We start from the raw sequence: 57,671 nt of genomic DNA, 5'->3' as shown, positions 1-57,671 counted from the left end.
GCAAAATGTGGGTGTACTTCAACGTGCCGGAAGCCGAGTACCTGGATTACATGGCGATAAAAGACCGCGATGAACACCGCAAGGTCAAACTGAAAATGGCCAACGGGCAAGTGTTTAACCAGGAAGGGGCCATCGAAACCATAGAAGGCGATTTCGACAATAAAACCGGCAATATCGAATTCCGTGCCGTGTTTAACAATCCTGACCGGGTGCTCAGGCATGGTGAAACCGGCAATATCCTGATGAATGTACCTTTCCCGAATGCGTTGCTGATTCCGCAAAAAGCGACATTTGAAGTGCTGGATAAAACCTATGTGTATGTGGTGACCAAAGCCAACAAACTGGAACAGCGCCTGATTACGATTGCTGCCGAGCAACCCCATCTGTTTATCGTGAAATCCGGCCTGAAGGAAGATGATCGCGTGTTGATCGAAGGCCTGCGCAGGGTACAGAACGGCGAAACCATCGCGGTGAATTTCCAGACACCGGAGCATGTGTATTCCCATTTAGACCTTTACGCCGAATAGTCAGCCAGAAAGCGAATCCCCCATGCTAAGTATCTTTATCAAAAGACCGGTCATGGCGATTATTCTGTCGCTATTGATCGTGTTTTTAGGTTTTCTTTCTATCAAGTCACTGCCGACTTCGCAGTTTCCTGACATTGCGCCGCCGCGCGTGATTGTTTCCCTGGCTTATCCGGGTGCGAGTGCCGACGTGCTGGTGCAATCATCGCTGATTACCATAGAGCGGGCCATTAACGGCGTGCCGGGCATGAAATACATCGTATCGGATGCAACCAGTGCCGGTGAAGCGACTATCCAGGTGATTTTTGCACTGGGCACCGACCCTAACCAGGCCATGATTAACGTCAAGACCAGGATTGACCAGGTGATGAGCCGCTTGCCGGAACTGGTGCAACTCGAAGGTGTAGTCGTCGAACGCGTGCAGCCAAGCATGCTGATGTACATCAACCTGTTCAGCAAGGATAAGAACGCTGACGAGAAGTTTTTGTATAACTACGCCAACGTCAACGTGATCCCGGAAATCCAGCGCGTGAACGGTATTGCCAGTGCCAAGATCCTGGGGAGCCGCCAGTATGCGATGCGTATCTGGCTGAACCCTGACCGCATGCGTGCTTACAAGGTGTCTATCGAAGACGTCATGAAAGCCATCAGCGAGCAGAGTATCATCGGCCGTCCAGGTCGCCTGGGGCAAAGCTCGGGTATTTCCGCGCAATCGAAAGAATATGTGCTGGTTTACAAAGGCCGTTACAACAAGCCGGAAGAATATGGCGACATCATTATCCGCGCCGATTCCGAAGGTGAGATCCTGAAACTGAAAGACCTGGCCAAAATTGAACTGGGCAGCGAGTTTTTCGATATTTATTCCAACAAGGATGGTTTCCCGTCTGCTGCCATCGTACTCAAGCAAAACTACGGCAGTAATGCCAGCGAGGTGATTGAGAACGTTAAAAAGAAAATGGAAGAGTTGAAACCTAACTTTCCGGCGGGGATGGCTTACGAGATCGATTATGACGTTTCCAAATTCCTGGATGCTTCTATCGAGAAAGTATTACATACGCTGGTAGAGGCCTTTTTCTTGGTCGCGCTGGTGGTGTATATCTTCCTGGGTGACTGGCGCTCAACGCTGATCCCTATCCTGGCGGTACCGGTGTCGCTGATTGGTACTTTCTTTTGTATGCAGCTGTTCGGCATCACCATCAACCTGATCACCCTGTTCGCGCTGGTGCTGGCGATCGGTATCGTGGTCGATAACGCCATTGTGGTGGTGGAAGCGGTACACGCCAAGTTTGAAGAAGACGAGCACATCTCGCCCTACCGCGCGACGCAAAAAGTGCTGGGCGAGATTGGTGGTGCGATTGTCGCGATCACACTGGTGATGACCGCGGTATTCGTACCGGTGGCTTTCATGACCGGTCCGGTCGGGGTGTTTTACCGCCAGTTCTCCATTACCATGGCATCGTCTATTGTGATTTCCGGTGTGGTGGCGTTGTCGTTAACGCCAGTGCTGTGCGCGATTTTGCTGAAAAACCATCATGGTCAACCCAAACGCAGGACACCGGTGAGCTGGCTGATCGATAAATTCAACCGCTGGTTTGACCGCTTGACCGGGCATTACACCAGGTTCCTGAGCAAAATCGTGACCCTACGCAGTGTTTCTATTTTGGCCCTAGTCGGATTCGCCTTTGGTACCTTTGTGATGAACCAGACCTTGCCTGCCGGCTTTATTCCGGGTGAGGATCAAGGACAGATTTACGCGATCATCCAGACGCCGCCGGGCTCAACACTGGAGGCAACGAACAAGGTCGCGCGTTTGCTGCAGAATGAGGCCAAAAAAGTAGACGGCATTGAATCAGTTTCTGCATTGGCGGGTTATGAAATACTGACTGAAGGCCGTGGTTCTAATGCGGGAACCTGCTTGATCAACCTGAAAGACTGGTCTAAACGCGATAAATCAGTGCAGCAGATTATTGAAGAACTGGAAGAAAAGACCAAAAACTTCGGTGCGGTGATCGAGTATTTCGAACCGCCTGCGGTGCCGGGTTATGGTGCGGCATCGGGATTGGCTTTGCGCCTGCTGGATAAAACCAACGGCACTGATTATCATGCGTTCGACAAAATCAACCAGGAGTTCATGGCGGCTTTAGGCAAACGCAAAGAGCTGACCGGCCTGTTCACATTTTATGCGGCCAACTATCCGCAATATGAACTGGAAATCGACAACAAGGCAGCCATGCAAAAAGGCGTATCTATCGGTAAAGCGATGGATAACCTGAACATCCTTATCGGTAGTACTTTCGAGCAAGGCTTTATCCGCTTTAACAATTATTTCAGGGTTTATACACAGGCGAGTCCGGAATTCAGGCGCTACCCTAGCGATATCCTGAATTACTACGTGAAAAACGACGACGGTGAGATGGTGCCTTACTCCGCTTTCATGAAGATGAAGAAAATGCAGGGCCCGAACGAGATCACCCGTTATAACCTGTATAACTCAGCCACTATCCGTGCTACACCCGCGCCTGGTTACACCAGTGATGATGCGATCAAGGCAGTGAAGGAAGTTGCCAAAGCCACCTTGCCACACGGCTATGATATTGGCTGGGAAGGCCTGTCATTCGACGAGGCGCAACGTGGTAATGAAGCGTTAGTGATTTTCGCCGTGGTGCTGATCTTCGTTTACATGGTGCTCGCCGCACAATACGAAAGTTTTGTGTTGCCACTGGCGGTGATCCTGTCGCTGCCGGCAGGTGTATTCGGTACTTTCTTTCTGCTGAAATCACTGGGGCTGGCCAACGATATTTATGCGCAGGTCGGGCTGGTGATGCTGGTGGGTCTGCTCGGTAAAAACGCGGTGCTGATCGTGGAGTTTGCGGTGCAGAAACGCAATCAGGGCATGTCATTACGTGATGCGGCGATTGAAGGCGCCAAAGCACGGTTCCGGCCTATCCTGATGACCTCGTTTGCGTTCCTTGCCGGCTTGATTCCTTTGGTAATGGCCACTGGCGCAGGTGCCGTAGGTAACCGCACCATCGGTACCTCAGCCTTTGGCGGCATGCTGTTCGGTACAGTATTCGGTGTCATCCTGATCCCCGGCCTTTACTACATGTTTGCCAAAATGACGGATGGAAAAACCCTGATCAAGCACGAGGAACAAGACCCTCTGACTGAAATTTATCACTATAGCAAGGGCCTGGAAGATGATGATGAAGCATAACCTTAATTCTCGCAAGACCGTGGCCTGGCTGATTGCGGGCAGCACAGCCATGCTGCTGCAATCTTGCTCCATTCCCGGCATCACGACCAAACAGGCGGATACCACTCTACCCACCCACTTTCAGCAGGGGGTGGAGCCTGCTGGCAATAGTGCCACCGTCAACTGGAAAGACTTTTTTGAAGATCAGAACCTGATATCCCTGATTGATATCGCGGTAGCCAACAACAAGGAAGTCAACATGATGGCGCAGCGCATCAGCGTCGCCCAGAATGAAATTCAGGCCCGGCGCGGTGAGTACCTGCCATTTGTCGGCATCGGTGCGAGTGCCGATAAAGAGAAAGTTGGCAAATACACCCGTAACGGCGCCGTGGAAGAAAACCTGGATATCAAGGAAGGCCGCTCCAACCCGCGCTTCCTGGGTAACTACCAGTTTGGCCTCACCGCCTCGTGGGAGCTGGACGTATGGAAGAAACTGCGTAAAGCCACCAAGGTTGCGGTGACCGAATACATGGCCAGTATCGAGGGCAAGCACTTCCTGGTGACCAACCTGGTGGCCGAAGTCGCCAATGCATACTATGAGCTGGTCGCGCTGGACAACGAGCTGGAAACGCTGGACCAGAATATCGCCATTCAGCAAAATGCCTTTGAAGTTGTGAAACAGCTGCAACAATATGCACGCGCCAACTCGCTGGCAGTGAAACGGTTTGAAGCAGAAGTGAAAAAGAACCAGAGCCGCCAGTTTGTATTGAAACAGCAAATTGTAGAAACCGAAAACCGCATCAACTTCTTGCTGGGCAGAACCCCACAACCGGTGGCGCGTTCATCGGCACACTTTATGGATATGCAACCGAAGATGGTACAGGCAGGCGTGCCATCCGAGTTGTTGGCTAACCGCCCGGATATCCGCCAGGCGGAGCTGGAACTCTCAGCGGCCAAGCTGAATATCGATGTCGCGAAAGCCAACTTTTACCCTTCCTTCTCTATCCGTGGCGGGCTGGGTTTCCAGGCATTTGATCCCAAATACCTGCTCAACATTCCAGCCTCGGTCATGGCCTCGTTTGGCGGTGAACTGGTCGCCCCGCTGATTAACCGGAATGCGATAGAAGCACAGTACAAGAGCGCAAGTGCCATGCAAGTGCAGGCCGCTTATGAATATGAGCAGAAAATCATCAATGCCTATATGGAAGTGGCCAACCAGGTATCCAATATGGACAACCTGGATAAAAACTACCAGTTGAAAAACAAACAGGTCGAGTCACTAACCCAATCAATTGATGTCGCTAACCAGCTATTCAAAGCCGCACGCGCTGACTATATGGAAGTGCTGCTCACACAACGTGATGCACTAGACGCCAAAATGGAGTTAATAGAAACCAAGCAACAACAGGTTTCAGCGGTGGTGAATCTGTATCGCTCGCTGGGTGGTGGCTGGAAGTAAGGCTAGGAAGAAGATATTCGCAAGACAGGGTTTAGCTATATTGCAACCTCACCTTGCGAGATCGTACGGGACTCTTTTATAGATATCCTCCACGTGATGGTTTTAAACGGGTCCCCTATCTGACGCGCCGAGTAGCGCAGGCAAAACAAGGAGCAAGGGAGCGTTTGTTTGAGTCCCGCAGCAGCTCACGTTGTATGTGAGCTGCCAGGTCGAGTTTCGTGACCGCTTGTTTTGACGAGCAACGCAGGAAACAAGCGGAAGCTAGGGTGCTTTTTCTTTTGGTTACTTATTCTTTGGGCAAGCAAAGAAAAGTAACTCGCCTAGGGGCGAAAAAGAAAGATGAAATCTATCAGGAAATACTTTTTTGCATAAGTCAGTCTATTCGCAGGCACAGTGAATGCTCTATGGAAACCCATGCTACACCCTTCACAGGAATGACCTTTAGTTATAGGCCGCGTTTACTTCAGTATAAATGTGCAGAGCGAGATGAAATAACAGGATTTTTACTCAAAATCCGGGTCAGCAGGCAAGTTTCCATTATGAACTAATGACTCCCTGTAACGCAGATAGGCGTCCCGAACAAACAGATATTGATCTATTGAAATATCGTCAAGAATTTCCGATGTCGTTAACTGATCACTTCTGGCATTGGTAATTTGTAATGCAGTCAGGGAGTAATAAAGTGAATTATCAGATACAAGTGCTTGCGGAGTAACTGCAAGATTACTTACCAGCGTCGTGGTATCTCTTAAAGAAGATGGCCCGAAGATTGGCCAAACGATATATGCCCCAGAGCCCATTCCCCAGTATCCAAGCGCTTGCCCTAAATCCTCGTTATGCTTTTCATATCCCAGCGGGGTCGCTACATCAAATAGCCCAAGCACGCCAATCGTACTGTTGGTAGCGAAACGCATTAAATCAGACGCACCATCGATTTGCCGACCTTGAAGAAAAGAACTGAGTGCAGACAGTAAGTCACGCGGATTGGCGTAAAAATTACGGACACTTTGCCTTACTGTACCTGGTACAACTTTCTGATAGCCTTTAGCGACGGGCTTTAATACTACGTCATCTAATTTTTGATTAAATGCGAAAGTCTTCCGATTCACTTGTTCCAATGGGTCAGGATTACCTGCTGTTGCACATCCCGATAACGCTGCCAGCGTCATCAAATGCATCATATTTGCTACTTTCATCTGTGCTACTCCTCGTTGAAGCTTAAATGCTTCCTGTGCACTCTATTACTAGACCGTTACTGGCCTGACTAGTTGCCAAATTAAAAAATATCGCATGAATTAATGACGCCCATCTTTTCTGCATCTATGCTTCAGCAGCCAGAAATCCAAAACAAGAGAAAATCCAGAGAATGGGCACGTCATAGGTCTGGTATACATAGGTGTTATAACGTGTGGTATCCGTAACATTGCTGTTTAGGCCAGGTTCCTTCAATCGGCACCCCTGGCCGAACACTTGCAAACAATCTAGTTCAGTCTAAAACAGGGGCATGACAAGATTATTTCTATGCATAGGCAGTGAATGTCTTAGGATAAGAAAGACTTAGAGAGCAGCTAGTCAATGATTTTTATAGTGCAGGATAAAAAGAAAGAGATGTCCATTCGATTGTGCTGTCACTCAGAAACCAACGGCATCAACCATCGCTCAATCACCACCACGATATATGCCTGTTCATCCAGACTAAGCACCCTCCCAGCCGGGATTCTATGCCACTTCGCCAAACAACCGCGACAACAAGTCGCTGTTGCATGCTGCGCCACAAACACCGGATGCCCGCGCATCGGCGTTTGCTGACCCTCATTGGCAATGACCGCCGGGGCAAGCCGGTCCGCAATAAAAGCCTCCGCGTGATCCAGCACCACCGCCAGGCCTTTTTGCCGCAGGTATTGCGTATCCCTGGCATTCAGCCGGAAACTGGTGCGGAATGTTGACCGTTGTAACGCCTGGAACAACTGATCAAGATCACGCATCGTTTAGCCTGGTTTAATGCAGTTCCGACACATGCAGATCGCGCAATTTTGGCGCTTTGACCGCGGTGACGCCAACCACCGCAATCGTCATCAGGCCGCCGAATACCACCGAGGGCACCAACCCCATTAACCTTGCCGTGAGGCCGGATTCGAATGCGCCCAGCTCATTGGAAGAACCTATGAAAATCCCGTTGATGGCAGACACCCGCCCGCGCATGCCATCAGGCGTTGCCAGTTGCAGGATGGTTTGCCGCAGAATCACCGAGACGGCATCCATCATGCCGGATATCGCCAATATGACGGCGGCCAGCCAGTAGGTAGTGGTTAAGCCAAAGGCAATCATGCACAGGCCAAATCCGGCCACTGCCAGCAATAACCAGCGTCCGCTGTGCTGATGAATCGGGTTTTTCGCCAGCCACAAGCCGGTAATAATCGCGCCTACTGCCGGTGCCGCGCGTAATACACCCAGCCCTTCTGGACCCATCTGGTAAACATCATGCACAAATGCGGGCAACATCGCCACCGCACCGCCAAACAGTACCGCAAACATATCCAGCAATTGCGCCGCCAGCACTACCTGCGTCCGCCGGACAAACTGCAAACCTTCCGCGATACTGGCAAACACTTTCATAGGCGTATGGCTGCGATGTTCTTTAACATGCAAGGTCATCGCTGAAATGGCCGCACCCAATGCGAGTAAGGCAGATATTTCATAAGCGACGTATTTATTGGCAAAACCGACTAACAGGCCACCCATCGCCGGGCCAACAATCAGGCCAATCTGAAACATGGAACTGCCGATACCCGATGCCTTGGCTATCGATGCACGCGGAACAATCAGTGCAAACAGCGTGTTGTAGCTAGGGGAAATCAGTGCTCTCGCGAAGCCGGTCAGTGCGACCGTGCCATAAATCCACATCACGGTATGCGCTGGCTGATGCAAAGTGATCAGCACCAGCATTACCGCGTTTACTGAAAGAAACAGCGCGGCGACAGTGGCAAACCCTTTGCGTGAAAAATAATGATCCACTGCGTGGCCGAGAAACAGGGCACTACTCATGTAGGGGATGACTTCTGCCAGCCCGATCAGGCCGAGTGACCAGGGATCGTGCGTGAGTTCGTAAATATGCCAGCCGATGGCAACCATCATCATCTGGTAAGACAACACCATCTGGATACGAAAGGCGAGTAACTTGGGGAAAGCGTAACCCTGATGGGCGAGAATCTGGCGTACGGACAAGGACATACTGTCATTATACGCTATCAATATCCGCGCCCAGCCGATCGCACAAGCACTTCAGAAGTCGCGTTGATTGCCCTACAATAGCGGCGCGGGTGCGGTGAATCAGGCAGTACGCGAAGTGATTCGCTGATGAGCCGTCGTTGACCCCGTGCGACTCTGCCGATATAGATGGGGCGCACCCGCCGTTTTATTTTCAAGAACGCTTATCATGTGTCCTGCCTCAGCGATATTGCAGTATTGAAGTAGCCAAGCTCACTCACCCAATTAACACTATCCGCCATGCACATATATCCATTTGTTATCTCATCACTGCTATTTCTGATCTCATCGCCAATCATTGCTGGCGACGCTATCAGCGCAAACCAGGCAATTGATTATCCGGTCACTATTCCTGGTTCTGTGATTAATTATTTAACCAAAGAAATTGATAGCGTGTACGCAGAGTGTGAAGAAGAGGGGTTAATTGTTAGCAAAGCCTTTGAAGCCAGACCTGTGGAATTGAACTCATCTGTGAAAGCCTTAGTCGTAAAACCACGCTCAAGATGTTTTTGCAGTAATGACGAATGCCCGATGTGGGTGTTTGATACCTTGCCCCAAAAAGCGAAAGTGATTTTTGAATCATCTATGGCGGGCTTGTTAACCCTCTCGGACAAGAAAACCAAAGGATTCCCGGATATCAGGGTTTCTGGCGGCTTACCCAGCCATGGTTATGAAGTGCGTTATGTGTGGGATGGCACCGAGTATCAGGAGATTTATAACCAGGTCTGGATCTGGAATCCGGACAGGAAATGTAATGAGGCTGAAATCGAGGAATTGAAAAACGGCAAATGGGTTAAGACATCAAACGTATGTCTTAAAGTTTAAAAATACATTCGTGCGGTGGTTTACTCACCACATGAAAAATCTTAAAAGGCATCATAATAATGTTTGTAACCATGAGATCACTAGCTGCAAACGCAGCACTATTTTTTCTATTGTTTAACGCGATGCTTGCCCAGGCGGATGAAACGTTCAGCACCAAAGAGCAGTTCAAAAACCCGGCTAAAATTCCTGCCTCTATCATTTCTCACCTGACCAAAGAAGTAGGTAAATCTGCACTAGCCAGTTGCTCGGAACACAAACCTGCAGAGTTGTTTGAAGCAGAGTTATTGAGCTTGAATAAAAGCGCAAAGGCTTACCTGGTGAAACCTGCGCGCACCTGTTTATGCAGCGAATCTACGTGCCCGGTATGGCTGTATCAGATGAAAGGCAGTGCAGCAAAACTGATCTGGCATATGCCAGCCACCAGCAAGGTAGAAGTACTGGACAAAAAATTAAACGGATACAGGAAAATCAGTGAAGCTTCGAGTGAGGCGACACATGGTAGCGAATCTACGTGGTCATGGGATAGAAATAGTTATACGGAAATCTACAAGAACGAATGGCATATGGATGCCGAGAAAAAATGTCGTTTAGGTGAAGAAACCATACAGCTAATGGATGGAAAAATGGTGAATCACACGATTAAATGTACCCAGGATTAGTGGAGTTGCGCTAATCTGAACAACTCAGGTAATGACTCTCCGGCGTTTATTGGGATCATATGTGATTGGGATGCATGTCTATGCGCAGTCTACTCGATACATGGTTGCTGTTCGTGGTATTACTCATTTCAGGAACAGCAATGGCGACAGACAGCATGCAGCTATGGGTGACTGTCGATTGGGAAGGTTTATCGCTGGAAGAAGATAACCTCCAGACCATGCGTTCTTTCCGGGAAAAATTTCCGTACATTCCCTTACTTCATCTCATCAATCCTGCCTACTTCATACAGCCAGGCGTCAATCGCGCACAGATAGGCAGCCATATCCGCAGCACGTTTTTACCGCATGACACGGTAGGTTTGCATGTGCATGCCATGCGTTCATTGGTAGAGCATTGCGGGATAACTTTTCAGGCCAGGCCTTCCATCACTGATACGCCGGAAGACTGCGCCCAGGCCAGTTGTGGTTATACAGTGAGCCTTGAGTATGCCTACAGCCAGCAAGAACTGACCAAACTGGTTGCGTGTAGCAGCGAGTTAATGGTGACGAATGGCTTTCAGCGGCCACGTCATTTCCGTGCCGGTGCCTGGCAATCTGGCCCCAAGCTGCAAGCCGCACTGGAGGCAAACCGCTTTAAGTGGGATAGCTCAAATATCGATGCCAATTTACTCGCCGGGCGATGGCACCAGGACAGCAGCATGATCAGGCTGTTAAAAGCACTGCACCCGCATAGTACGCCGCTGGAGCAACCTTATGCACTCAGCATCGAGCTGATGGAATACCCTGATAATGCCGCGCTGGCCGATTACACCAACACCAAAGAGCTATTGCAGTTGTTCGAGCAACTATTGAATGCCCATAAGCCAGTCATGGTGCTGGGTTTTCATCAGGAGTCTGCTGCTGATTACCTCTTTCATCTTGAGCGGGCTATTCCGCATATGGAGAAACTTGCCAGGCAGAAAAATGTCCGTATTGAGTGGATGCACTGAGCGCTGGCAGCGATCCCACCTTGCATTTTCTTCATACAAGATCATTATCGATGGATTTATTTTCTGAACAACAATCTTCGCAAGTAGAGCTTGCTGAAGGCGCTTTCTGGTTACCCGGCTTCGCCCTGCCATTCATTGGGATGATTTGGCCTTATTTGCAGCAGCATTTAGCGTTGCATCCTCCGCAAAAAATGACGACACCCAGCGGTTACCCTATGTCGGTTAAAACAACCAGCATAGGTGATTTTGGCTGGGTTAGCAGTCTGCGAGGCTATAGCTACAGCGCAACCAATCCTGCGAACAATCTACATTGGCCGACCTTACCACCTGTCATTTTGCAGTTGGCTGCTGAGGCGGCTCAAGCTGCCGGTTATATACAGTTTGTGCCAGATAGCTGCCTGATTAATATCTACGAACCAGGCAGCAAGATGGGTTTGCATCAGGATAAAGATGAAAAGGATTTCTCGCAGCCGATTGTCTCGGTATCGCTAGGCATTCCGGCTACGTTTTTATTTGGCGGGGCCAAACGCAGTGACAAATCTATCAAAGTGCCATTAAATCATGGCGATGTTGTGGTTTGGGGGGGGCCCAGCCGGCGTTTTTACCACGGAATTACCACTATAAAACCTGATTTGCATCCTGTCATTGGCGCCCAGCGCATTAATCTTACTTTAAGAAAAACGCAATAAATATAACTGTTCATTACCTTACAGTTTATGTAGTTATTTCAATATCTTACGCGCATGGGCATCCGCAAAACGCCTGATCAGCATCAAAAAACCAGTGCTATTCCGGGTTGCATCTGTTTTTCAAAAGAGTACACTGAACTTGTCCCGGCCGCCCAATTGATAAGGCAATTGAGAACAGGATGGGATCTTTTTCACTAAAGGAGTTTGTCATGAATTTACAACTTACAGGACATCATTTAGAAATCACTCCGGCATTGCGCGAATACGTTTTATCCAAATTTTCGCGCATCAGCAATCACTTCGACCATGTGATTGATGTCAAAGTCACCATGTCTGTAGAAAAGCTCGCCCAAAAGGTTGAAGCCACGCTACATGTTCCAGGCAATGATTTACACGCTGCCTGCGCAGATGAAAATATGTATAGTGCGATAGATATGCTTACTGACAAACTTGACCGACAGGTATTGAAACACAAGGAAAAAAACGGCGACCATCATAAATCCGGTGGTGCTGTGAAGCATCAGTTAAGTGCCTAACTTAATTACTTAGCCTTAGTTTCATCCTTCTCTACCCACCCGGGTAGAGAATTAAATCACCCTCCCTATACTTCAGTACTTTTACCTCGTTTGACTCCCCAGCAACAACTTTCGGTTGTAAAATAAGATTCGACTTTTTGTTGCAACTGGTTCAGGACATACATGGCACAAATCTCAGTGGCCGACTTGTACAAGCAAATTCGCGGAAAACTCAAATTGAAATGGGTGGCGGGCGAATCCGGCGGCAAAAAAATCCTTAATTCCGGCACTGTGACCAAGCCGTCACTGGCGTTGGTCGGGCATTTAAATTTTGTCCATCCAAACCGCGTACAAGTGTTGGGCTGTGCGGAAATGGATTACCTTGGTGGCCTCACTATCCTGGCGCTGCAACAGGCTGTCACCAATTTATTTTCTACCGATCTCGCCATGGTGGTGGTCGCCAATGGCGAAAAAGTGCCGCCGACCATGCTGGAAGCAGCGCAGCAAAACCAGGTACCCTTATTCACCACACCCATGATCAGCCCGCAGCTAATGGAATTGCTTGGCCATTACCTGGCCGTCGCTACTGCGGAAACCACCAGCCTGCATGGCGTATTTATGGAAGTGCAAGGGTTTGGCGTGCTGATTACCGGCAATGCCGCGATTGGTAAAAGCGAGCTGGCGCTGGAACTGATTTCACGCGGCCACCGCCTGGTAGCTGACGATATCGTCGATTTTTACCGTATTTCGCCGGAACGGGTCGAAGGCCGTTGCCCGGAATTGTTGCAGGACTTTCTCGAGGTACGCGGCCTTGGTATTTTGAATATCCGCGCACTGTATGGCGATAATGCGGTCAAACCAACCAAGCCGCTGGATATGATGATCCAGCTGGAACTGGCCGACGGCATGAACCCGCTGGAACTGGATAGATTAAGTGCCAACCGTCATACCGAGCGTCTGCTGGATGTAGAAGTCAGCAAAGTGATTATCCCGATTGCCGCCGGGCGCAACATTGCAGTACTTGTAGAAGCGGCAGTGCGTAACCATATGTTGTTATTACGTGGTGTAAACGCCACCAAGCAGCTGACGCAACGGCAAAAACAAATCATGCTGAGAGAAAGCAAATTAAGATGACAAACAGGTGGTCACACAAATGCAACTGGTGATTGTGACCGGCTTATCCGGCTCGGGTAAAACCATCGCGCTGCGCGTGTTTGAAGACAGCGGTTATTACTGCATTGATAATTTACCCGCCACCCTGCTGCCGCATATCCAGAATCATGTGGCCGACCAGAATGCGGCCAAAGTGGCGGTGAGTATCGATAGCCGCAGCATCGCAATCGAATCGCTACCCGATATCCTGCAAACACTGAAAACTCAGGGCATTCAGTTTCATTTGCTGTATCTTGACGCCAACCATGAAACACTGGTCAAACGCTTTTCTGAAACCCGCCGAAAACACCCGCTCAGCACGCCTAGCCAGGCACTGGCTGAAAGTATCACCCACGAACGCGACCTGTTGTCAGGACTGAGCAATATCGGCCATCATGTTGATACCAGCAATCTGTCATCCAACGCCTTGCGTAACCACACCCGCGACTGGATGCTGCAAATCGAACAGGGCTTCCAGGAAGTGCGTCCGCATAACCTGGTGTTATCGTTCATCTCGTTTGGCTTTAAACACGGTATCCCGCTAGATGCCGACTTTGTGTTTGACGTGCGCAGCCTGCCCAACCCGCACTACGACCTGATTTTGCGTCCTTACAATGGCAAGCAGGCGCCTATACAGCAATTTCTGCAAAATGAACCCATGGTGCTTGAAATGCAACATGATATTCAGCACTATATAGAAAAATGGCTACCAAGCTTTTATCACGACCATCGCAGCTATGTCACGGTTGGCATCGGCTGCACAGGGGGGCAACACCGTTCCGTCTATCTGGTGGAACAATTGGGGGCGTATTTCAAGCAACTGCACCAGGTGATGATCCGTCATCGCGAATTGCATGAGGTTGCAGCTGTTATATCCCCTTAAACAACGGACTCTGAAAGTAAAACTATGATTGGTGTTTTGATTATTGCGCATGGCAGTTTTGGCCAAAGCCTGATCGATTGCGCGACCCATGTCATGGGAAATCGCCCGGTACAATTGGATTATCTCGAAATATCCAATCACGATGACCCTTCGCAAATCCTGCCAAAAGCCCAGGCACTGGTGCAACAGTTAGATAGCGGCCAGGGCGTGCTGGTGTTATCCGATATGTATGGCGCGACGCCCTGCAATATCGTCACCCGCTTGCTGACCCCGGATGAAACCGAAGGCGTTGCTGGCGTAAACCTGCCCATGCTGGTCCGCGTGCTTAATTATCGTCACGAAGGCTTGCATGCCTGCATAGAAAAAGCCCTCAGCGGTGGCCGCGAAGGGGTGGTCCACTTTACCAAAACAACCTGTCATCACACCCAATAATTCCAATAATTTATGGCCAAAATTTCTTTAGAAATCATCAACAAGCTCGGCTTGCACGCGCGTGCTTCTACTAAACTTACCCAGACTGCCAGCCAATTTAAAAGCGAGGTCTGGATAGAAAAAAACGGTCGCCGCGTGAATGCCAAAAGCATTATGGGCGTGATGATGCTGGCCGCCGCCAAAGGCAGCATTGTGGAGATTGAAGCCACCGGCGCGGATGAAGAGCAGGCCATCACTGCCCTGCAAGCGCTGATCAACAATTATTTTGGCGAGGGTGAATAATTGACCAGCTTTAGCATGCACGGCGTGGGTGTTTCCAGTGGCATTGCCATTGGCCATGCCCACCTGATCTCCCATGCCTTGCTGGAAGTTGTGCACTTCAAAGTGCCTGCCGCAGCTGTCCCGGTCGAAATCGCACGCTTTGAAAGTGCGATTGATATCGTCAAAAAAAACCTGGAACAGATCAAACTTCAGTTACCTGTCAATGCGCCGGCCGAACTGAGTGCATTTATCAATACGCATCTGGCGATGCTAAGCGACAAGGCGCTGTCCGAAGCGCCTAAAGCCATTATCCACACGGAGCGATGTAATGCCGAGTGGGCACTCAAGCAGCAAATGGATGATATCGTCGCCCAGTTTGATGCGATAGAAGACCCTTATCTGCGCGAACGCAAACACGATGTGGTGCAAGTGGTAGAGCGTGTCATCAAGGTTTTACTGGGCCGCGACCAACTGGATGCCAGCGAAAAGAAACAGCAGGCTAAACAAGAGCGCGCCATGATCCTGGTGGCACATGATGTCTCGCCAGCCGACGCTATCCAGTTCAAGCATCACCAGTTTGCCGCGTTTATTACCGATGTCGGCGGTATCACCTCGCATACCGCGATCCTGGCGCGTAGCCTCAATATCCCGTCTATTGTGGCCCTGCAGCGTGCACGCGACCTGATCAATGACGGCGAGCTGATGATCGTCGATGGCACCCAGGGCGTGGTGATTGTGAATCCCGACCCGGAAGTGCTGTCCGAATACCAGCTCAAGCAAAACCAGTGGCAGCTGGCACAGCAAAAACTGCAACGCATCAAAACCACCAAGGCAGTCACGGTAGATGGTATTGCGATTGACCTTTTTGCCAACATTGAAGTGCCTGAAGATGTGGTCAGCGCCAAAGCCTCAGGGGCGGTAGGCGTAGGCTTGTACCGTACCGAATTCCTGTTTATGAACAGGCGCGAAATGCCGGGTGAGCAGGAGCAGTTTGAAGCGTACAAACATGTCGCCGAGGCCATGAAAGGCTATCCGGTGACCATACGTACGCTGGATATCGGTGCCGATAAACAATTACATCCTGATGAAGTCGTGACTGCCACTAACCCGGCACTCGGTTTGCGCGCAGTACGCTATTGCCTGTCCGAACCGCATATTTTCCATACGCAGTTTCGTGCTTTATTGCGCGCCTCACATTACGGAAAAGTCAAAATCCTGATTCCCATGCTGTCGACGCTGGCAGAATTGCGCCAGACCAAACTGTTGTTACAACGCGCCAAAGATTCACTGCGCCAGCAGAATATTCCTTTCGACGACCAGATTGCCCTGGGCGGCATGATTGAAATTCCTGCTGCGGCCATCAACGCCGAAGCGTTTGCGCAAGAACTGGATTTTCTGTCGATTGGCACCAATGACTTGATACAGTACACACTGGCGATCGACCGTGCCGATGATACAGTGGCGCACTTGTATAACCCGCTGCATCCGGCAGTTTTAAAGCTGATCCAGATGACTATACAAGCCGCAGAAAAATATGGCAAACCGGTTTCCGTGTGTGGCGAAATGGCGGGGGATATTCGGCTGACACGCTTATTGGTGGGCCTCGGCATGCGCCAATTGTCCATGCATCCTTCCCAGATTCTCAGCGTGAAATCCCAGATTTTGCAATGTGAAGAAGCGATACTGTCTCGGCAGGCGAAGAAGATCTTATCGTTTAGCGATCTCGAAAAAATCGAGCCGCTGGTCAGGAAGTTTAATGGTGAGTTTGCCTGACAGATGCCTGTGCATGCTCAGGCAATGGCCTTGATTAAACAAAACTCATCACCATCATCAAAATATACAATCACGCAATTGTGAACATTTGGCCAATAATTGCCATCTGATCATTAAAGCACTGCTTGAACTCAAACGCATTCATCAAAGGACATTGTTGTGAGCACGAATCCATTACTCGTTTTTAACGGCCTGCCAAGATTTAACGAAATTCAGCCTGCGCATGTGTCACCGGCGATTGACCAGCTGATTAGCGAAGGCCGTGCACTGGTTGAGCAGTTGGCGACCTCGCCCGAACAAGCCACCTGGGAAAACTTTGTGCAGCCGGTAGAAGACTTCTCGGAAAAACTCTCGCGTAGCTGGGGGCCGGTGGGGCATATGAATGCCGTGGTGAATACCCCAGAACTGCGTGAAGCATATAACGATAACCTGGCCAAGCTGACCGATTTCTACAGCGATTTATCACAGGATGAGCGTTTGTATAACAAATACAAAGCGATTCAGGCCAGCACTGAATATGCACAATTGAGCCGGGCACAAAAGAAAATCATCGAAAATGAAGTCCGTGGTTTCAAACTCGGTGGCGCTGAACTGCCTCCGGCAGAAAAAGTGCGCTTTAAGGAAATCGCGGAGCAGCTTTCCAAGCTGGGCAGTAAATTTGAAGAAAACATCCTGGATAATACCAATGACTTCAAGCACCTGGTGTCAGACGCTTCGGAATTGAGCGGCTTACCGGAAGATGCATTACAGGCAGCGGCTGAAGCGGCCAAGGCTGATGGCAAAACCGGTTATTTATTTACCCTGCACTTTCCGTCCTATATGCCGGTGATGCAATACTGCGATAACCGTGCACTACGCGAAACCTTGTACCGCGCCTACGCCACACGTGCTTCTGAATTCAGCAAGCCCGAATGGGATAACACATCACTGATTGCCGGGCTGCTGAAACTCAAACGGGAAGAAGCACAGTTATTGGGTTTTAAAAACTATGCCGAATTATCATTAGCCACAAAAATGGCCGATGCACCGCAGCAGGTGACCGATTTCCTGGATACCTTGGCCAAGCGTGCCAAGCCTTATGCCGAGAAAGATGTGGCCGAGTTAAAAGCCTATGCAAGCAAACTTGGGTTTGACGAAATGCAAGCCTGGGACACCGGCTATATCAGCGAGAAATTGCGTCAGGAAAAATATGCGTTCTCTGACCAGGAAGTAAAGCAGTACTTCCCCGAAGACAAGGTAAAAGCCGGCCTGTTCAAAGTGGTGGAAACCATCTTTGGCGTACAGGTTCGCCAGGTGGATGCGCCGCTATGGCACAAAGACGCCAGCTTTTACGAAATCAGCGACCAGAACCGCCAGCCTATCGCCTATTTCTACCTGGATTTATATGCGCGTAACGGCAAACGTGGCGGCGCATGGATGGATGAATGCATCACCCGCCGCAAAACTGCCAATGGCATTGAACTGCCTGTCGCTTACCTGACCTGCAACTTCTCGGCGCCAGTGGCTGGCAAGCCTGCCCTGTTCACGCATGACGAAGTGATTACCTTGTTCCATGAATTTGGGCACGGCCTGCACCACATGCTGACGCAGGTGGATGAATACAGTGTCTCGGGCATCAAAGGTGTGGAATGGGATGCAGTGGAATTGCCCAGCCAGTTCATGGAAAACTTCTGCTGGGAATGGGATGTATTGCGTCACATGACTGCGCATGTGGATACCGGTGAACAACTGCCACGCGCGCTTTTCGACAAAATGGTCGCTGCCAAAAACTTCCAGGCTGGCATGCAAACTGTTCGCCAGATTGAGTTTTCATTATTCGACATGCGCCTGCACAGCAGCTTTGATCCTGACAGCAACCAAACCGCGCTGGATATTCTGGAGCAGGTACGGGATGAAGTAGCAGTACTTCGCCCGCCTAAATGGAACCGCTTCCCGAACAGCTTCAGCCATATTTTTGCCGGTGGCTACTCAGCAGGTTATTACAGTTATAAATGGGCAGAAGTATTATCTGCCGATGCTTATAGCCTGTTTGAAGAGCTAGGTGTATTGTCTGCAGAAGCTGGCAGCCGCTTCAAGAATGAAGTACTGGCCCAGGGTGGCTCGCGTCCGGCGATGGAATCGTTTGTTGCCTTCCGTGGCCGAGAACCTAGCCTGGATGCTTTACTCAGGCATAATGGCATGGCCAGTTAATTGCTTGAAAAAAGCCAAGTGAACAAGACTTGGCTTTTTTCTGTTTAACTCCAAGCTTTATTTATAAGGATAACAATATGTCTCGCTTATCTACGCTTATTTTTACTAAGCTTATTTTTCTTGGCCTGCTAATCCCTGCGCTGGCATTCGCCGCCAAAGATGAAGCAGATGACATACACGCCAAAACGGCCGATGGTGATGAAGTGGTGTTACACGCCAATGGTTACTGGGAGTTTAAAGACGCCAAGAAAGCCGAAGTCGCCAAGGAAAAAGTAGAGCAATTTGAACGTAGCAATGGATGCCCTCTGGGCATGCGCCCGAGCTTTTTAGGTGTCGGGCGCTGTATTGCGTTTGATGACCCGATTTTACGTCGTGGTTCGTTGAAACCTCGCTGATTTCTTTTTGCTTGCGCTATCTTCTGGCGCAATCCGGCACTAAAACAGGGCGCGCTATTGCGCCCTGTTTGTTTCTTGCGGCCTGGTTCTGGTTCAAATCGGCGATTTTATACAGTTCAGCAGCATTTTTGCACTGTGTTATGCATATGCAGCAATAGGTACAAGCCTTGCTTAATAGGGATCAAGACATAACCTGATAGCGCCCATGAATACTTTATCCCGTTTTAATTCATTCCAGTTCGCCCGCCATGGCGACAAACAAAACTCGGCTTTTTTTGAGGAGTATCTGCAAAAACTGCTGGAAGAGCGTGACCGGGTCGGATTGACTGACCTGATCCAGGAAATCGACGCGCTGATGATCACAGTCGACCCTGATCATTCGATTCAATATATTGCAGAATTATCGCTGATGACGTCTTACCACTACCTGGTGACGCTGGAGAGCGAACAGCACTGGACACATGTGCTGCGCATAGACCTGGATTCACCGGATTTGCTGATCCGTGAGGTCAAAGATCCTAACTTCCGTGGCATTTTCCGTTCTTTAAATGAAATTTACCCGGTGGGCGCACGCAAGCCGAATAGTCGTTATATGGGCGAAATTATCCGCGTCACCAATATGCATGAGGTGGTCAAATTGCAGGAAGACCGCGAGTTCCGCTTCTTCACCCGTGATGAGGTGCGCAAAATGGAGCTGCCGGATAATGTCGCCGTCAGTAAACCTTCGCCATATACGCATAATATTGTCGGCTACATGCAGCGGCAGCCTGGTGAGTTACGCGTGTATGCACTGGGTACCAGCACCATACGCCCTGATGTACAGGCAGCTTACGATGCAGCCAAAAACCAGCAGGCCAGACTGCGTATAGATGATTTGATTTTGCCGGTGGACCACCTGGCGACCCGTGTCTACAGTCAGAACCGGGAAGTGGCTATCCTCGAATACTTATCCTGGTCCAGCTACTATTTCTGGGGTGCTTACAACATCTGGGATCAGAACTCCTCTACCAATGTGACCAAGAGCGTGCATGGTCTGGCCGAAACCAAGAGCCCGGCCAAAGTGTTTACTGCTAACAACACGCCCTACTTCGTCAATCATTTGGGCAAACTGGCCTCTCCTACCGAAACCTTTGTGCGCAACTATGGGCCAAGGCTGCACCATGTGGCGTTATCAGTCAAAGACGGCATGCGCGATGGCATGGAAAACATTGAGTTTGTGGTCGATGCCATCGCCGCACAGGGTAAAGGCTTTTTGCTGGATGTGATTGGCTCCAAGGAAGAAGGGCTGAAACAGATTTTTTCCAATGCTTCTGAGCATTCGTCACTGATTATTGAATATGTACAACGTTATGATGGCTTCGATGGCTTTTTTACCCGCGATAATGTCGCCAAGCTCACTGCGGCTGCAGGGGTAGAAGAAGGCGTACTGGAGGCGCAGGCTAAACTGAGTCAGGGTTCCGGCGTGTAGTCATCGTCAACGATCACTGAGATGTTAGGCAGCATGCTGATTTATACTATCGGCAATCATACCCTTCTGTCGCGAATACTTTATGCAACACGATTTCTGGCACCAACGCTGGCAAAACCAGCAAATTGGCTTTCACCTGAGTGCAGTCAATCCGTTATTAGCGGCGCATTTTCAGGCGCTTGAGTTGCAAGCCGGCCAGCGCGTTTTCATTCCTTTATGCGGCAAAACGCTGGATATTCACTGGCTGCTTTCTAAAGGTATACGCGTGGCCGGTGCCGAACTCAGCCAGTTAGCGGTGGATACTTTATTCACAGAATTGGGGGTTACGCCGACCATTACCCAATGCGGTTCGCTGCGACACTACAGCGCTGGGCATATTGATATTTTCCAGGGTGATTTCTTTGCGCTGGATAAGGCGCTACTAGGTAACATACATGCCATTTATGACCGCGCGGCCCTGATTGCGCTACCACCGGAGATGCGGATTCGTTATAGCCAGCATCTGATCAAGCTCACCAACGGCGCACCTCAATTATTGATCAGCTTTCACTACGATCAATCGCTGGCAGAAGGGCCGCCATTCAATGTCAGTGCTGAAGAAGTGGCAGCGCACTATGCACAAACTTACAACATTCACTTACTTGCAGATGAAGTCCTGCCGACGGGTTTAAAAGGGAAGTTTCCGGCGCAGGAAAAACTGTGGCTCTTAAGCCCGCTTAAATAACGCAACCCGCCAGCGACTGGTGGTTGTCCAGCCAGTGCTGCAAATTTTCCACCACCTGGTGGGCATTGCTGCGCACCAGCGCACTCGGCTGTCTTAAATCCGGCACCACAACTACGCGCAGCCCGGCAGCAATCGCGGCCTGCGCGCCTAATTCGCTGTCTTCAAATGCAATGCATTCCTCTGCTTGTAAACCCAGTTTCTGCAACGCCAACAGATAAATATCCGGGTTGGGTTTGCCACGGGTGACTTCCTGGCCACTGGTGACATGGCTGAAGTAATCCAGCACACCGGTATGTGTTAAACGATGCGTAATATGCGGCGTTGGCGATGATGACGCCACACTGCAGATAATGCCTTGCGACTGGTAATACTTTAACAATGCGAGCGCGCCGGGCTTGAGCGGGAACACATGGTTGCAGGCATCCAGGTAGGTATTCAGACCCCGCATCACATGCTGGAAATTCTCTTCACTGCCCAGTTGCTGCGTCATCAGCCGGGTGGAATCCGTCCATATGCGGCCCACCAGTTCTACATACTCGGCCTGAGTGTAGGTAATCCCTATGCTTGCTGCGGCCTGGATACAGCCTTGCATAATGATGCGTTCGGAATCGATCAGCAGACCGTCCATATCAAAAATTGCTGCTTTAATCACCGAAATCTCAGCCAAATCTTTAAAAAGGGAAAGCGCTATTTTAGCCGATTCCCTGCCCGCACCTTGTCCATCGCAACAAAAAACATACTTAATAACAACAACTTGCTTTCTGTATGCGCTAAAAAATGGGTTCGAGGTATCAGTGTTAAGAAATGTTGGCTAATATAAATCCAGCATGATGCTGGTGCCCAGTGACTCATGCCATGAAAGCTCTTATGGCTGCCATTGAAATGAAAAGCTGGCGGCACATAAACCATAAATATAAACGCTCAAGGAGACTCAGATGGATAAAGCCAAGCTCTACACTTTACGCTGGTCAGCCATGCAAATTGCCAGATTAGCTTCTGACCCTAAAGTCGATGCCCTGGCGCTGCATCAGATTGAAATTTTGTCGCAATTGCTTGAAGAACCGATTCCACAAGAATTTGCCCCACCTGAACCTCCACGCCCCAGCCATCATCCCCAACCCATGCCAGCGGAGGCGGCAACCCCGGAAAAAAAGCGTTATCCGCCAGGCGAAAAAAAACTGTGGTACCCGGAAGCGCTGGTGCGCACTGATATACGCCGCGTTGCAAAAGGGGAATACCCCAAAGGCTACCCTTATGGCGCGATTGTGCACTTCACCGCCGGTCAATACAGTAAGGGGCTGGAGAATGCAATCAGTGCGATTTCGGATAGCCCTTATTTCTTTTGCAGCATAGGCACCGATGGTCGATTTGTGCAGGCCAACCCGCTAAACCAGTGGGGTTACCATGCCGGGGAAAGTGCGTGGACGATTGCGGGTGAAAAGCGCAGTGGCGTTTCCAATTTCCTGGTCGGTATCGAAATCACCAATCCAGGACGACTGGAGATACATAACGGCAAGTATTACACCTACTGGGATACCGCATTCAAACAACCTTTGGATAGCCAGAAAGTGCGCGTGATCGAGAAGAACCACGACAATATCCTGGCAGGCGCTTACTTGCCTTACACCAGGGAGCAGGAGGAAACGCTGATTGAGTTTTTGTTATGGGCGAAAGCAAATAACCCCGGTGTATTTGATTTTGATTATGTGCTGGGACACGACGAAGTGGCTGGCCCAAAAGGGATCGGGCGCTGGCGCAAAAATGATCCCGGTGGTGCTTTATCAATGACGATGACTGAGTTCAGGCAACTATTGAAGGACGAGTATAAAAAGCGTTACGGATAAATGGTCTGGATAATCATTAGCGAATGGGTTAGGTCAATGCGTACTCAAGTGGTGTGACCGTCACACTGACATTCAGCTGCTGCTGTCCACCCCCCAATACGACGCCGCGCATAGGCGACACATCACTGAAATCACGCCCCCATGCCACCGTGATATGTTCGTGCTGCACCAGGCAATTATTGGTCGGGTCGAAATCGACCCAGCCATACACCGGGCAATACACTGAGACCCAGGCATGTGAAGCATCAGCGCCTATCAGGCGTGGCTGGCCTTTGGGCGGGTGCGTCAGTATGTAACCGCTCACATAGCGACATGCCAAGCCCAGTGAACGCATGGCGCCAATCATCACATGGGCAAAGTCCTGGCACACGCCGCGCTTGCCATTCAACACCTCATCTAAGGGTGTAGCGACATCGGTCGCTTGCGGATCAAACTCAAACTCCCGGTAAATCTGTTGTGTCAGTGCCATGGCGGCTTCAAGTAACGGTCTCTGGGGCGTAAAGCAGGTGCGCGCAAAACTTGCCAGCGCCTCGCTGCTCTTTACTTTTACGGTGGAATACATATAGCGGGTGGCCTCGATATGTTGTGCACCTTGCGACTGCAACATGGCTTGCAACTGCTCCCAGGCAGGGCTTTGAATAAAGGCATCCATGGTGGGGCGCGGCGAAACTTCTACCTGGAAGCGCGAGGTCACTTGCAGTGACTGGTGCGGTATCAGGATGGTAACGTAGTCATTATGGTTGCCAAAAAAATCCAGGTGACGTGATTGTTCTGCAAGTTGCGGATTGCAGACCAGCGTGCACGAAACACTCTGCTGAAACGGCGTTTCGCGCGGCATCATGTGCAGTAATTGCTGCGACTGGATCACAGGGGTGTCATACCTGTAAAGCGTGCGATGTTCGACCTGGTAGCGCATTATCATGCACCCGGCGTCGCATGGGGGCTGGTGTAACTGAAAAAACGCAAACTCAGCCGGTCAGATAAAGATTGCGTTACCCCATAGGCGTCATTGAGCCAGTTAGACAAGCTGATATTACCAGCATGAAAACACTGGTCTGCATCCAGTTGCATCAGTGCCTGCCCGCAATGCCTGAGTTCAACCGCAATACCTCCTGCATTGTCTTGCGCATCCATTTCTTCCAGGTATTTCAGTAAACCCTTGATCTGGAACACGATAGAATTCGGGTTATTTTCATCCATCAATAACAAATCCAGCACCGGTAACCATTCCGGCTGTGCCGCGTAACGCGCGCGGTAAGTCACCAGGTTATTGGTCACTTGCAACAACCATTCCAGGTTACTTTGCTCAGGCATCGCCAGTGCGCGGCTCAGCAATACACACATAAATTGCAGGCGCTCAATGCGCCGGCCCAGCGACATGAAACGCCAGCCGAGGTCACGCGTCATCCAGTCCATGGCAAAGCCGGTCAGGGTAACAAAATGATTAATCGCCTGTTCTATGGATGCCATCGCATCTTGCAGGGTCGGTTGTTGATGGCGGGTAATAAACTGCCGTGACAGCAGGTTAACCGTGCGCCAATGGTCATTGGATATACGTTCTCGCAGGTTAAACGCCTGCTGGAAAAGTTGCTGCACGCTGGTAGCCAGGCTGCTGGAATATTGTGAAAACACAGCCTGTATGAGTAATGGCGCGATGTCATCATCAGACCAGAGCTGCGCGGGCTGCCAAGATGACGTAGCGGTTTTATTAGCTGGCAGTAGTTCAAACCACTGACACAAGCCCTGTATGGTGGGCCACTCACCTACCCGGGTTCCTGGTGTGTACTCCACCAAGGCGCGGATAGTCACACGTAACATAATGGCTTTTTGCAGATTGCGCACACAGTAACGGCCATACCAGAACAGGTTTTCAGCCATGCGGCTGGAAAGGTAAGTATTCTCGCGCACCAGGTCATGGCTGGAATTAGTCTTGCGCAACATATTGCCGGGTGGCTGGTGATATTGCGAAAGCACCCAGGTATCCTTGCTGGTACCACCGCGTTGCATGGTCACATCGCGCGCATCTTTACCACTGGCAACACGGGCCAGGCCGCCCGGCATAATCGCATAGCCATTGGGAGTAGCGAAAGCGTACACCCTTAAACTCACAGCTAGCGAACTGATTTGCGGTTGCTGGTGATTAACCAGCACCGGTGCGTGCGAAATATCCAGCCGTTCCTGCGCGATGTAATGATCAGGTTGTGCCAGCAATCTGGCAATCAGTGACTCTCGCTGAGCCTGGTTTAAATCTTCGCAAAACACCGGCGATGATTCCACATGCGGATAGGCTGGATGAATCACCAGGTAATCCAGGTTATTGATGACGTATTCAAGCGCGGCGGGTTCGCCACACCACCAGGTGGCAACGGATGGCATGCGTAACTCTTCACCTAATAGCGACCTGCACAGTTTAGGCAAAAAGCCTAATAAAGCACCGGATTGCAACAGGTTAGAGCCCAACGCATTGGCAATCACCACATTACCCAGTCTCGCCACTTGTGCCAGCCCAGCCACGCCGAGCAGCGATTCGGCATTCAACTCCAGCGGGTCACAGTAGTCATCATCAATGCGCCGCAAAATCGCATGGATAGGTTTGAGTCCGGCCACGGTTTTTAACCAGACCACACCATTACGCACCGTCAGGTCACTGCCGTGTACCAGTGGATAGCCGAGGTAACCGGCCAGGAAGGATTGCTCATGGTAAGTTTCGTTATAAGGGCCAGGGGTCAGGATCACCACCAATGGTGGCTCACCGGCACCCAATGGCGCCATGTCAGGTACTGTTAGCGCCTGGTTTTCGGCGACGCGGTGGCCCCAATGCGCCAGGCTGTCGCGCATGCTGGCAAAAAAACCACTCAGGCGCTCGATATTCAGGTCACGGAATAATTCGGGAAAAGCACTGGAAATAATGGTGCGGTTTTCAAGCGCATAACCGGCGCCAGTTGGCGCTTGCGTGCGGTCAGTCATGACCCACCATTGGCCGTTGGGTGCGCGGGCAATATCCACCGCATAACTATGCAGGGCAATATTGTCGTAATGTGGCGCACCGACGCACGAAGGTAAAAAGCCACTGTGCCCATACACCAGTGCCGGTGGCAGCTGGCCGCTATGCAGCAGGCGTTGCTCTCCATAGACATCCAGCAATACTTTATTCAGCAAGGTAGCGCGTTGCGCAACTGAAGCGGCAATGTGCTGCCATTCATCCTGCGCAATAATCAGGGGCAGTACATCCAGGTCCCATGGCCTCTGCAGGCCATGCGTATCGGCATAGACGTTATAGGTGACACCATTGTCGCGTATCTGGCGCTGCACCGCTTCCAGCCGCTGACGCATCACCGTCGGTGCTTCAGACTCCAGCTGTGCCGACAGCGCCTGCCAATGCGGACGCAACTGGCCATTGCTATCCAACAGTTCGTTGTAGCGATCAGAAAAATACAGTTGGTTTAGCACTGTTTGCATGCTGGCTATCTAAATACAGAAGCTTTCGAATAAAGTAAGCACATTAACCATAGAGAACATGATCCTGATAGTAGGTTCATCAAAAAGCGCAATCTGGCTACGGCTACCTAAACCGCCTGCCAGCGCAAATCCAGTGTAAACGGAAAACGCGGATTCGGTGGCTCTTTTACCACTTCCACTTTGCCAGGCGTATGGCCATGCGCCCAGAAGCGGGCAAACCGGCGTGCCTCAGCTTCATTAGCATTTACCGGGAAAGTATCGTAATTACGCCCACCTGGATGCGCGACATGATAAGTGCAACCGCCGAGTGACTGACTGCTCCAGGTATCTACCAGGTCAAACACCAGCGGTGCCTGTACATCAATGGTCGGGTGCAATGCAGACCATGGATGCCAGGCACGGAACCGTACACCGGCAACATACTCGCCTGCCACGCCGGTGGATTGCAAAGGCAGTGGCCGCCCATTGCAAGTCACTGTATAGCGCCCTTCAGTGAGACCGCGAACACTTAATTGCATACGTTCAACCGATGAATCCACATAGCGCGCGGTGGCGCCTGAGGAGACCTCTTCGCCCAGTACGTTCCATGGCTCAATCGCCTGCCGCAATTCCATTTCAATGCCGTGATAAGCGACCGTACCATAACGTGGAAAGCGGAACTCGATAAATGGATCAAACCATCGTTGCTCAAACGCATAACCTTCTTGACGCAGCTCATTGACGATATCGGCCATATCCTGGGCGATAAATTGCGGTAACATCCAGCGGTCATGCAACTCGGTGCCCCAATGCACCAGTTTCCCGGTGTAGGGCGTTTTCCAGAAACGTGCCACCAGCGCACGAATGAGCAGGCTTTGCAGCAAACTCATTCTTGCGTGCGGCGGCATCTCAAACGCGCGAAACTCCACCAGCCCCAGCCGTCCGGTTGGGCCATCTGGTGAGTATAGTTTATCTATAGAGAATTCCGCCCGGTGTGTATTGCCGGTCAGGTCGACCAGCAAGTGACGTAGTAATCTATCTACCAGCCATGGCTGCTTGCTCTCTTTACCGGCCGGCACCACTTTCTCCATTTGCTGAAAAGCGATCGCCAGCTCATACAGGTTATCATCGCGCGCCTCATCCACGCGTGGCGCCTGGCTGGTAGGGCCAATAAACGTGCCTGAAAACAGGTAAGACAGTGCCGGATGATGTTGCCAGTAAGTAATCAGGCTGCGCAGCACGTCCGGACGACGTAACAAGGGGCTGTCCGCTGCAGTTTCTCCCCCTAATGTGACATGATTACCGCCACCGGTGCCGGTATGACGCCCATCCAGCATAAATTTTTCAGTCCCCAGGCGGCAGAGGCGTGCTTCTTCATAGAGCATAGTCACATTGGCTACGAGTTCCCGCCAGTTTTTGGCCGGATGAATATTGACTTCAATCACGCCCGGATCTGGCGTCACACTCAATAATTTAAGGCGGCTGTCTCGTGGTGGCGGATAACCCTCTAACCACAATTTGAGTTTTAAATCGCTGGCAGTCTGCTCAATCGCGCTGAGCAAATCGAGGTAATCTTCAAGCCGGGTGACCGGCGGCATAAACACATACAGCCTGCCCTTGCGCACTTGCACACACAAGGCCGTGTGTATCACCTCGCGCGCCGTGGGCTGAACTGTTTTATGTTTTGCGCGCACGATGGGTGCACGCGATTCCCCCAAGGCAGAGGTTTCCGCAAAGGGATCGAGCGGAAAGTCAGGCTCGATGTCAGCAGGCAATTGCCAGGGTAATGAGGCTAAGGGCAGGCGCAAACCCATGGGGGAATCGCCACCAAGCAGATACAAATGCTCACGCCGTAATGGCCATTTACTGGTCAGCCATTCTCCGGCCTTATGCTGCTCGACTGGCTTGAGTGGCATGATAAAGCCGACCACAGAGCCGAGACCCTGGTTGAGTAACCGGGCCAGGCGTTGACGTTCGGCACTATCTTTCAGATCCGCTTTAAGCGGGTCCACGTTGTCAGGTAATTGCTGCTCTTGCAGGGTGAGTGCGACGGCATCTTCATACGCCGGGATCACACAGGCCTGCGGGAAACCGAGCATATCAGCCAGGTGATTGGTAAATGCCTGTGCCTGTAAATGTGTGTAGCCGTCATCCGCGCCTTCGGCGAAAAACAGGCTGGCATCGTGCCAGGCAGGTTTGCCATCGGGACGCCAGTAAATATTAATCGCCCAACGTGGTAGAGCCTCACCCGGATACCATTTGCCCTGGCCATAATGCAGGAACCCTTTGGGCGCCACATGCGATTTCAGGCGCAACGCCAGCTCACCCGCCAAAGTGCGTTTATGGTCACCGAGCGCCAATGTATTCCATTGTGCGCCATCCATATCATCAATAGAAACAAAGGTCGGCTCGCCACCATGTGTGAGGCGTACATCCATGGCCATCAGTTGCTCATCAACCTGGTCGCCCAGCCCGACGATGGCCTGCCAGTCTTTTTCAGTGTAAGGCTTGGTCACGCGCGGGTCTTCGTGGATGCGTGTCACCGTCATTTCATGTTTGAAAGTGACTTCCGCCATATCGGTGAACCCCACCACCGGCGCGGCGGATGAAGGTAAAGCGGTACACGCTAGTGGAATATGCCCTTCTCCCGCCATCAGGCCGGAGGTGGGGTCCAGCCCGACCCAGCCGGCGCCGGGAATAAATACCTCGGTCCACGCATGGAGGTCAGTAAAGTCCTGGTCGGTGCCACTTGGGCCATCCAGCGCCTCAACATCGGCTTTAAGCTGGATCAGGTAGCCGGACACAAATCGGGCGGCCAGGCCCAGATGCCGCATAATCTGCACCAGCAACCAGGCAGTATCCCGGCAAGATCCTGTCAACTTTTGCAGAGTTTCTTCCGGCGTTTGGATACCGGGTTCCAGACGTACCGTATAACCGATATCGCCTTGCAGGCACTGGTTCACACTCATCAGGAAATCGACGATGCCCATACCCGGCTTGATGACCTGGCTGCGTATTTTTTCTATCCAGCTTTGCAGTAGAGAACCAACGTTATCGGGCTGCAAATACGCTGTCAGTTCAAACGCCTGCTGTTCGGTGTAATTAAATGGATATTGCTCGGCATATTTTTCAACAAAAAAATCAAACGGGTTGATGACCGTCATATCCGCCACCAAATCGACCGTAAAGTCGAGTTCGCGCACCATTTCAGGGAATACGCAGCGTGCAATATAGTTACCGTATGGGTCTTGCTGCCAGTTGATAAAATGCTTCTCGGGCGTGACTGTCAGCGAATAAGCCAGCACCGGGGTACGCGCATGCGCGGCTGGCTTCAGGCGGACTTCGTGAGGAGAAAGATTGACCAGGCGGTCAAAGGTATAGCTGGTGCGGTGATGTAACGCCACGCGAATTGCCACTGCGACCCCTCTTGGGAATGATTGTTTTAAGCAGTGAGATGCATGAAATATGCCAGCTGCTCAGGTTTAACGCATGTGTAGCTGTATCACAAGATAATAAACTCAGGAAAACGTTTTTACAGTGACTGATTGGCCATCTCAAATCATGGACAATCAGTCACATGCCAGGCTTACTTTCCGCCTATCAGATTTTTAACGGCACCGACCACATCACCCGGTATTAGCACCAGCTTGCTATTATGCGATTCAGCGAGTTTTTGCAGCGATTGAATATACCGGTCGCCCAGCAAGAAAGTCGCTGATGTGTCATTTTCTTTCACGGCCTGCGCAATGAGTTTAATCGCCTCGGCAGAGGCATTAGCTGCTACTAGTTGCGCCTCGGCATCTTTACGTGCACCTTCCAGACGCGCTTCAGCATTTAAAATCAGTGATTGCTTGGCACCTTCCGCTTCAGTCACAACCGCTACACGCTCACGCTCTGCCGCAGCCTGGCGCTCCATGGCATCCTGCATGTTTGCTGATGGCTTGATATCCTGAATTTCCACACTTTTTACTGTTAAGCCCCAATCAAGTGCTTCGTCAGCAATGGCTTGTTTCAATTCGGCTTTAATGCGGTCACGCGAAGTCAGCGCGTGATTCAAATCCATGCCACCGATAATTGATCGCAGATTTGTCTGCACCATATTACGCATGGCTTCCCTGAAGTTTTCAATACCATAGACAGCGCGTTCGATATTGGACACCTTCATAAATGCCACTGCATTGGCAAGGATGACCGCATTATCCCGGGTAATCACTTCCTGCTGAGGAATATCCAGAATGATGTCTTTGGTCGTGACTTTATAACTGACCCTGCTTAAAATCGGGTTGATCACATGCAATCCCGGGCTGATGATGCCGGCAAACTTACCCAGGCGCTCAACCACCCACTCTTCGCCCTGCGGGACGATGCGCACGCCCTTAACAATGGCGATGATTGCCAGTATCAATAAGATAATGCTGATTTCCATGTGAACTCCTCTGTTTAATATAATGATGGGCTGCTGAATTGCGCATCCCGATGAATGATCGATTAATTAGCGTAGAAGTTTTAAGCCAGCGGTGCAACACGTAAGCTGTTGCCTTCCACCGCGATGACGCTGGCAGGTTGATCGATGGCAATCTCCATATCAGCAACCGCTGTCCACTCCTTGCTACCCATCACGCCCTGGCTAAAACGAATTTTGCCTGGCTGCGCCGGACTCACTGTCGCAATAATCACACCCTGGCGACCAATTTCCTCTCCTTGCGCTTGCCCTACACGCGGCGTTGGATTGCTTTTTTCACGTTTGCGCCAGATAAGCACTGCTAATACGGAAAAAATGGCATACACCACTATTTGCCATGCCGTACTGAAAGCTGGCAATGACCAGGAAACCAATCCCATCACCAACGCCGCCATCCCGGGCCAAAGCAGATACAAAGTGCCGGATAGCATTTCCAGACACAGTAAAATCAGGCCCAGACCAAACCAAACCCACATGATATCCATGCCAAATACTCCCACCGAATCCACCCATGTTGAAGATTAATTTTACATAGTAGCATTCTCTGCTGATTGCAGATATGACGCCCGCTGAATGATTGATGAAGATTCGCCTGCAGAATCTGCTACAAAGGCGAGCTCAGGCATCAAAGCGAAGAGCGGCCTATGGTAAAATCAGGCGCATGAATACCCCTACACAAAATTCCAATCCCGCACGCGAACTCGCCAAATCCTTTGACCCGAAAACCATTGAAAGTCAATGGTATGCCTTCTGGGAAAGCAAAGGCTTTTATGCCGCTGGCATGAACCCCGAAGTCAAAGATAATTTCTGCATCCTGTTACCGCCGCCTAACGTCACCGGCACCCTGCATATGGGCCATGGTTTCAACCAGACCATTATGGATGCGCTGACCCGTTATCACCGTATGCGCGGCGACAATACCTTGTGGCAACCGGGGACAGATCATGCAGGTATTGCCACACAGATAGTAGTAGAGCGCCAGCTGGACGCGCAAGGTGTGAGCCGCCATGACTTAGGTCGCGAAAAATTCCTGGAAAAAGTCTGGGAGTGGAAAGAGTATTCCGGCGGGACCATCACACAGCAAATGCGCCGCCTGGGTACTTCGCCTGACTGGAGCCGTGAGCGCTTCACAATGGATGCCGGCCTCAACAAGGTAGTGACTGAAACCTTTGTCCGCCTGTTCAATGAAGGCCTGATATACCGTGGCAAACGACTGGTGAACTGGGATGTGAAGCTGGGAACCGCCGTGTCTGACCTGGAAGTGGTGCAGGAAGAAGAAGATGGTTCCATGTGGCATATCAACTACCCGCTTGCCGATGGTTCTGGCCAGCTGACTGTCGCAACCACCCGTCCGGAAACGATGCTGGGTGATGTGGCAGTGATGGTGCACCCGGAAGACGAGCGTTACGCCCACCTGATTGGCAAACATGTAGCATTGCCGCTGTGTAACCGCAACATCCCGGTGATTGCCGATGACTATGTAGACAAAGAATTCGGCACCGGTGTTGTGAAAGTGACGCCGGCACATGACTTCAACGACAATATGGTCGGCCAGCGCCAGGGATTGGACAAGGTGGTAATCCTGAACCTGCTAGGCTTTGTTCCAGAAACCGCAGAAGTCTATGCCGCTGACGGCAGCAGCAAATCACCGATTGCCTTACCTGCCAACCTGGTCGGCCTGGAGCGATTTGTTGCGCGGAAACAGGTGGTGGCCGATCTTGAAGCCGGCGGCTTCCTGGTGAAGGTTGAAAAACACAAATTGAAAGTGCCGCGTGGTGACCGTACCAATGTGGTCATTGAGCCTATGCTGACTGACCAGTGGTTTGTCGCGATGAGCAAACCGGGTGAGGATGGCAAGAGCATCACGGAAAAAGCCCTGGAAGTAGTCGCCAATGGCGAGATCAAGTTCTACCCGGAAAACTGGGTGAATACTTATAACCAATGGCTGAACAATATCCAGGACTGGTGTATTTCACGCCAGCTGTGGTGGGGCCACCAGATCCCGGCCTGGTACAGCGATGATGGCAAAGTGTATGTTGCGCATGATGAACCGGAAGCCAGATCCTTGGCGGCCAAAGATGGGTATAACGGTGCTTTGACACGTGACAATGACGTACTGGATACATGGTATTCGTCTGCGTTGTGGCCATTCTCCACATTGGACTGGACCGGCGACGAAGCGGTTGACGCGCAGAATCAGGCTTTACAGCAGTTCCTGCCATCCTCAGTACTGGTCACCGGTTTTGATATTATTTTCTTCTGGGTGGCGCGCATGGTGATGATGACCAAGCATATCACCGGCAAGATTCCGTTCAAGCATGTATACGTGCACGGCCTGATCCGCGATGCGGAAGGCCAGAAGATGTCAAAATCCAAGGGCAACGTGCTGGACCCGATAGACCTGATCGATGGTATTGACCTGGATTCACTGTTGAAAAAGCGTACGACAGGCTTGATGAACCCGAAAGATGCGGAGAAAATCGAGAAGCGTACACGTAAGGAATTTCCGGAAGGCATTGCAGCCTATGGCACCGATGCACTTCGCTTCACCTTTGCCAGCCTGGCTTCACCAGGACGCGACATCAAGTTTGACCTGCAACGCTGCGAAGGTTACCGTAACTTCTGCAACAAACTGTGGAATGCCACCCGCTTTGTGCTGATGAACACCGAGGGCCAGGATAACGGCTTTGGCGTGGAAAGTTGTGACGACGGCGGCCGTAAATTCAGCCAGGCTGACCGCTGGATAGTAAGCCTGTTACAACGCACCGAAGCAGAAGTGGAACGTGCGTTTAACGATTATCGTTTTGACCTCGCAGCGAAGGCGATTTACGAGTTTGTCTGGGACCAGTATTGCGACTGGTACCTGGAAATTGCCAAGGTACAGATCCAGGGCGGCAGCGAAGCCGAGCAGCGTGCCACCCGCCGCACCTTGTTACGCGTGCTGGAAACCATCTTGCGCCTTGCCCACCCGATTATACCGTTTGTGACCGAGGAAATCTGGCAGACCGTGGCACCGATGACGGAACTCAAAGACAAGTCTCGCGGCACTGAAAGCATTATGCTGCAGGCTTACCCCAAGGCTGACCTGGAAAAGATTGATGAAGAAGCCGAAGCCTGGGTGGCAACCCTGAAAACGGCGGTAGAAGCCTGCCGCAGCCTGCGTGGTGAAATGAGTATATCGCCGGCGGCGAAAGTGCCCTTGATTGCAGCGGGTCATGCCGGACAACTGGAAGCGTTTGCGCCCTACCTGAAGTCACTGGCCAAGCTGGAAAATGTAGCTATCGTGGCTGAATTACCTGAGGCGGATGCGCCAGTGATGCTAGCCGCAGATTTCAGGTTGATGCTGAAGGTGGAGATTGATGTTGCCGCCGAGAAAGAGCGTTTGGGCAAGGAAATCGCCCGCCTGCAAGGTGAAATCACCAAGGCCAACAGCAAACTGGGCAACGAGAGTTTTGTCGCTCGCGCCCCGGCTGCCGTGGTTGAGCAGGAAAAAGCCCGCCTGTCCGAGTTTAGCGCCAACCTGAATAAACTAGAGGCTCAGCTCGCCAAACTGAAATAGAACATACGGTACCGTAGCCTGCTTAGGCGACGGTACCGCACTTGTGGCAAAACTTGGCAAACGCATTTTTGCGTGAGTGGCAGGCAATGCAATAGTTATGCAGGCAAATGCCACAATGCGTACAAAAATCGTTGCTTTCGTTTTTTAAATCCACGTTGCGCTCGCAACCAGGGCATACGCTCTTGGCTAGTCTGGCCAAGGCCGTGTCGTATCCAAGCTCTTCACGCCGCTTAAATTCTGGCTGTGACTCGGCCAGTTTTTGTTGTTCAAGATAATTCTGTAACGCGGTAATGGCATATTTGCCCCCCACGACAGTAATCACGATACCAACAATGTAACGTACATAACCACCATAATCCGGCAGGTAAGGTACCAGCTCGACAAAAAACGCCATCAGGGCAAAGATAATAAATCCCCATACAAATGGCCAGTATGGGGATTTGCGTTTGTTGACGAATAACCAGGCAGCCAACCCCAGCAAGGGCAAGGTCAGCAACAAGCGGTATAAAAATACGCGCATTCCCTGATCTTCATATGCATCGTCAAATTGCTCCCGCGCCAGCTCTTCCAGATTATTGACCTGGGCCAGCAACTGATTTTCCCGCTGTGAAATATCAGTCTGTTTCTGCTGGATGTCTTCAATCGCCCGCTCAGCGTCGCGCTCCAGTTTTTTTAATGTATCCAGCGTCTTTGTGCGGCCAACCAGGTCGTCTACCTCATCGGTAACATCCCTGGCAGAGACCCAGTTATCAAACGTGGTGCGGGCGGCCTGGTAATCTTTCTGCCGGATAATCAGCTGTAAATTGACTTGTTCAAGCTGATCGGCAAGCGTTTGATGCTGACGGGCAAGCACCTTGAGCTCTGTGCGTAACGGATCTATTTTGCTGTGATTGACGAAATGCTCGGTGGTATAGCTGGTTTCTACACGCGGAAGATCACCAATAATATTGGTGCCCAGGCCGGTGAGAAACATGGCAAAAATAATTGCCACCATCCACAAGGCTCGGTTAAACCATTTTTCTGACAAGCGGACGCCTTTGCTCATGACATACCCCAAAGTGATATTGCCAACGATGCTAACGGGCTTTTACGTTTGCGGCAAGCGCTAGTCATGTGCCTGCGCTGGTATGCGGGGAACACAGGCGGTAAAATGCGGTTTTAATTCCCTGGCTGGCAATGGCTGAACTTAAACAAGACTCGCCCGATGAAGTGATGTGCAGTTGTAGTGGCACCACGCGCGGCATGATCCAGGACCTGGTTAAGCAGGGCAAGGACCTGGATGGTATTTCACGCTATTCTGGCGCGCTAAGCGGGTGCGGCGGCTGCGAGTGGGATATTGGCGAACTGGTGAAAGAATTAATGGCAGATTTGCCGGCCGCGCCAGATCAAGAAAAACCTGATCAAGAAAAACCTGATTAACCGCAGACTTTGCAGCCAGGGTCTTTGGATAACTTGATCGTACGCCATTCGGCAGATAAGGCATCCAGTAACAACAACCGGCCCTGCATGGTTTGGCCTATTTTCAATAGCACCTTAATCGCCTCAGCCGCCTGCGCAGAACCTATCATGCCAACCAAAGGAGCAAACACCCCATTATCGGCACACCTTAACTCCTGGTCATCGCCTACATCTGGATACAGGCAGTGATAACAAGGCGACTCAGCATGCCGGAAATCGAACACACTTAATTGCCCTTCAAAGCGTATGGCAGCGCCCGACACCAGTGGCGTCTTAGTGTTAAAGCATAATTGATTGAGCAGATAGCGGGTGGCGAAATTGTCTGAGCAGTCGATCACTACATCGGCAGCAGAAATACGTTCAGAAGCTTCTTGTTCAGTCATTCTCGTCAATACGGTATGGACGGTAATTTCCGGATTTAACTGTGCAATCGTCGCCTGAGCGGATAGCGCTTTATTCTGCCCCACGGCGGCTGTAGTATGAATAATCTGCCGCTGCAAATTTGTCATATCCACTTGATCAAAATCGCAAATGGTGAGCGTACCTACGCCCGCGGCTGCCAGATACATCGCCACGGGCGCACCCAGCCCACCTGCACCGATAATTAGGGCGTGACTCTGGGTCAGCGTTTCCTGACCGGCATATTCAATTTGCGGCAGCATGATGTGCCTGCTGTAGCGTAGCAATAAATTGTCTTGCATACCTTATATATCAATCCATTTTCAGGGTAGCCGTTGCGCCTGTACCATTTGCTGGATCAGCACTTTGGGTGAAAGCATGATGAGCTTGTCGTCGAACACCGCACTAGTGGTTTGTTGCTGGGCTTTATCGACAAAAGTCAGATCGCCATCCGCATTTTCCTGCTCATCAGAATGAACCGCTGCGGCCATGGCATGGCTTTGCCCGCCAGACACGGATTGTATGCCACCCAGCCCGTTTTCGCCATGCGAAAGCACGATGGCTGCCGGGCGACTGGGGATGCTAGTTGCCGCCCCGGTATCTCCCAGCACTTGTACATTGCTCGCACTTTCGGCCGCAGCGACTGAAAACCACTGCGCATGATGAGTGAAAGTACTGTCAGCGCGATAGCGAAAGTAGCGTCCCCAGGCATCGGTGGCGACCAGGCCGAGCTGCATCCATGGCAATATGCCCTCGTCGCCAACACAGCTTTGGTTAGATAATACATTTTCCCAGCCATCGGGCGGACTGTCAGTATCCGGGCATGGCAGGTAATGATGAATCACTGCATGCCCCAGCAATGCTTGCTGCGCTATCTGTAATCTCTGCTCAGTCTGCTGATATTTTTGCAGGCTATGTTGCACCCGCAACGGCGTCATTAACCAGCCCATCATCAGGCTGAGTATCACCAGCGCAATCGCCAGTTCCAGCAGACTAAAGCCGGCTTCCCCAGGCGTGGAAACAGGATTATTCTGCTTGATAACATATCGATTGGTCATAGAACCAGACTCATCGCTGGAAGCTGTCATTACTGGCTATGTCCATTGCGTTTGAATTAAGTATTTGCAATTTTTGCAACGTACTTGCCTCCAGGTAAGCGGCAATATTACTTTTGTCTAAGGTGGTGTTCCGCGATTGTGACGTTAATTTTTCACCTGCCATCACCACTGTGGCCTGAGGTGATCCCGGCTGATAAAACACCTGTTCACGCCAGCCATTTTGCTGAAACCAATGATGCCTTGCATCACCATCCAGTATATGCTGCAATGCCAAAGGCCAATGGGCAGCAGCATCCAATGGCAGTCTGCCCAATCCTGATGATGCTGGCAAACACTGCCCGGCAACCAAAGATTGCACCCCCAAACAACTGGTATCTGAAATGGCTGCAGCCGTCGGCAGCGCAGCGCAAGGGCTGGCGTTACAGCGCAAAGCGCGCTTGACCTCCGAAAGTACCTGTTGCTGCATATGCCTGTGCATGATTGTTGCAGTTACTGGCCATGTAACATCATTAAAGTTGATGGAAATTGGCGCCTGTACAAACCCCCTGAGCGAATTTTCTATTGCGTTTGCATTGTCTCCAGCGTCGGCCGTATCCAGATAATTCTTGATATCGTCAGCACTCGCGTCATTGCGTTGTTGTGCCCAGCCATCCTTGCGTACCAGTGGTTGCATAGGTGCAATAATGACGGCGGCCACTCCATTGCCCTGTGTCGCATCCCAGTTAATTTCATTTATAGAAATGACACTCCAGCTGCCTGCGGTATCAGTATTTAGCGGCAATATGCGCGGATTATTTTTATACCTCTCTGAGACTGCATACCACAGGCGCTCACCACTGCCATCCCGGATATCGCCCACACCCAGTGTCTTCCATGGCAGCCGCCCGATGCGGGAAGTGTTGCTACAACTGGTTTCTGCGAGGCCATCGTTGTTGCGGTCGGGGCAAGGTAAGTCACCGGGCCGCTGGCAATTCATTTCACACTGGGTTAGGCCAAGCGGCTGATTGGCATAAGCGAGTAATGCCTGCTGAGCCAGAGCAAGTGAAGTCATGGTTTTTTGCATCACCAGCTGCTTGGGTGGATATTTCAATGAAACCTGTATTGCAAATCCGGCTAGCCCTGACAATATCAAAAGGATGACCCATGCCGTGACGCCACGTTGAAGCTGAATTGTCTGCTTCATGACGCACTTAACAACTGCGGAAATACATCGGGAAAATTAAACCAGCGTAATTCGCATTCTGCAGCAATCAAGTCTGTAGACTCCGCAACGGACCAGGTACAGCTATGCACCAGCAACATATCAGCATATTGATGCTGTAACTGTTGTAACCAATCCAGTACTTCTGCCTCATGATTGACTGACCAGTGCATATTGACCGGTGTCACAGTCATTGATAATCCAGCAATGGTATTGCCTGGAAAAAACTGATTGCAGGCTGCATTTCCACAGGTTTTTGGAGGCTGAATGTCGAACTGCATGTGAGACAGATGTGCTTGCTGTTGCAGTGTCATCCACGCACTAACCCACAAAGCAGGGTTGGCTGCTTTACTTAATCCCTGTCGTTGCCAGCGCGCCTGGTTTGAGAAATAGAAGCTAGCTTCCCTCTGATAGGCTGCCTGCCAGTTAATTTGCTGAGCTAATGCATGTAATTGCTGCTGAAGCTCTAAAGATGTCTCGTGTACTTCGGCTTGCTTGGAAAAGATAATACCGATAGATATTGCTCCCAGAATACTCACCAGCACCCAGCCGAGCAAAAACCAGCGCAGTCCCAACCAATACGGGTTGTGTATCATGCCGCTGTCTTTTCCTGCGGACGTAACCATATATCAATAGATGGCTGATCATCGGGCCGCGATAATTGGCGAGTATCCCCCCGCTGTTCAGGTAGGCCAGAGGTGGGCGAAGAATGTATTTCTTTTAGCTCGAATACTTCAGGATGCTGGCGTAGACTCTCAATCAATAACTGCCATTCCTGGTGCGCATTTAAAGCCATGGCATTTTCCTTTTTGAAAAACAGGACCGACACTGTTTCATACCATTGGTTATCCGGCTGCACAGATTGATCAAGCATTGGCCCATAGCGCCACTCAACTTTTTTTACCTGCCAAAACTTCTGGTGGGTCATGACTCCTTGCAGCATCGCCAACGCCCTGTCCGGCAGACGTGTAGCAGTTTTAATCCGCTGTACGCCCGATGATAATGTTTGCAGACGTGGCAAATCCGCTTCAGCGAATCCCCATGCCGGCTTGGCTGCCTGCCACTGACTTATTTTTGTTCTAGTTTGCTGGATGCTGGCTTGGGTATTTTTGATGGCTTGTTGACTGAACACGCCTACGATCAGGCATACGCTGACCATCATCCCGCCCGCCACTATGATGTTGCGCTTGCCACGCTGAATACGATCACCCAACAAATTAACCTCTGGTGCAAAATTTGGCAGATGCCGTTTACGCAACACGACTTGCACAGCGGCCCATTCCACTTCATTGAATGCGTTGGGTACACGCCGGCTTGAGAGACCAATTACATCTGGAAAAGCTTTAAATGTTTGTTTAATAGCTGCAGGTAATTGCTCAGATGGTAATCCGCTGGCATTCGCACATTCACCCAACCAAACCATATGCAATGGTTCTTTTTCTTGCAGCCAATGCTGACTGATCAGATATAAGCGGGTTTGAGTGACCTCGTCATTCAACCGAGAGCGCAGCGACTCATCAATAGACAGTGTCAGCAGGCGGCTAAACAGAAGCTTTGCCTTATAGTGATAATGAATGCGCAGTTGCTGCTTTTGAAGATAAATATACAAACAATGCGTATCGGCTGATTGTGAATTTGAAATCGCACATGGAAAACATAATGCCTGGGTATATACACCTCGCACGCGCATATTTTTCTGTTGCAGCGCTTGCAGCCAATCACGTAATGGCGGGTAATGGATAGCTGAGAACAGGTAACGGTCTTCTTTCCGCACATTTTGTACAGTGTCTAATATATGTACAGCATGCAATCCCTGTGTAAACGGCCAGGCGGCTAACTTGCGTGCAAGTAATTGTTTACTCGCAGCGCCGCTGACATGTGGCAATACCTCAACATGGTAATGCTCATCAGCAATATCGGTAAGGAAATACACCGTTGCTTCTGCATGTTTTTTAAGCAAATCCAGTAGCAGTGGCTGATTTTCCGCATGCGCAGAAAACTCCGTTAGGGAGTGATATCGCCCGCCTCTGAAATGCGCCACTCGCCATTGATCATGTGTTATCAAGACAACAAGTTGCAGTTGCGCCATATCCATTACCGTAATGTCGAAAAGCTGTCATACACGGGGAGCATGACCGCGGCCATCAGAAACAGCAGCATCAACCCGAGTAACATGGTCAGAACTGGTTCCAACAGTTGCAACAGGGACTGCATGTTTGCCTGCACCTCTCTATCGTAAAAAGTCGCCTGCTGGGACAACATGCGATCCAAGGAGCCGGTAGTTTCACCAACACGGATCATGCGCACCAGCAAAGGTGGAAACCAGCCGGCCGCCGCAAAACTGGCGGCTAGCCCTTCACCACTTTGAACGCGCTGATGCACCTGACCCAAAGCCTGCGCCATCACTCGGTTGTGCAATAGTGGCTGACACCACTCAAGCGCCTGTAATAGTGGGATCCCGGTTTGGTACATCAACCCTAGAAAACGACATAACCTGGTCAGCACTAACTGATGCAGTAACCGACCTAACACAGGCATTTTTAATATTTTTTGATCGCAATAGAGTGCGAATACAGTTGAGCGTTTAACAGCGAATCGCAGGCCCAGCGCCAGCAATATCAACAAAATAAAACCGATTGCACCATAAGCGATTACCCAATCAGACAAGCCCAGCAACAAGCGGGTAGACCATGGTAATTCCTGACCTAAGCTTTGCAGGAAACCCACCATCTGCGGAACCAGGAATGTCAGCATAACGACGGCGGCCACACAGACCATCACGCATAACAACGCCGGGTAGGTAAGGCCGCGTCGCGTTTGCGACAGCAAATCGGCCTGCCACTGCAAGGTCTGTGCGAGATGTCCAAAAATTTCCGGTAGTTGCCCTGTATGCTCACCCGCAGCGACCAGGTTGCTGATGAATGCGGGGAATACATTTGGCTGCGCTTGCAACGCTTGTGACAGTAGCTTTCCGGCTTGCAATTCATGCCGTAATGCACTGAATGCCGCAGACATTAATCGGTGCTCGCATTGCCCAGCCAACTCTTCCAGCGCTTGTAATAAAGGAACACCGGCTTGCAGCAACTGCTCCATCTGAATGCAGAACTGGATCAAATGATGCGCCTTGATACGTGGTTGAAGCCAGTTGACCGGTTGCCCTATTTTGATTGTGAGTAATTCAAGTCCCTGCACTTTCAGGCTAGCTTCAAGCGCCTGCTCACTGCTGGCTTGCAGGTTTCCACGTTGCAGTCGGCCCTCTTTATCGATTGCGGTGTAGCGATAAGAAGTCATGCCTCTGCCTCTTCAAAACAGGCACTGATATCTACGACCCGCCGCAATTCCTGCAAGCTGGTTTCCCCTGACAGTACAAGTTGCAACCCTTCTTCAGCCAGTGTGGTATAGCCATACCGTCTTGCCTGTTGATGTAAATGTGGAATAGAAGCATGCCCTGCCAGCAACGCATCCAATGTGGGATGCATGGTGAGTATTTCCATGATGGCCAGCCGGCCACGGTAACCGCTCATGCGACATTGCTCGCAGCCTGCCGCCTGAAAAAGAGTCATGCTTTCTGCGGCATGCGATGGAAACAAAATTTGCAACAATGCTGCTGTCTTCGCATCAGGCAAAGTTTGCACTTTGCAATGGCGGCATAAACGCCTCAACAGGCGTTGTGCAATGACTCCAACCACGCTACCCGCCATCATGGGCGGGCTGATACCAAAGTCTGTTAACCGGGCAAAGGCTGCAATTGCATTATTCGTATGCAAGGTTGTCATGACCAGGTGGCCGGTCATTGCGGCACGGATTGCCATCGCAGCCGTTGGCTCATCACGCACTTCACCGACAAGTATGACGTCGGGATCCTGCCTCAAAATGGCCCTGATCCCACTCACAAAATCTACTTTGTTCGCTTCGTTAATCGATGTCTGTCGCATCAGCATATGCGGGTATTCCACCGGGTCTTCCAGCGTCATGATGTTTACATGCGGATGGTTGAGGTGCCCGAGCATTGAATAGAGCGTGGTGGTTTTTCCGCTACCGGTAGGGCCGGTCAGGATCAATAATCCTTCAGGTTTTTCCAGCATATTCTTGAGCAATTGCAATTGCGGCAGGCGCAAGCCCATGGTATCCAGGGGAATAATAGATTTATCCCTATCCAGAACACGCAGTACGATATTTTCACCATGTAGCGTGGGATGGCTTGACACCCTGAAATCAATCTGCCTGCCACATAAAAACAGGTTAACGCGACCATCTTGCGGGCTACGTTGTTCTGCAATATCCATCCCGGCCAGTATTTTCAGCCTCACGCACATCGCAGGCCAATAACGGTCGTGCACACTGCGAATTTGCCACAACACACCATCAATCCTATAGCGAATCCTGAGAAACGCCTGCTCGGGCTCAAAATGGATATCCGATGCACCTTGCTTAACTGCATCCACCAGCACCGCATTCACTAATCGGATGACTGGCCGTGTATCCTGCTGGGAAAGATGTTGAGCGTGTGTGGTTTCCTGTTCTATTTCATGCAAAATGGCATCCAGCGATAAACTGTGGCCATAAAATTTATCCAAGGCCTGCTCAATGTGAGCTTCAGTCGCTAACACAGATTTCAGCTGGATTTCACCGCCTACTAAATAACGTAATTGATCCAGCACCATGACGCGATTCATTTCCGCCATGGCTACGCGCAAAACCTTTTTGTCTGCAGAAATATCCAGTGGCAGCACCCGGTTCTGTTTGGCAAATGCCTCGGGTACCATAGCCAGCACTTCGTGATCTGGAATCACTTGCTGTAAATCGATACTTTCCTGCGCATGGTGCTGGGCTAGCACATCCCGGATGACGGCATCTGTCACAAAATGCAGCCGCACCAGTTGTTGTCCTAGCAACAAGCGACTTTCCTGCTGCTCTATCAAAGCGATTTCCAGCTGATCGGCAGTGATCATGCCTTTAGTCAGCATCCATTCACCCAAGCGCGCTTTGTCAGCAGTGATTAACATGGCTAATCTATTCCGCTGATGAGAGGTTCATTGAGATCAAAGTCATAGTCTGGAATTTCCAGGCGGAGCATTTCCAGATACTTTTGCTCACTTTCGGCATCGTCAAGTTGCCTGAAAGCCAGACGCAAACCTTCCATGGCTTCTACACTATGCGGGTCTGCTGTTAATAATGCTTGAAAAACTCGCTGGGCTAAACTCACATCTCCAGCTTGCAGTTGCCTCGCAGCATTGGCAATTTCATTGTTAGCCAGTGTTTCCGAAAGCGCAGGACGTTGAATGTGCAATTGCCACTGTCGTATATAACGCGGAGCGATCTTTGGTCTACCATCTTGTTCGATTGGGCTTTCCAAAGACGTAATAACAGGTAAATCCTGTTTGGCTTGTTGAAACAAGCTTTCACCATTATTTTCTTTTAATACTATCTCTGGCTTTGCCAACTCAGGAGCAATATTGTTTGCTATGCGGGGTGGCAGTCGTAAATTGGTTTTCAACTCCACATCAAAAAACAGTGTTTTCATATGCAGGCATGTCATCAAAACAATCAACCCAACACCTACCCACGACAAGGCTAATAACATTTGTTCGTCTTTGCATTTCGATGTAATCAATGCACCTCGATATGGATGACTGAAAGTCTTATCAATTGCCAGACGACCGACAAATTGAGCAAATGTCGATGCCACATTCAAGATGGCTCTCCTATGCCGAAGTCAATGTCATCCATAGGTAATGATTCTGGCAACAGCGGCTCAAACGCTTTCAGATCACCAGCCTTCACATCCGCCAGGCCGATAACGGTAGGCCTCAAAAACACCACCAGTTCTGTTTTTTTAGCTGCCTGATTTTTGCCTTTAAATGCATAGCCGACAATAGGTATATTGGCTAACCCTGGCACACGGTCGGTAAAGTCTCTTTGATCTTCCTGCATTAACCCGCCCAGGATCGCAACGTTACCGCTGGGGATATTGAGCACAGATTCCATCTCGCGCACTTGTATTTCCGGGATGCTACTGACAATACGGGTGCTGCCATTACCTAACTGAGGATTAGGGTCTTCGATATAGCGCAAGACTTTTGAGACGGTAGGTCGCACATTCAGATTGACCCGCTTTTGACTATTAATTTGAGCGGTGACCGCCATGACCAATCCTACGGGTACTGTATTGGCTGTAGTAGTCACCGCCTGCAAATTTGCACCGTTATTGCTGCTACTTTGTGAAATCTGGGATTGAATGGTGAAATAAACCAGGTTATCCACTACCTTCAGAATAGCGGTCTGGTTGTTTAGTACCATTAATTTGGGGCTGGAAAGTACTCGCGTTTTTCCGAACTGTTCTAGCAAGGTGACACTGGCGCTTAAATTCCCAAACCGGCTAAACGGGTTGAAATAGCCAAACATAAAGGCCACGCTGCCATTATTCTGGCCGAGTGCGTTTTTACTATTATTGCTTTCGAAACTTCGGCTAATGGTATTGAATTGTGCCGCCTCGCTTCCCAATGATTGCGAAAACACAACTCCGCGCTGCTGGGCGGATGAAGACAACCGGCTCCAGTCTATGCCCATCTGAAAACTCTTACTTAATTCAACTTCGACGATTGTCGCTTCGATTAACACCTGCCTGGCCGCCACTTGCATGACGGATTCCAGATAGGATTTGACTTGTGCCTGCTGGCTATGCGAAGCACGTATAGTTAAGATCCCTGTTTCAGGATTGGCGATCAATCGAGAAGCGCGCCAACGAACATGGGCTTGCTGCGTTTTTTCCGATGTTGGTAAAACCTGAGGTAGCTGTGTATTTTGGCTTTCAATACTTTGGCGGGGTCCATCGCTGCCGTCTGAAATCTCAGGAGAAATGCTATTGAAAAAAGGTGCTGTACTTTCTAATACCTCATCCCTGGCAATAGTAGCTTTGTCTGTCTCTTCCAGTAAAATCTGTAAATTCTGTACGACACTTTCCCACAGATGATAACGGGATTGTGTTGCTACCGCCGTTCGCGAACTATTGCTATTCCCTGCCCCTGATACCTGTGATTGAGTTGATGCGTTACTATTATTTTGCGCAGAACCGCTTGCCGGCCTGCCTGCGCTATTGATTTCACTGGCAACCCCGATAAAGCCAGTCGTGTCACGCGTCATGTTTACGTAATTCAGGCGATAGCTACGTAAAACCGGCATATCCGGTGCGATCAGCCAGACGCCATTTCCCCACTCGTAATACATATCGACCTGCCTGGCGATACGCGACAAAATCGCAGGGATGGATTGTTGTATTGCATGTAACGACACCTTGCCCCTTAAACCTGGATGGATATCCATATTCAAGTGGCTTTCTCTGGCAAGCGCTTGCAATACCTCTTGCACCGGCGCTTCTTGTACGACCAGATTAACCAGCAGAGTGGGTGAAGCAGATTTTAAAGGTGGCTTGGCAATGACTTGCGCTTCAACATCCGTTGTTTCAACTTCAGGATAAACGTGAAGCCGAGTTGAATCAGGCAAGTCGGGATTGAGTTCAGGCAGGTGCAGCTCAGAATGGTGTTTAGCTTCTTGCATCCCGCGCGAGACACAGGATATCAAGCAAAAACACATCAGTAGCATGGCAGCAAGGCGCATGCTCTCCCCTTTTAAAGTTGATTATTATTAACATATATTAAATATAGTTAATAACAGATGTCAACTTTCAGGGAAGTTTATTAGTGTTTGGGATCTATATGTAAGAAAGCAAAGAAGACTAAATATTTAGAACAACTCTATATCACCCTCAATAGTGCTGTCCTGGATGTTGCCGCTTTCTACCAGTTTCTCGTAAAAGCAAATCTGGTCACGGCCATGTTCTTTAGCGTAATACAACGCTTCGTCCGCGCGTTCCAGCACAGTATTAGGAAGGATATTGAGCGCCATTTTTGAACACCCAATACTCATGGTAACCTGGCCCACCTGCGGAAATACATGTGCATTCAACGTTTCCCTGAAGCGCTCCATTAAACCAACGATATCATCCTCTTCCGCACACGAAAACACACCGACAAACTCTTCACCGCCAAAACGGAATAGTAAATCGCCTTCACGGAAAGTTTCTTGCATCAGCCTTGAAAGCAACAGCAAGACTTCATCCCCAATCAGGTGACCATAGGTATCGTTAATTTTTTTGAAAAAATCGATATCAAAAATCGCCAGGAAATGATGCAGCGGAAATTTGAATTCAGGCTTGTAATCATTGAACAAAATTTTGCTGACGCAATGATCAAAGGTTTTGCGGTTAAGCAAACCTGTCAATGCGTCGCGCTCATTCTCAATAATCAGACTGGCATAGTGGTGGAACATATCCAGACATTGCTTGATCAGGTCAACCGCTTTGCTATCCAGCGTTTCATGCTGTATCAGCAAAATGGCATGCTTGTGTGCAATGCTTTGTTGCAGGGGAAAAATATGCAGCTTTTCGTTATTCGTTTCTATGCATTCATACTGTTGCGCGCCTTTATCCATACATGCCAGCAGTAATGCATAGTTTTCGGATTCCCAACCCTCAAATGCCAGAGGTTTATCATTACTTTCAACAGCATCGATAACAGACATCAATTGGCGCCGGGATAACACTTGCATCCTGACCGGTTCACTTTGGGTGGCAAAAACATTTAACCAGTGCTGCATGAGCGATAGCAAGGCTGGATCCAGCGCAAGACTCTCCCTGACTTTGGTAAGATCAGTAAGACTCTGCATAAAATTGCTCAGATTTAGGGGAGTAGTCATGTGTTCGGCGTAGGGGTTTACGAACACTTTATCAGCAGCGATGCGCACAGTTATTGGCAAAAAGAGCCAATATTTTCAATTAATTTGGAGTTTAGATTTTGAGGAAAGAAGTTGGGGTGGCTGATGGGGCTCGAACCCACGACAACAGGAATCACAATCCTGGACTCTACCAACTGAGCTACAGCCACCATAGAGACTTTTAATTGGCCTGCCCGACAGGAATCGAACCTGTAACCCCCAGCTTAGAAGGCTGGTGCTCTATCCAGTTGAGCTACGAGCAGATAGGTGTTACATGACGATTGGGCAATCCAGAGAAACTGGTCGGCGTGGAGAGATTCGAACTCCCGACATCCTGCTCCCAAAGCAGGCGCGCTACCAGACTACGCTACACGCCGAAAGCAGGAATATAACCGATTTTCTGAAATCGTGTCAATCTTGATGTGATAAAATTCTATTTTTAACGATGATTTTTTGCTCATGAGCGCACACATTATTGATGGTAAGCAAATTGCCAGTCAACTTTTAGACGATATAAAAAGCAGCATTGACCAACGCCTGAAATCCGGTAAACGTGCGCCTTGTCTGGCGGTTGTACTGGTGGGTGATGATCCTGCTTCTGCTATATATGTGCGCAACAAACAGATTGCCTGTGAAAAAGTGGGCATTGTTTCCCAAGCGCATAAATTACCATCCAGCATTTCACAAACTGAGTTATTCAGCCTGATTCAACAATTGAATCAAGACCCCAGTACAGACGGCATTCTTGTGCAGTCCCCTCTGCCGCATCATATTGATGAAACCGCCATTCTGGCATTGATCGACCCGGCCAAAGATGTGGATGGCTTCCATCCTTATAACATTGGACTACTGGCTGTGCGTCAGCCGCAATTACGTTCGTGCACACCTTATGGCGTTATTAAAATGCTGCAAGCCAGCGGCATTAACCTGAAAGGGCTGGATGCAGTGGTGGTGGGTGTTTCCAACCACGTAGGCCGCCCGATGGGGCTTGAACTGTTACTGGCAGGATGCACGGTGACCAGTTGCCACCGACATACTAAGGACTTGGCCGCACACCTGCTGCGCGCCGATATCGTAGTCGCGGCGGCCGGGAAAGCTGGCTTGATTAAAGGCGAATGGATTAAGCCTGGCGCAATTGTGGTGGATATCGGCATTAACCGTTTACCTGATGGCAAACTTGCCGGCGACGTTGAATTTGAAGTTGCCAAGCAACGTGCTGCGTATATTACCCCAGTGCCTGGTGGCGTGGGCCCGATGACGGTTGCCACGCTGATGGAAAACACACTGAAGGCTCTGGAACTGAGAGAACAGAAGTAACCGGATGCCACGCATCGAGAAAGATACTTTGCAAGCCTATAAAATCGGTGTAAACTCGCGCGATTATTGATTAACGTAATGCAATAAAAAGCGCCCTTGAGGCAAGTAATATCAAGTAGTTTCGTCCTTTGGAACCATCATGGCAGACACCGTTAACAAATCTTTTACCCCTTACCAGCCAGCGGCCGGTGAGGAGTACATGAACAAAAAACAGCAGGAACATTTCAAAAAGATCCTGAATAACTGGAAAGCAGAACTCAGTCACGATATCGACCGCACGGTGCATACCATGCAAGATGAAGTGACCAGCTTTGCCGACCCGAATGACCGTGCCAGCCAGGAATCAGACATGGCTTTAGAGTTGCGTAACCGTGACCGCGAGCGTAAGTTGATCAAGAAGATTGACGAGACATTGCGCAATATCGAGGGTGGTGACTACGGTTATTGCGAGGGCTGTGGGATTGAAATTGGCCTTAAACGCCTGGAAGCACGTCCGACTGCAACATTATGTATTGATTGCAAAACGCTGGATGAAATGCGTGAAAGGCAAGTCGCTAAATAAATAGTGACGAGCAAAAAAGCGAGTGGTTATTGCCCACTCGCTTTTTTGTTTGTAGCTTAGCCTTTCAACTTAGGCATTTATTTGTAGCTTAGCCTTTCAACTTAGGCATTTAAATAGCGTCAAGGCTGCAACAGTTATCTCTGACTAGTCACCTAGCTGGACTTTTCCTTCAAACCAGCTTTACCAATTTTCCTCAACAGAAAAAAGTCGCTTGTGCTCGCGAATGGCATAACGGTCTGTCATGCCGGCAATGTAGTCAGCAACCGCTCGTGCCTGATCCTGTTTGGCCGCAAGCTGATGTTCATCCGGCATTAATTTGGGTGATTGCATAAAAGCGGAAAACAATTCTTCAATAATCCGTCTAGCCTTGGCGCTCATGCGGTTAACTTTGTAATGCTGGTACAAGTGCGTGCGCAAAAATTGCTTAAGTTCCAGATTCTTATCAGCTATCGCTTGACTGAACCCTACCAGATACGGCGCTTTGCGTACCTCGTCAATGGTGGCAGGATTAAGTTTTGTAATCGCCTGCTGGCTTTGTTCACACAAATCCACCACCAGCACATTAATCATGCGACGTACGGTTTCATGGATCAACCGTTTTTCTTCAATTTCGCCATACAGGTGCTTCACTTCTGCCATATTTTCGGCAAACAGCTGGATATCGGATAGCTGCTGTATTGTAATCAGGCCAGAGCGCAGGCCGTCATCTACATCATGATTGTTGTAGGCAATTTCATCGGCAAAATTGGTAACCTGGGCTTCAAGACTGGGAGATTCTTTGCGCAAAAAACGCTCACCGACATCGCCTAACTGCTCGGCATTTTTTTTGGAACAATGCTTGAGGATGCCTTCACGCACTTCAAAGGTCAGGTTTAAGCCATCAAAGCTTGCGTAGCGGTTTTCAAGTAAATCTACTACCCGTAAAGACTGCAAGTTATGCTCAAAACCACCAAAGTCACGCATACATTCATTGAGCGCATCCTGCCCGGCATGGCCAAATGGCGTATGCCCAAGATCATGCGCCAGCGCAATTGCTTCGGCCAGATCTTCATGCAAGCCCAAAGTGCGAGCAATTCCGCGCGTGAGTTGAGCGACTTCAATACTATGGGTCAGGCGGGTGCGGAACAGATCGCCTTCATGGTTTACGAACACCTGGGTTTTATATTCCAGGCGGCGAAAAGCGGTAGAGTGAATAATGCGGTCACGGTCACGCTGGAATACATTGCGCGTGGGTGACTCTTGCTCAACGACCTTGCGGCCACGCGTTTGTTCGGGATGCGCTGCAAAGCGTGTTAAGGTCATTTTAATCTTTAATCTCTATTGGTATCAGGCAGCCTGTGACAGTGTCTGCTTGAGTTTATCGGCATCATAATCGGCTGTGATCACTGCCTTGCCTATGCCTTGTTGCAGGATAAGCCGAATGCGGCCATCCGATACTTTTTTATCCAGCTGCATCAGCCGCAAGTACTCTTCAGCGCCAAAGTCTGGCGCATCGAGCGGCAATTTAGCGGCTTGCAGAATTGCTTTGATACGTTGAACCTCTGCAGCATTCAGCCAGCCCATGCGTTGGGACAAGTCTGCCGCCATCACAGTTCCGGTCGCCACCGCTTCACCATGCAACCACACGCCATAACCCATGGCATTTTCAATGGCATGGCCAAATGTATGGCCCAGATTTAGCAAGGCTCGTTCACCTTGCTCATGCTCATCCGCCGCGACCACTTCAGCCTTGTTCTGGCATGAACGATAAATGGCATAGCTAGCGACTGCAGGATCCAATGCCATCAATGCAGACATATTGGTTTCCAGCCAGTCAAAAAAATCGGCATCGCGAATCAGGCCATACTTGATCACTTCAGCCACACCTGCCGATAACTCACGTTGCGGCAATGTTTTTAGCGTATCAATATCAGCCAATACCAGTTTTGGCTGATAAAACGCGCCTATCATGTTTTTACCCAATGGGTGGTTAATTCCGGTTTTACCACCGACGCTGGAATCCACCTGTGATAGTAAAGTCGTAGGCACCTGGATAAATGGTACGCCGCGCAAATAAGTCGCCGCCGCATAGCCGGTCAAATCCCCAATGACGCCCCCGCCCAATGCGATTAGCGTGGTATTACGCTCACAGCGGTTTTGCAGCAAATGATCATAAATAATCTGCAGGGTATCGTTATTTTTATACGCCTCGCCATCCGGCAGAATAATTTCAATCACACTCACGCCAGCATCTCTTAAAGGCTGGGCAAGCGCATGCATGTACAAAGGTGCTACGGTGGTATTGCTGACAATCGCCACTTGCTTGCGTTTGAGGTGCGGCAGAATCAGATCGACCTGCCCTAAAAGGCCGTTGCCGATATGAATGGGGTAGCTACGGTCAGCCAGGCTAACAGTTAGGGTTTGCATGATGACTCCAGCGCGCGCAATGCAGTTTCTATTTTATGAATAATGACGGTCACCGGTTGATGCCCGGTATCGACGATTAGATCGGCAGTCTCGGTGTATAGGGGATTACGAGCATGAAACAATTGTTCCAGCTTGGCTTTGACATCTACGTTTTGTAACAAAGGGCGATTTTTATCGTTGCGGGTACGCAGATACAGCTCATTGACGTTGGCACGCAGGTAAATCACATAGCCATATTTTTTAAGTATGGCGCGATTTTCCGGAGCGATAATCGCCCCGCCTCCGGTAGCCAGCACGATATTATCCTGCTGCCCGAATTCTTCCAGCGTGGACGTTTCGCGCTTGCGAAAGCCAGCCTCCCCTTCCAACTCGAAGATAGTGGGGATTTTAACGCCGGTGCGCTGCTCGATCACGTGGTCGGTATCATAGAAGGTTTTACCCAGACTTTTGGCGATCAACTTGCCAACCGTGGTTTTGCCTGCACCCATTAAACCGATTAAAAAAATATTATTTGGTATACGCTCACCCATAAAAAAGCCCAACCGATCCAGTTGGGCATTTTAAGGCAAAGAGGGTCCGCTGTCAGTAACAGCGGCGTTTGCAACAGGTAATTAGTTCAAGGCCAGCGTTTCATCCATAACTTTAGGTGTGATGAAAATCAGCAACTCCGTTTTGTCTTCCTGCTTGGTATTGCGTTTGAACGCGTACCCAACCACTGGCAAATCGCCAAAGAACGGTACTTTGTCAGTAGCCTTACGTGATACTTGCTCGTAGATACCGCCGAGAACCACCGTTTCACCATTGCCTACCAGCACTTGTGTTTGCACGTTCTGGGTATTGATTGCGACACCACCAGGCAGCGTTTCCCCTCTACTATCTTTGCGTACATCCAAATCCATAATAATTTTCTGGTCTGGCGTAATCTGGGGGGTGACTTCGAGGCTCAATTCAGCTTTTTTGAAGCTTACTGCCGTTGCACCACTGCTGGTCGCTGTCTGGTAAGGGATTTCCACGCCTTGTGCAATACGTGCTTTTTGCTGGTTGGCAGTAGTCACGCGCGGGCTCGAAATTACCTTGCCGCGTGCATCTGCTTCCAGTGCAGACAACTCAAGATTCAACAGTAAGTTGGCTGACAATTTAAGCAGGCTTAAGGCAATGCCACCATAAGCATTGGTCACCGGCAGGTTAGACATCAAATCAGGCAGGCCATCAGAACTGGTCAATGTACTGCCATTATTGCTGGCGGTCTGGATACTGCCGTTATGTGTACCTTGCGTCGCCACACCTGTAGCGGAAACTTCCGTGAAGCGGTTGCCTAACGAGCCGCTTACTGTCATATTGGTATTGCTGCCTGGCGTTCCCGTTTGGGTAATCCCGAAACGTGCACCTAAGGCTTTCGAGAAAGTGTTGGAGGCGATCACCATACGCGATTCAATCATCACCTGTTTCACAGGCACGTCTACCTTGTTAATGATTGCCTGAATCTCTTCCAGTTTTTTCGGTGTGTCCTGGACAAAAATTGTATTGGTACGCACATCAAAAGTGACGCTGCCTCGCTGTGACAGGATGCGGTTCATTCGCCCCGCAGCAGATCCGGTAGAGCTTCCCGTTGAAGCGCCAGCTGCCATACCAGGCCCACCTCCCAGCAACATACTTCTGAAATCAGCCGCTTTCTGGTACCTGAGTGAAAAAACTTCGGTCCGCAAGGTCTCCAGCGTTTCACGCTCGGCATCAGCTGTTAATTGCGCTTTTTCCTTGGCTGCAAATTCTTCTGCCGGGGCAATGGAAATCACACTGCCATTGACGCGCATATCCAGGCCCTTGCTTTGCATAATGACATCCAAAGCCTGGTCCCAAGGCACATCCTTCAAGCCTATCGTTACACTGCCCGAAACCGAGTCACTGACCACAATATTTTTACCGGTGAAGTCAGCAATCACTTTCAGCACATCCCTTACATCCACGCGTTGGAAGTTAAGCGACAATTTTTCACCAGCATAGCCCTGTTTAGAGCCCTGGATCAACTTATTAGGGTCTTTTACCAATGGGCGGATATCTACTACCAGCTTGCGATCAGCCTGATACGCAGACTGCTCCCAATCACCTTGCGGCTCAATCACAATTTGCGCCTGGTTATTGTGGCGCAGGGCATCTACATAAAGCACTGGTGTGTTGAAGTTGATTACATTCAGGCGGCGCTGCAACGACTCTGGTAACTCAGTGTTGGTGAAATCAATCACCACTGTTTTACCGGCATTGCGCACATTCACACCCACATGACTGTCGGAGAGGTCTACTACAATGCGTCCTTCACCATTTTTGCCACGTACAAAATCTATATTCTGAACACGATGTTGAGCAAGCGCGACAGGTTCGGAGAAGCGTTTTGCAGCTACTGTTGCTGGAGCCAATTCGCCGCTTTCTTGAGCAAGTGCAATCATCAATGCACTTTGCTTTAATTGCAACTGATGTTGCACCGGTTTAGACAGATTCAGCACTACCCGGCTTCGATCATTCGCCTGTACTATCTGCACAGTCTTCAGTGCGCCCTGATTAACAGCAACCACATTCTTGCCGGTAGCATTGCTGGTGCGCGGAATATCGAAGACGACTCTGGGCGGATTCGATAAGGTAAAGCTCGCCGGTGCGGTGGCCAAAGGCTGTGACATTTGCAGTTGTACGTTCAGCCGGCCGCCTGGTAGCGTTGTTACCTCAATGGCTTGCAGTTGATTATTACCTGCAGGCATTTCTGCCGCCATTACCGGTTGCGCTGTCATCACAACGAACAATAGTGCTAGCTTTGTAGCAAAAGAAATATATGTTTTCATCATTGATGTTCCTGCAATTCCAATGTCGTCATTTGCTCGGCCCATTCACCGGTTACCTGGTCCTGAATGGTCTCTTTAATTCTTAATTCATACTTTAATGTCTGTTTGTTTTCTGCCAGCGAAGTGATTAGCCCCAGCTTCTCTCCCATGTATTGCCCAGGCTTAACCTGGTAGACCATGTTGTCAGGCGTTTGTATGGCGGCAAATATTTTGTTCTGTTTGCTCAATACACCAACAAACTTGAGACCTTCTAGGGGATAAGCTTCCAGTGGCTCTTTATGCCGTTTAAGATCAGGCTGCAAAGCACTTTTTACTGTGGCTTTGCGTGGCACAAAGGGGTCATGCAAAGCAGCGTCTGCGTTATATTGTTTAGGCGAAAAACCTTGCACTTGCGGCAATGGCTCAATCGGGGCCGAAGCAGACTGACTAGCGTCATTCATGAACTGTGTCAGGTCGTCTTCCTGCGCCTTACCGCATCCCGTCAGCAACATGGCCGACATCACCATTAATAAATATTTATGACACATCATTTCTTAACCGCCTTGGCATCTTCTTTTGCCTTGCGTGCAGCCACTTCTTCCGCATCCAGGTAGCGATAAGTTTTCGCGACAGCTTCCATCACCAGCACCTCTTTATGGGGATGTCTATCATCCTTAGCCATCGGCTGTATTTGTAAATTGTGTAATGTCACAATCCGCGATAGCTTAGCCACCTCGGTGACAAAAGCACCCAGCTCGTGATACCTGCCCAACACTTTAATATTGATGGGCTTTTCGGCATAAAACTCTGCAAACACCTCCGGCTGCGGCACAAATGCTTCAAAAGATAATCCCTGACTTAATCCAGCCTGGTTGATATCGGTTAACAATCCATCCATTTCCGACCTATCCGGCAGCTGTTTCAGCAATACGCCAAACGTACGCTGAATCTCCAGAACTTGTTGCTCATAGGCTTTAATCTTGATGGCCTGCATATTTTTCGCAAGGTACTCATCGCGTAAGCCTTGCTCTTTTTCTTTTTCAGCACGCAGTTCTTTAAGATTGGGATTCAGTAAAAACATATAACCCAGTACCAGAATCATCACAGCCAGTATGCTTAACAGCACCACTTTCATGGGCAATGGCAAGTTGCCGGCATTTTTTAAATCTATATTATTAAAATCCGAAAGTTGCATGATGCGGGCTATCCTTTTGGCGACGCCGGCTTTTGCTCGGCTTGGTTACCAGCGGGTTGATCCTGCTTGAGCGTGATCCTGATAACAAATTCATATATCTTGAGATCCTGCGCAGAATTACTCGCCTGGATCTCCACCAGGTTAGGGTTATGGATAACAGAAGACCCGCTCAGGTTATGCACTAACGAAGCCACACGGCTGTTGGTGTCAGCAGTGCCTTTAAGCTCTATCTCATTCTCAATCTGCTTGATGCTTTTCAGTGTCACGCCTTCCGGCAACAACCTTGCAAGTTCATCCAGTATCTGTACAGCCTGGTTCCTGTCACTCTGCAATCCTTCAACGATTTGCTTGCGCTCCAGTACATGCTGGATCTGTTCTTTCAAGGTTTTGATGATGACGATTTCCTTATCCAGCCTCACCATCTCATCCTGCAAGCGCTGGTTACGATTCTGCTGGGTGCGGATCTGGGCGTTGATATAACTCCAGCTGACAAACACTATCGCGGCTGCCGCAATCGCGACCAGTGATGCCAGCAGGCCAAACTCGCGCTGGCGTTCGGCACGGCGAATCTGGCGATGCGGTAACAGGTTGATCTTAATCATGCGTCTACACCCCGCAATGCCAGGCCACAGGCAATCATCAATGCAGGGGCGTCGGTTTCGAGTTGTGATGGTTTTACTTTATTCACCAGCGTCATGCCTTGAAACGGATTGGCAACCAGTGTATGTATCTCGGTTTTTTGCTGAATAAGCGCAGCCAGGCCTACTGTTGCAGAAACACCTCCGGCCAGCAGCAAGTGATCCACTTTGCTGTACTGGGTAGAGTTGGTAAAAAAAGAAACGGCACGTGCTGCCTCACCTGCCAGTGTTTGCAGAAACGGCTGCAATACTTCCTGGTCATACGAATCCGGCAATCCGCCCTGGCGTTTGGCAATTTCACTTTCTTCAGCCGAGAGGCCAAACCGGCGCTGTATCTCTTGAGACAGCATGGCACCACCGAATGCTTGCTCTCTCGAATAAACGGAATGCAATCCAACCATCACGCTGATATGGGTAACATGCGCACCTATATCGAGAATCATGGTGACCGTCTTTTTGTTATGGCCGGGCAATTGTCTGAAAATCTGGCGGTAAGCCGTTTCAGTAGCGTAAGCATCCACATCCATAATGCTGACTTTCAGGCCAGCCTCTTCTGCCACTGCCACACGGTCATCAATCTTTTCTTTTTTGGCGGCGGCAATCAGCACTTCCACTTCGTCCGTGCTCTTGCCAATCGGCCCCAGTACCTGGAAATCCAGGTTCATCTCTTCGAGAGGGAAAGGAATGTATTGATTCGCTTCAGCCTCAACTTGTAATTCGAGGTCTTCATCACTCAAGCCTGCAGGCATAATCACACGTTTAGAAATCACTGCCGATGCGGGCAAAGCCATGACTACCTGTTTCGCACGCGAACCCAGCAATCGCCATGTAGAACGTATGGTGTCTGCCACTTGGGTTAAATCATTGATATTGCCATCGCTGATTACACCTTTAGGCAGGGCAATATTGGCGTAACCATCCAGTCGGAACTGCTGCTTGCCAATCGCCGTTAACTCCACCATCTTGATGGCGGTTGCGCTGACATCCACACCGATAAAACTGGTTTTTTTGCGTTGTAAAAAGCCTAGGCTCAACTGAATCGCCCTTAAATAGAATTAAATGCTTAGAGGGTTATGCATCAACCGTGCCAACCACTCCACTTTTAAATGTGTTAGTGAATTACTGCTACACCCATCGCGAGACGGGCCCCGACTATT

50 protein-coding genes and 3 tRNA genes (1 of these 53 only partly in view) are annotated in these 57,671 nt (G+C 50.1%); 22 read left to right on the top strand and 31 right to left on the bottom strand.

All coding sequences use genetic code 11. The features are described 5' to 3' along the window. The 3 genes in view from ASG24_RS06005 to ASG24_RS05995 are tightly spaced (at most 49 nt apart) and all read left to right on the top strand, a layout consistent with a single transcriptional unit that may run on beyond the window. On the top strand, positions 1-527 hold the 3' portion of the coding sequence (locus ASG24_RS06005) for an efflux RND transporter periplasmic adaptor subunit (RefSeq protein WP_055830343.1). Its footprint begins 553 nt before the window's first position; 527 of the gene's 1,080 nt are visible here — the last part of the coding sequence; the start codon falls outside the window, past its left edge; the stop codon is at positions 525-527. A 22-nt stretch (positions 528-549) separates the two neighbouring features. Further along, complete coding sequence (locus tag ASG24_RS06000; protein ID WP_055830345.1) at positions 550-3,738, top strand: efflux RND transporter permease subunit; 3,189 nt, start codon at positions 550-552, stop codon at positions 3,736-3,738. 49 nt (positions 3,739-3,787) lie between these two features. Next, positions 3,788-5,176: an efflux transporter outer membrane subunit gene (locus ASG24_RS05995; RefSeq protein WP_369814167.1), complete on the top strand. Its 1,389-nt coding sequence runs from the start codon at positions 3,788-3,790 to the stop codon at positions 5,174-5,176. A 503-nt stretch (positions 5,177-5,679) separates the two neighbouring features. On the opposite strand, the gene ASG24_RS05990 is transcribed toward ASG24_RS05995, so the two are convergent. From ASG24_RS05990 to ASG24_RS05980, 3 genes are all read right to left on the bottom strand, one after another. Then, positions 5,680-6,372, bottom strand: coding sequence for a VacJ family lipoprotein (locus tag ASG24_RS05990; RefSeq protein WP_055868877.1), 693 nt, complete (start codon positions 6,370-6,372; stop codon positions 5,680-5,682). A 432-nt stretch (positions 6,373-6,804) separates the two neighbouring features. Beyond that, on the bottom strand, positions 6,805-7,161 hold the full coding sequence (locus tag ASG24_RS05985; protein WP_055868876.1) for a DUF4186 domain-containing protein: 357 nt from the start codon (positions 7,159-7,161) through the stop codon (positions 6,805-6,807). Between the two features lie 13 nt (positions 7,162-7,174). Next, on the bottom strand, positions 7,175-8,407 hold the full coding sequence (locus ASG24_RS05980) for an MFS transporter (protein ID WP_055868875.1): 1,233 nt from the start codon (positions 8,405-8,407) through the stop codon (positions 7,175-7,177). Positions 8,408-8,683: 276 nt separating this feature from the next. Here ASG24_RS05980 and ASG24_RS05975 point away from each other — a divergent pair, with 276 nt between their 5' ends. The 14 genes from ASG24_RS05975 to tmpT all read left to right on the top strand — a co-directional run bounded on the left by ASG24_RS05975 (position 8,684) and on the right by tmpT (position 21,398). After that, positions 8,684-9,268, top strand: coding sequence for a hypothetical protein (locus tag ASG24_RS05975; protein ID WP_055868874.1), 585 nt, complete (start codon positions 8,684-8,686; stop codon positions 9,266-9,268). Between the two features lie 59 nt (positions 9,269-9,327). Further along, on the top strand, positions 9,328-9,927 hold the full coding sequence (locus ASG24_RS05970; RefSeq protein WP_235562327.1) for a hypothetical protein: 600 nt from the start codon (positions 9,328-9,330) through the stop codon (positions 9,925-9,927). Positions 9,928-10,007: 80 nt separating this feature from the next. Further along, positions 10,008-10,916: a hypothetical protein gene (locus ASG24_RS05965; protein WP_235562326.1), complete on the top strand. Its 909-nt coding sequence runs from the start codon at positions 10,008-10,010 to the stop codon at positions 10,914-10,916. A 50-nt stretch (positions 10,917-10,966) separates the two neighbouring features. Next, positions 10,967-11,605: a DNA oxidative demethylase AlkB gene (alkB, locus tag ASG24_RS05960; protein WP_055869384.1), complete on the top strand. Its 639-nt coding sequence runs from the start codon at positions 10,967-10,969 to the stop codon at positions 11,603-11,605. A gap of 209 nt (positions 11,606-11,814) precedes the next feature. Continuing rightward, positions 11,815-12,141, top strand: coding sequence for a ribosome hibernation-promoting factor, HPF/YfiA family (gene hpf / locus ASG24_RS05955; RefSeq protein WP_055830357.1), 327 nt, complete (start codon positions 11,815-11,817; stop codon positions 12,139-12,141). 162 nt (positions 12,142-12,303) lie between these two features. Continuing rightward, the gene (gene hprK, locus ASG24_RS05950) at positions 12,304-13,254 is read left to right on the top strand and encodes an HPr(Ser) kinase/phosphatase (protein WP_055868873.1); all 951 of its coding nucleotides are present in this window, start codon (positions 12,304-12,306) and stop codon (positions 13,252-13,254) included. A 19-nt stretch (positions 13,255-13,273) separates the two neighbouring features. Further along, on the top strand, positions 13,274-14,155 hold the full coding sequence (gene rapZ / locus ASG24_RS05945; RefSeq protein ID WP_055830360.1) for an RNase adapter RapZ: 882 nt from the start codon (positions 13,274-13,276) through the stop codon (positions 14,153-14,155). A gap of 24 nt (positions 14,156-14,179) precedes the next feature. After that, positions 14,180-14,587 (top strand): PTS sugar transporter subunit IIA, encoded by a 408-nt coding sequence (locus tag ASG24_RS05940; protein ID WP_055830362.1) that lies wholly within the window; start codon positions 14,180-14,182, stop codon positions 14,585-14,587. 12 nt (positions 14,588-14,599) lie between these two features. After that, complete coding sequence (locus tag ASG24_RS05935) at positions 14,600-14,869, top strand: HPr family phosphocarrier protein (protein WP_055830364.1); 270 nt, start codon at positions 14,600-14,602, stop codon at positions 14,867-14,869. After that, on the top strand, positions 14,870-16,621 hold the full coding sequence (gene ptsP / locus ASG24_RS05930) for a phosphoenolpyruvate--protein phosphotransferase (RefSeq protein ID WP_055868872.1): 1,752 nt from the start codon (positions 14,870-14,872) through the stop codon (positions 16,619-16,621). It begins immediately after the preceding gene. Positions 16,622-16,780: 159 nt separating this feature from the next. Beyond that, a complete protein-coding gene (locus ASG24_RS05925; RefSeq protein WP_055868871.1) occupies positions 16,781-18,811 on the top strand; it encodes a M3 family metallopeptidase in 2,031 nt (676 codons plus the stop codon). Positions 18,812-18,888: 77 nt separating this feature from the next. Further along, a complete protein-coding gene (locus tag ASG24_RS05920) occupies positions 18,889-19,206 on the top strand; it encodes a hypothetical protein (protein WP_055830371.1) in 318 nt (105 codons plus the stop codon). A gap of 205 nt (positions 19,207-19,411) precedes the next feature. Then, the gene (locus ASG24_RS05915; protein WP_055868870.1) at positions 19,412-20,674 is read left to right on the top strand and encodes a hypothetical protein; all 1,263 of its coding nucleotides are present in this window, start codon (positions 19,412-19,414) and stop codon (positions 20,672-20,674) included. A gap of 82 nt (positions 20,675-20,756) precedes the next feature. Beyond that, a complete protein-coding gene (tmpT, locus tag ASG24_RS05910; protein ID WP_055868869.1) occupies positions 20,757-21,398 on the top strand; it encodes a thiopurine S-methyltransferase in 642 nt (213 codons plus the stop codon). Here the strand turns inward: tmpT and ASG24_RS05905 are convergent. Further along, positions 21,391-22,050, bottom strand: coding sequence for an HAD family phosphatase (locus ASG24_RS05905; RefSeq protein WP_055869381.1), 660 nt, complete (start codon positions 22,048-22,050; stop codon positions 21,391-21,393). The two genes, tmpT and ASG24_RS05905, sit on opposite strands and share 8 nt — an antisense overlap. A gap of 283 nt (positions 22,051-22,333) precedes the next feature. On the opposite strand from ASG24_RS05905, the gene ASG24_RS05900 reads away from it, so the two are divergent. Further along, positions 22,334-23,242, top strand: coding sequence for an N-acetylmuramoyl-L-alanine amidase (locus ASG24_RS05900; protein ID WP_055868868.1), 909 nt, complete (start codon positions 22,334-22,336; stop codon positions 23,240-23,242). Between the two features lie 28 nt (positions 23,243-23,270). Here ASG24_RS05900 and ASG24_RS05895 read toward each other — a convergent pair whose 3' ends face one another. The 5 genes from ASG24_RS05895 to ASG24_RS05875 form a co-directional block, all read right to left on the bottom strand. Then, positions 23,271-24,158 (bottom strand): transglutaminase family protein, encoded by an 888-nt coding sequence (locus ASG24_RS05895; RefSeq protein ID WP_055868867.1) that lies wholly within the window; start codon positions 24,156-24,158, stop codon positions 23,271-23,273. 2 nt (positions 24,159-24,160) lie between these two features. Further along, entirely contained in the window at positions 24,161-26,701 is a 2,541-nt protein-coding gene (locus ASG24_RS05890) for a circularly permuted type 2 ATP-grasp protein (protein ID WP_055868866.1), read from the bottom strand. 107 nt (positions 26,702-26,808) lie between these two features. Next, positions 26,809-30,096, bottom strand: coding sequence for a DUF2126 domain-containing protein (locus tag ASG24_RS05885; protein ID WP_055868865.1), 3,288 nt, complete (start codon positions 30,094-30,096; stop codon positions 26,809-26,811). A gap of 170 nt (positions 30,097-30,266) precedes the next feature. Continuing rightward, positions 30,267-31,106, bottom strand: coding sequence for an SPFH domain-containing protein (locus ASG24_RS05880; protein ID WP_055830386.1), 840 nt, complete (start codon positions 31,104-31,106; stop codon positions 30,267-30,269). Positions 31,107-31,186: 80 nt separating this feature from the next. Next, the gene (locus ASG24_RS05875; protein ID WP_055868864.1) at positions 31,187-31,627 is read right to left on the bottom strand and encodes an NfeD family protein; all 441 of its coding nucleotides are present in this window, start codon (positions 31,625-31,627) and stop codon (positions 31,187-31,189) included. Between the two features lie 176 nt (positions 31,628-31,803). On the opposite strand from ASG24_RS05875, the gene ASG24_RS05870 reads away from it, so the two are divergent. Further along, positions 31,804-34,701: a valine--tRNA ligase gene (locus ASG24_RS05870; protein WP_055868863.1), complete on the top strand. Its 2,898-nt coding sequence runs from the start codon at positions 31,804-31,806 to the stop codon at positions 34,699-34,701. Between the two features lie 22 nt (positions 34,702-34,723). On the opposite strand, the gene ASG24_RS05865 is transcribed toward ASG24_RS05870, so the two are convergent. Beyond that, on the bottom strand, positions 34,724-35,746 hold the full coding sequence (locus ASG24_RS05865) for a zinc ribbon domain-containing protein (protein WP_055868862.1): 1,023 nt from the start codon (positions 35,744-35,746) through the stop codon (positions 34,724-34,726). Positions 35,747-35,877: 131 nt separating this feature from the next. Here ASG24_RS05865 and ASG24_RS05860 point away from each other — a divergent pair, with 131 nt between their 5' ends. Continuing rightward, positions 35,878-36,120: a (2Fe-2S)-binding protein gene (locus tag ASG24_RS05860; protein WP_055868861.1), complete on the top strand. Its 243-nt coding sequence runs from the start codon at positions 35,878-35,880 to the stop codon at positions 36,118-36,120. Here ASG24_RS05860 and ASG24_RS05855 read toward each other — a convergent pair. The 13 genes from ASG24_RS05855 to ASG24_RS05795 all read right to left on the bottom strand — a co-directional run bounded on the left by ASG24_RS05855 (position 36,117) and on the right by ASG24_RS05795 (position 47,966). After that, positions 36,117-36,860, bottom strand: a complete 744-nt coding sequence (locus tag ASG24_RS05855) for a molybdopterin-synthase adenylyltransferase MoeB (RefSeq protein WP_055868860.1) — start codon at positions 36,858-36,860, stop codon at positions 36,117-36,119. The genes ASG24_RS05860 and ASG24_RS05855 overlap by 4 nt on opposite strands. 21 nt (positions 36,861-36,881) lie before the next feature. Continuing rightward, the gene (locus ASG24_RS05850) at positions 36,882-37,646 is read right to left on the bottom strand and encodes a type II secretion system protein (protein ID WP_235562325.1); all 765 of its coding nucleotides are present in this window, start codon (positions 37,644-37,646) and stop codon (positions 36,882-36,884) included. Continuing rightward, on the bottom strand, positions 37,627-38,799 hold the full coding sequence (locus ASG24_RS05845; RefSeq protein WP_055868859.1) for a hypothetical protein: 1,173 nt from the start codon (positions 38,797-38,799) through the stop codon (positions 37,627-37,629). Before ASG24_RS05845 ends, ASG24_RS05850 begins: the two co-directional genes overlap by 20 nt. Next, positions 38,796-39,413: a hypothetical protein gene (locus ASG24_RS05840; RefSeq protein ID WP_055868858.1), complete on the bottom strand. Its 618-nt coding sequence runs from the start codon at positions 39,411-39,413 to the stop codon at positions 38,796-38,798. Before ASG24_RS05840 ends, ASG24_RS05845 begins: the two co-directional genes overlap by 4 nt. Next, complete coding sequence (locus ASG24_RS05835; protein WP_156376525.1) at positions 39,410-40,906, bottom strand: hypothetical protein; 1,497 nt, start codon at positions 40,904-40,906, stop codon at positions 39,410-39,412. Before ASG24_RS05835 ends, ASG24_RS05840 begins: the two co-directional genes overlap by 4 nt. A 5-nt stretch (positions 40,907-40,911) precedes the next feature. Next, on the bottom strand, positions 40,912-42,108 hold the full coding sequence (locus ASG24_RS05830) for a type II secretion system F family protein (protein ID WP_055868856.1): 1,197 nt from the start codon (positions 42,106-42,108) through the stop codon (positions 40,912-40,914). Further along, entirely contained in the window at positions 42,105-43,823 is a 1,719-nt protein-coding gene (locus tag ASG24_RS05825) for a GspE/PulE family protein (RefSeq protein WP_055868855.1), read from the bottom strand. The genes ASG24_RS05830 and ASG24_RS05825 overlap by 4 nt, the downstream gene beginning before the upstream one ends. A gap of 2 nt (positions 43,824-43,825) precedes the next feature. Next, a complete protein-coding gene (locus ASG24_RS05820) occupies positions 43,826-44,512 on the bottom strand; it encodes a hypothetical protein (RefSeq protein ID WP_055868854.1) in 687 nt (228 codons plus the stop codon). Continuing rightward, positions 44,509-46,434: a pilus (MSHA type) biogenesis protein MshL gene (locus ASG24_RS05815; protein WP_235562324.1), complete on the bottom strand. Its 1,926-nt coding sequence runs from the start codon at positions 46,432-46,434 to the stop codon at positions 44,509-44,511. The genes ASG24_RS05820 and ASG24_RS05815 overlap by 4 nt, the downstream gene beginning before the upstream one ends. A gap of 126 nt (positions 46,435-46,560) precedes the next feature. After that, positions 46,561-47,541 (bottom strand): GGDEF domain-containing protein, encoded by a 981-nt coding sequence (locus tag ASG24_RS05810; protein ID WP_055868853.1) that lies wholly within the window; start codon positions 47,539-47,541, stop codon positions 46,561-46,563. A gap of 142 nt (positions 47,542-47,683) precedes the next feature. After that, positions 47,684-47,759: transfer RNA gene (locus ASG24_RS05805), tRNA-His, on the bottom strand. A gap of 16 nt (positions 47,760-47,775) precedes the next feature. Then, a tRNA-Arg gene (locus ASG24_RS05800) sits at positions 47,776-47,852 on the bottom strand. A gap of 37 nt (positions 47,853-47,889) precedes the next feature. Next, a tRNA-Pro gene (locus ASG24_RS05795) sits at positions 47,890-47,966 on the bottom strand. A gap of 82 nt (positions 47,967-48,048) precedes the next feature. Between ASG24_RS05795 and folD the strand changes: the two genes are divergently transcribed. Next, positions 48,049-48,906: a bifunctional methylenetetrahydrofolate dehydrogenase/methenyltetrahydrofolate cyclohydrolase FolD gene (gene folD / locus ASG24_RS05790; RefSeq protein WP_055868851.1), complete on the top strand. Its 858-nt coding sequence runs from the start codon at positions 48,049-48,051 to the stop codon at positions 48,904-48,906. A 139-nt stretch (positions 48,907-49,045) separates the two neighbouring features. Then, positions 49,046-49,468 carry an RNA polymerase-binding protein DksA gene (dksA, locus tag ASG24_RS05785; RefSeq protein ID WP_055830414.1) on the top strand — a complete coding sequence of 141 codons (423 nt, stop codon included), beginning with the start codon at positions 49,046-49,048 and terminating at the stop codon, positions 49,466-49,468. Positions 49,469-49,648: 180 nt separating this feature from the next. Here dksA and ASG24_RS05780 read toward each other — a convergent pair whose 3' ends face one another. From ASG24_RS05780 to ASG24_RS05745, 8 genes are all read right to left on the bottom strand, one after another. Beyond that, the gene (locus ASG24_RS05780; protein WP_055868849.1) at positions 49,649-50,770 is read right to left on the bottom strand and encodes a deoxyguanosinetriphosphate triphosphohydrolase; all 1,122 of its coding nucleotides are present in this window, start codon (positions 50,768-50,770) and stop codon (positions 49,649-49,651) included. Positions 50,771-50,794: 24 nt separating this feature from the next. Continuing rightward, positions 50,795-51,874, bottom strand: coding sequence for a 3-dehydroquinate synthase (gene aroB / locus ASG24_RS05775; RefSeq protein WP_055868847.1), 1,080 nt, complete (start codon positions 51,872-51,874; stop codon positions 50,795-50,797). Further along, positions 51,862-52,404: a shikimate kinase gene (locus ASG24_RS05770; RefSeq protein WP_055830420.1), complete on the bottom strand. Its 543-nt coding sequence runs from the start codon at positions 52,402-52,404 to the stop codon at positions 51,862-51,864. Before ASG24_RS05770 ends, aroB begins: the two co-directional genes overlap by 13 nt. Positions 52,405-52,485: 81 nt before the next feature. Next, entirely contained in the window at positions 52,486-54,705 is a 2,220-nt protein-coding gene (gene pilQ, locus ASG24_RS05765; RefSeq protein WP_055868845.1) for a type IV pilus secretin family protein, read from the bottom strand. Then, complete coding sequence (locus ASG24_RS05760; RefSeq protein WP_055868843.1) at positions 54,702-55,232, bottom strand: pilus assembly protein PilP; 531 nt, start codon at positions 55,230-55,232, stop codon at positions 54,702-54,704. The genes pilQ and ASG24_RS05760 overlap by 4 nt, the downstream gene beginning before the upstream one ends. Then, positions 55,229-55,876 (bottom strand): type 4a pilus biogenesis protein PilO, encoded by a 648-nt coding sequence (locus tag ASG24_RS05755; protein ID WP_055868841.1) that lies wholly within the window; start codon positions 55,874-55,876, stop codon positions 55,229-55,231. Before ASG24_RS05755 ends, ASG24_RS05760 begins: the two co-directional genes overlap by 4 nt. A gap of 8 nt (positions 55,877-55,884) precedes the next feature. Then, the gene (locus tag ASG24_RS05750) at positions 55,885-56,478 is read right to left on the bottom strand and encodes a PilN domain-containing protein (protein ID WP_055868840.1); all 594 of its coding nucleotides are present in this window, start codon (positions 56,476-56,478) and stop codon (positions 55,885-55,887) included. Then, positions 56,475-57,548 carry a pilus assembly protein PilM gene (locus ASG24_RS05745; RefSeq protein ID WP_055868838.1) on the bottom strand — a complete coding sequence of 358 codons (1,074 nt, stop codon included), beginning with the start codon at positions 57,546-57,548 and terminating at the stop codon, positions 56,475-56,477. The genes ASG24_RS05750 and ASG24_RS05745 overlap by 4 nt, the downstream gene beginning before the upstream one ends. Positions 57,549-57,671: the final 123 nt, after the last annotated feature.

The organism is Methylophilus sp. Leaf414, from assembly GCF_001425425.1.
Lineage (GTDB): Bacteria > Pseudomonadota > Gammaproteobacteria > Burkholderiales > Methylophilaceae > Methylophilus.
The sequence above is the reverse complement of the archived record's forward strand: the minus strand, read 5'-3'. Positions and strand labels throughout refer to the sequence as shown.

Excerpts from the sequence above, each read along its gene's own strand:
- ASG24_RS06000 (WP_055830345.1), top strand. The coding sequence starts at position 550 with ATGCTAAGTATCTTTATCAAAAGACCGGTCATGGCGATTATTCTGTCG.
- ASG24_RS05985 (WP_055868876.1), bottom strand. The coding sequence starts at position 7,161 with ATGCGTGATCTTGATCAGTTGTTCCAGGCGTTACAACGGTCAACATTC.
- hpf (WP_055830357.1), top strand. The coding sequence starts at position 11,815 with ATGAATTTACAACTTACAGGACATCATTTAGAAATCACTCCGGCATTG.
- folD (WP_055868851.1), top strand. The coding sequence starts at position 48,049 with ATGAGCGCACACATTATTGATGGTAAGCAAATTGCCAGTCAACTTTTA.
- ASG24_RS05840 (WP_055868858.1), bottom strand. The coding sequence starts at position 39,413 with ATGATACACAACCCGTATTGGTTGGGACTGCGCTGGTTTTTGCTCGGC.
- dksA (WP_055830414.1), top strand. The coding sequence starts at position 49,046 with ATGGCAGACACCGTTAACAAATCTTTTACCCCTTACCAGCCAGCGGCC.
- ASG24_RS05920 (WP_055830371.1), top strand. The coding sequence starts at position 18,889 with ATGTCTCGCTTATCTACGCTTATTTTTACTAAGCTTATTTTTCTTGGC.
- ASG24_RS05875 (WP_055868864.1), bottom strand. The coding sequence starts at position 31,627 with ATGGATATCATGTGGGTTTGGTTTGGTCTGGGCCTGATTTTACTGTGT.
- ASG24_RS05900 (WP_055868868.1), top strand. The coding sequence starts at position 22,334 with ATGGATAAAGCCAAGCTCTACACTTTACGCTGGTCAGCCATGCAAATT.
- ASG24_RS05860 (WP_055868861.1), top strand. The coding sequence starts at position 35,878 with ATGGCTGAACTTAAACAAGACTCGCCCGATGAAGTGATGTGCAGTTGT.
- ASG24_RS05825 (WP_055868855.1), bottom strand. The coding sequence starts at position 43,823 with ATGTTAATCACTGCTGACAAAGCGCGCTTGGGTGAATGGATGCTGACT.
- ASG24_RS05975 (WP_055868874.1), top strand. The coding sequence starts at position 8,684 with ATGCACATATATCCATTTGTTATCTCATCACTGCTATTTCTGATCTCA.
- ASG24_RS05895 (WP_055868867.1), bottom strand. The coding sequence starts at position 24,158 with ATGCGCTACCAGGTCGAACATCGCACGCTTTACAGGTATGACACCCCT.
- ASG24_RS05890 (WP_055868866.1), bottom strand. The coding sequence starts at position 26,701 with ATGCAAACAGTGCTAAACCAACTGTATTTTTCTGATCGCTACAACGAA.
- aroB (WP_055868847.1), bottom strand. The coding sequence starts at position 51,874 with ATGCAAACCCTAACTGTTAGCCTGGCTGACCGTAGCTACCCCATTCAT.
- ASG24_RS05995 (WP_369814167.1), top strand. The coding sequence starts at position 3,788 with ATGCTGCTGCAATCTTGCTCCATTCCCGGCATCACGACCAAACAGGCG.
- ASG24_RS05855 (WP_055868860.1), bottom strand. The coding sequence starts at position 36,860 with ATGCAAGACAATTTATTGCTACGCTACAGCAGGCACATCATGCTGCCG.
- ASG24_RS05850 (WP_235562325.1), bottom strand. The coding sequence starts at position 37,646 with ATGACAGCTTCCAGCGATGAGTCTGGTTCTATGACCAATCGATATGTT.
- ASG24_RS05830 (WP_055868856.1), bottom strand. The coding sequence starts at position 42,108 with ATGACTTCTTATCGCTACACCGCAATCGATAAAGAGGGCCGACTGCAA.
- ASG24_RS05815 (WP_235562324.1), bottom strand. The coding sequence starts at position 46,434 with ATGCGCCTTGCTGCCATGCTACTGATGTGTTTTTGCTTGATATCCTGT.
- rapZ (WP_055830360.1), top strand. The coding sequence starts at position 13,274 with ATGCAACTGGTGATTGTGACCGGCTTATCCGGCTCGGGTAAAACCATC.
- ASG24_RS05780 (WP_055868849.1), bottom strand. The coding sequence starts at position 50,770 with ATGACCTTAACACGCTTTGCAGCGCATCCCGAACAAACGCGTGGCCGC.
- ASG24_RS05940 (WP_055830362.1), top strand. The coding sequence starts at position 14,180 with ATGATTGGTGTTTTGATTATTGCGCATGGCAGTTTTGGCCAAAGCCTG.
- ASG24_RS05935 (WP_055830364.1), top strand. The coding sequence starts at position 14,600 with ATGGCCAAAATTTCTTTAGAAATCATCAACAAGCTCGGCTTGCACGCG.
- hprK (WP_055868873.1), top strand. The coding sequence starts at position 12,304 with ATGGCACAAATCTCAGTGGCCGACTTGTACAAGCAAATTCGCGGAAAA.
- ASG24_RS05835 (WP_156376525.1), bottom strand. The coding sequence starts at position 40,906 with ATGGCGCAACTGCAACTTGTTGTCTTGATAACACATGATCAATGGCGA.
- ASG24_RS05770 (WP_055830420.1), bottom strand. The coding sequence starts at position 52,404 with ATGGGTGAGCGTATACCAAATAATATTTTTTTAATCGGTTTAATGGGT.
- ASG24_RS05915 (WP_055868870.1), top strand. The coding sequence starts at position 19,412 with ATGAATACTTTATCCCGTTTTAATTCATTCCAGTTCGCCCGCCATGGC.
- ASG24_RS05970 (WP_235562327.1), top strand. The coding sequence starts at position 9,328 with ATGTTTGTAACCATGAGATCACTAGCTGCAAACGCAGCACTATTTTTT.
- ASG24_RS05870 (WP_055868863.1), top strand. The coding sequence starts at position 31,804 with ATGAATACCCCTACACAAAATTCCAATCCCGCACGCGAACTCGCCAAA.
- tmpT (WP_055868869.1), top strand. The coding sequence starts at position 20,757 with ATGCAACACGATTTCTGGCACCAACGCTGGCAAAACCAGCAAATTGGC.
- ASG24_RS05755 (WP_055868841.1), bottom strand. The coding sequence starts at position 55,876 with ATGCAACTTTCGGATTTTAATAATATAGATTTAAAAAATGCCGGCAAC.
- pilQ (WP_055868845.1), bottom strand. The coding sequence starts at position 54,705 with ATGATGAAAACATATATTTCTTTTGCTACAAAGCTAGCACTATTGTTC.
- ASG24_RS05880 (WP_055830386.1), bottom strand. The coding sequence starts at position 31,106 with ATGGAAATCAGCATTATCTTATTGATACTGGCAATCATCGCCATTGTT.
- ASG24_RS05750 (WP_055868840.1), bottom strand. The coding sequence starts at position 56,478 with ATGATTAAGATCAACCTGTTACCGCATCGCCAGATTCGCCGTGCCGAA.
- ASG24_RS05980 (WP_055868875.1), bottom strand. The coding sequence starts at position 8,407 with ATGTCCTTGTCCGTACGCCAGATTCTCGCCCATCAGGGTTACGCTTTC.
- ASG24_RS05760 (WP_055868843.1), bottom strand. The coding sequence starts at position 55,232 with ATGATGTGTCATAAATATTTATTAATGGTGATGTCGGCCATGTTGCTG.
- ASG24_RS05990 (WP_055868877.1), bottom strand. The coding sequence starts at position 6,372 with ATGAAAGTAGCAAATATGATGCATTTGATGACGCTGGCAGCGTTATCG.
- ASG24_RS05965 (WP_235562326.1), top strand. The coding sequence starts at position 10,008 with ATGCGCAGTCTACTCGATACATGGTTGCTGTTCGTGGTATTACTCATT.
- alkB (WP_055869384.1), top strand. The coding sequence starts at position 10,967 with ATGGATTTATTTTCTGAACAACAATCTTCGCAAGTAGAGCTTGCTGAA.
- ASG24_RS05810 (WP_055868853.1), bottom strand. The coding sequence starts at position 47,541 with ATGCAGAGTCTTACTGATCTTACCAAAGTCAGGGAGAGTCTTGCGCTG.
- ASG24_RS05845 (WP_055868859.1), bottom strand. The coding sequence starts at position 38,799 with ATGAAGCAGACAATTCAGCTTCAACGTGGCGTCACGGCATGGGTCATC.
- ASG24_RS05865 (WP_055868862.1), bottom strand. The coding sequence starts at position 35,746 with ATGAGCAAAGGCGTCCGCTTGTCAGAAAAATGGTTTAACCGAGCCTTG.